Here is a 57671-nt window from a genome sequence, read left to right on the forward strand (position 1 = left end):
TCAGCCAGATGAACGGAAGCTTCGTCCCGCCTGGCACGCGCATCGGCAAGCGTAACCCGTGGCCAGGCTCAAAAGCCATCGTCTTTTGCTTGCCGTCGTAAGTGAATTTCCATCGCCATATTTTTCCGGCACTCGGGTGACGAACAGAAGTAGACGGTTGGTATCTGTCAGATCGTAGGATTTGGGGCACGGCTTTGCCGCACGGACTTTGGCGTCACTGAGCATCGGTCGTCTCCAAAAGCACCACGTTTGTCGACCGCCGAGACCACAAATCGTACCACGTCTGCCGCAAACCGGTGCGGATGCGCGTGGACGACTTCAACCAGGCTGGTGAGCTAAGTGTCAGTAGTCAGGGAGAAAAATCGATATCGATGGACTTATGAAGACCCCTGCGGGAGAGGTTAGTGGCGGAGAGGGTGGGATTTGAACCCACGATACTATCGACGATTGAGATGATGGGTTTAAACGACCTACTATTTCTGCACGTTCGAGGGTCGGTCTGGCACCAACGGACAGGCGCCGGGCTTCGTGAATTGCATCGTATGTGCTTTATTAATTCATTGGAAAAAAAAGCGCTCGATATGAGCGAACAGAACCAAGATCGCGATTAGAACATTGCTCGCAAGCCAATAACCGCTGAAACTCCAGAAACGCCCTCGCCCGCAGTCCGCGCACTCAGAGCGGTTCTGCCCAGCTTCCGCTCCCAGTTTAATCCGATGTACGGGGCAAGAGATCGGTTCCGCTCGTAGCGAAGCCTAACACCCATTTCGACACGCTCAAAACCCGTCCCGACCTTCAATGCTGGCACGTCCTGAAACGCAAAATCCAACTCGACTTCGGGTTCAAGCACCAGGGACTGGGTTATGCGCTGCGTATAGCCTGCTTTGCCACGCGCGTGGACGTCCCCTTTATTTGATACGAACAACTGACCTTGCAGCTCGAACCAGTAAGGCGCCAGCCCTTCGATACCGATCAGCGCGTAACTGCGCTGTGGATCGGGTCGAAAGTCCTGGCGCACGCCCAGCTGCATATTGAACCAAGGATCAAGAGCGTGGCGCCAGAAAGCATTGATTTCTATGCGTTCAGCTCTCTCGCCAAAAGTGCCTTCGCCCTCGCTAGCCAGCACAATCCGATCGATATCGCCGCCGTACCATGCCTGCCCGTCCCAGCCGAAACCATCACTGCCCTTGCCGGCGCGAAATTCCAGCTGGTCCACCTGAAGCGCGAAAGTCCTGAATGTCATCTCCTTGCGCATTGCCGCGCGCGAGGCCGCCATAAGATCAGGCGCGAAGAAGCGTGCGGCAGGAAAGTCGGTCGGTATCGGTGGCGGCGGGGCGTTGCCGGGTTCGTCGGAGACTGTCCTCACGGGCATGGCGTGATCGGAATGATCCATTCCCTGCATGTCCTGCCCATCCATATCCACACTTTCGATGTCCACCTTAGAATGATCTATGGAGCCATCTGTCATCCCGGCATGTTCATCGGCCTGTAGCGGGGCCGCAGTACTTTCCTGGGCCTGTACAGAAAGCGGCGAGCCAACCAATAGCAGCGAGGTGAGGATCGGAAAGAGGCGAGCCATCAGGCTTCCTCGCCTTTGCGAACCGTCACGACACGCATCATTCCGGCGTGCATGTGCAGGAGCATGTGGCAGTGAAAAGCCCAGTCACCTTCAGCGTCGGCGGTAAGATCGAACGAGGCCTTGCCACCCGGCAGCACGTTGACAGTATGCTTGCGCGCGCGATTGCCGGGCTTGCCGCTGACCAGTTCGAAAAAGTGTCCATGGATGTGGATCGGATGCGGCATCATGGTATCGTTGATGAGATTGATGCGCACGCGCTCCCCCAGGCGAAAGGGGATCGGCTTCGGATTCTCCGACATGGTCTCGCCGTCCATGGACCAGAGATACCTCTCCATATTCGCGGTCAGATGTACGTCGATCTGGCGGCTGGGCGCGCGCGGATCGGGATTGGGATCGCGCGAACGCAAGTCCGCATAGGTGAGCACCCGGTGATCAACGTTTTCCAGCCCTGTTGGACGATCAGCAAGCCGGTCTACCGGCATCGGGGAAAGCGTGGCGACGCCCGGGCCCATCTTTACGCCCGGCGCGACCGCAGGATCGCGCATCGACATCGAATGACCACTCATCGAACTATTTGCCGGCTTGCTGAGGTCGATCACCCCCCCCTCGCCCATGTCCATGCCATTCATATCCATACCCATGTCACGCATGGTAAGGACGGGTCTGTCGCGCAGTGCAGGCGTTTCACCAATGAGCCCCGACCGCTGCGCCAACGTCGCGCGGACGAGACCGGACCGGTCGATAGCCTCGGCGATTACGCCGTAACTCTCCGCCGAACCTGGCTCGACGATAAAGTCGTACGTCTCGGCAATCGCGATCTGCAATTCGTCGATCTCGATAGGCTGAACGAGATTGCCGTCGGCAGCCACCAAGGTGAGCGGCAAGCCCGGGATCCGGAAGTTGAAGTTGGTCATAGACGAGGCGTTGATGACGCGCAGCCGCACTTTCTCGCCTGGCGCGAAGAGGCCTGTCCAGTTCTCGACATTGCCGTGGCCATTGACGAGGAAGCTGTAGGTCGATCCGGTCACATCCGAGATGTCGGTCGCATCCATGCGCATCTTCGCCCAGGCGAGCCGGTCTGCCAGCGACTGATCCTTCCCTGCCAGCAGCCCCGAAAGTGTTTGTCGCTGCCGGTTGAAGTAGCCGCTCATCATTTTAAGGCGGCGCATCTGCTCATGCGGATGAATAGGGCTCCAGTCTGACAGGACCAGCACATGCTCACGGTCACAGGCAATAGGGTCCGCACCGGATGGGTCGATCACGATCGGGCCATAATGACCCATCGCCTCCTGCATGCCCGAATGGCTGTGATACCAATAGGTGCCCGATTGGCGGATCGGGAAATCATAGGTGAAGGTTTCGCCCGGCCGGATGCCGGGGAAACTGACGCCGGGCACGCCGTCCATCTGGAAGGGGACGATCAGGCCGTGCCAGTGGATCGAGGTGTCTTCCTTCAGCATGTTGGTGACGGCAAGCTGGACCCGCTGCCCTTCCTTCAGGCGGATGAGCGGCGCAGGGACGGTGCCGTTGATGGTGATGGCATGGGCCGATCGTCTGCCGGTGCCAAAATGCCCCTCCCCCACGGTGAGCGCAATGCGATCGCCCGACAGGACGCCCGGCGCGGGGTGGAGGCCTGCGGTGCCGCTGCGCGCCCAGGCCGGGAAGGCGCGGGCCAGAGACAGCGCGGCAGCGCCTTTGAAAAGGGTCCGGCGGTCAAGGGACAGGTCGGTCATGCCCCTTCATACGCGAGCGCAGCGTCAATCCCTCAAAGTTTCCGTGAGTTTTGCGCGGGCGCGATAGAGGCGGGTTTCGACCGCCTTCTCCGTGATGCCCAGCACCTGCGCGGCTTCGGCCTGGCTCATCTGCTCGATCGTGCGGAGCAGCAGCACATCCTTCAGATTGGCCGGCAGCGTGGCGATGGCGGCGTTGATGCGGGCGACCTCCTGCACGGACCGAGCCGCCTCCTCCGGCGTGGCGTTCGTGTCCGCAATGCCGAGCGCGTCGTCGATCGGCTTTGCAAAGGCGAAGAAGCGGCGGACGGCGCGGCGGCGACCCCAATCGCGACATTTATTGAGCGTGATGCGCGCGATCCAGACGCGAAACGGACGCGATCCGTCATAGCGGGCGAGCGCGGCAAAGGCGGCGACGAAGCTTTCCTGCGTGATGTCGAGCGCTTCGTCAGGGTCACCGATGGCCCCGCGCGCCAGCCGGAACACCGCGTCGCGATGGCGCCGCATCAACACGCCATAGGCGGCCTGATCCCCGGCCAATGCGCGGGCGGCCAAGGCGCGATCTTCGGGATCGGCGGTCGTCACCGGGCCGGCTGGGTCAGTGCCTTGACGATCGCGGCATCGAACTGCGCCGCCTGATCGGGGCGCAATACGCCGCGCATCGCGAAGATATGCTGGAGCGTTTCCTTTTGCAGCTGCCCCATCACATGATGCGAGCGATCGACGGCTTCGGCCACCTTGGGACCATAGCCATGTTCGGCCTCGATCGCGGCGGCGAGCCGTTCATTGTCGGCGCGCATTGCCGCTTCCAGCGCCTCGCGCCGTTTGGCAAAGGCCGCCTCCAGCGCGTGGATGCGCTGTTCCTGCGCGGCGTCGAGCGTCAATCGCTGATGGAGCAGGGCGTGGACTTCATTTTCGACGCGAGGTGCCGGCGCCAGCCAGATGCGGGCGACCAGCACCGCGCCAAGCGCCGCCGCGAAGGCCACCAACGCGACGAATATATAACGCCGGCCGTTCATTGGCCGAGCAGGCGGGATGGCGCATAGTCGGACATGCCGATCGGCACGGGCGCCGCTTGTGCGGGCGCACCGGGCACGATGCTGCCAGCCCAGCCGATGCCGATCGCCAGCAGGCCGGCCAGCACCAGGCTGCGCCGGGCCATCGCCCGTTCGCGCCGCCGGGCAAGGCCGCCCATCACCGCCGCGTCCATGTCCGCCAGGCGCGCATCGGTCGGCATCGCCCGCATCGCGCCTAGCAACTGATCCAGATCGCTCATCCTATATCTCCATCCTTCCCCACGCATACGCGCGAGCGCCGGCTATCCCTCATTTAAAAGGTCGAAAAATTATGCGCATGGGTCGAGGGGTGCGGCAAGTCCATGCGTATCACCCCTAACCACCCTGTCTGGCCACCCCGATGGAGACCATCCCATGACCCCTTATGTCCTGACCGCCGCTGCCGCCCTTGCGCTGGCCCTGCCCGGCGTTGCGAGCGCTCACAGCAAGCTGGTGTCGTCCACCCCGGCCGCCAACACGACCGTCGCCAAGCCAACCAAGCTCACCTTGACCTTTTCCGAAACCTTTCTGGCCCCGATGAGCGGCGCGGAGCTGGTGATGACCGGCATGCCGGGCATGGCCGATCATCCGGCGATGCCGATCAAGGGGTTCAAGACCAACGTCGACGGCAAGACCATGACCCTGACCTTCCCCCGCGCCCTGCCCGCCGGCAGCTACGACCTGAAATGGCATATCGTCGGCGCCGACCAGCATAAGATGGAGGGCGGCTACAGCTTCAAGGTGAAGTAAGATCCGATGACCGATGGGGCACTGATCGGCGCACGCTTTGCGCTGGTGATTGACCTTGCCCTGCTGATGGGCCTGCCGCTGTTCTGGTGGGCCATGGGCATGGCGGGGCGCAAAAGCGTGCTGGCCATATTGGCGCTGGGCGGCATGGCCCTGTCCTCGCTGTGGTTGCTGGCCAGCACTGCGGCCATGACCGGCACGCCGATCGGCGTCGTGCTGGCCGTACGGGGCGGCGCGCTGCAGCTGGCGCTGGCCTGCCTTTTCCTGCCGCAGGGCCTTCGGGTCGCACTGATCCCTTCGGCAGTCGCGGCCGCTAATCGCCATGGTTGCGGCATTGCGGGGTCGGGCCGAACAGCAGTTCGGCAAGCGGCGCACCTGATGATTCGAGCGGCGCGCCACCGCGGAGCAGCAGGCTTTCACCTTCATTCAAGGTGAAGCCCTTGCCCGCTTGTTCGATGCGGACCGCGCCCGACTCTGCGATGATAAATTCTTCACCGGGCAAGGCGGAAACGGAGCAGCCGCCCTGCGGCAGGAGGATGAGGCCGGCGCTGATCGGCCCGTCGGCGAGCGGCAGGATATGCCGCGATCGGTGCCGTTCGGGGCGGCGGCAGCCGTTACAACTGCCGCAGCGCGCGGGCCGGCCGGATCGACATCAGCGGGATCGCGCCGGCAAGGCCGATACCCAGCGTCAGCAGGGCGCCGCCGCCCAATGTCGCCAGCACCACCCACCAGTCGGGCGACCAGCTGAATTCGAAGATCCGAACGATCACGAACCAGGCCGCCGTCAGCCCCAGCGCCAGTGCGACCAGCGCCAGCATGGACGCGAGCAGGCCATATTCGATCGCCTGGGCAGCCAATATCTGCCAGCGGGTTGCGCCCAGCGTCTTCAATATCACGCTGTCATAGCTGCGCGCCGCGCGTGACGCAGCGATGGCGCCGACCAGCACAGCGATGCCCGCCAGGATCGCCACCGAGGCGGCAGCGACGATGGCGCGCGACATCTGCGTCATGATGGTGCCGACCTGATCGATCACATCGCCCACGCCGATGACCGACACGCCGGGAAAGGCGGCGAGCAACGCGCGGGTCATGGCCGCATCGTAGCGGGCATCCATGGTGATGGTCGCGGTCATGCTGTGCGGCGCGGCGGCCAATGTGTTGGGGGAGAAGACGAGGATATAGTTGAAGCCCATCGTGTCCCAGTTGACCTTTCGCAGGGAGGCGATGCGCGCGGTGATTTCCCGACCGAGGATGCTGACGGTCAGCGTATCGCCGATGCCGATGCCCATGATCTTCGCCGCTTCCTCGTCCAGTGAGACGAGCGGCGGGCCGGCATAGGCGCGCGGCCACCATTGCCCGGCGGTCAGGTCGCTGCCTTGCGGCAAGGCTTGGCTGTAGGTGACGCCGCGTTCGCCACGCAGGAACCAGGCGCCTTCCGGCAATTCCTTCAGGTCCGCGACGCGCTGGGCACCATAGGCGACGATCGTGCCGCGCAGGGACGGCACGATGTTGAGTTGCGCTTCGGGCGCCTGTTGGCGGGCGATGGCGCGGAAGCGATCGACCTGCGCCGACGGGATGTCGAGGACGAACTGGTTGGGCGCCTTTTCCGGCACGGCGTTGCGGATTTCGCGATCGAGGCTGGTCTGGATGCCGGCAAGCGTCACGAACAAGGTGAGCGCCAGGCCCAGCGCGACGATCAGCGCGGCCGTCTGTGCGCCGGGGCGGTGGAGGTTGGCCAGAGCGAGGCGCAGCAACGGACGGCGCGGGCGCGGCGCGAGTTGGGCGAGACGGCGCACCGCCCAGCCCAGGCCGAGCAGCAGCAGGAGAACCGCCGCCGTCGCGCCAAGTACCGCTGCGGAAAAAAGCGGTTCGCGCGCGGTCAGCAATGCCAGCGCGACCAGCAGCCCCCCTGCCCCACCCATGGCGATCAGGCTGTGCCGGTCCATGCCGCTGCGCCTGTCCACAGCGCCACGAAATATGGCGGCGGCGGGCTGGGTGCGGGCGCGACCGAGCGGCGGAAAGGTGAAGAGGAAGGCGATGAGCAGGCCGTAGGCGGCGCTGGTGACCAGCGGCAGGGGATGGAGCCGAAATCCGGGGCTGACCGGCAGCACATCGCCCGCCAGCGCAACAATCAAAGGCGGCAGCAGCGCGCCGACACCAAGCCCGGCAGCGATGCCAAGCAGCGCGACCGCGCCGACCTGCATCCGATAGATGCGACCGATATCGGCGGAGGTCGCGCCCAGCACTTTGAGCGTGGCAATGCCGCCGCGCTTGCCGGCCAGATAGGAGGCGACGCCATTGCTGACCCCGATACCGGCGATGACGAGGGCGGCAAGGCCGATCAGCGAGAGAAATTGCCCCATGCGTTCGATGAAGCGATTGGCGCCCGGCGCCGCGCGATCCTTGTCCTTGAAGGTCCAGCCATCGCTGGCATGTGCCTTTTCCATGTCGTTGCGAACGATCGCGGCGTCGAAACCGGGTTTAAGGCGGATGCGATATTTGGCGGTATAAAGGCTGCCCGGCTGAACCAGGCCTGTTCGACGCAGTCCATCTATGGATACGATCGCCACCGGGCCAAGGGTGAAGCCTTCCCCCAGCCTGTCCGGCTCGTCGGCGATGATGCCACCGATGGTGAATTCAGCAGTGCCATAGCGCAGCCGGTCGCCAGGCCGGACCTCCAGCCGCTCCGCCAACGCTTCGCCGATCAGCATATGATCGGGACCAGATGGGCGATAGGCGCCGCTGCGCAGAGTAAGCCTGCCATAAAGGGGATAGACGGCATCCACCCCCTTCAATTCGGTGAGGATCGCCGGCGGCGCATCTTTGCCGCCCTGCCCCACGCGCTGCGCCATTGCGCGCAGGCGGATGGTTTCGCTGAGCGTGCCAAGTTGGCGAAAGGCCTCCTTGTCGCCCAGCCGCGCCTCGCGTTGGGTCATGGCGATTTCGATGTCGCCGCCCAGCAGATTGCGGCCACGATCGCTCAATTCCTGCGTGATGGCAGCGGTCAGGCTGCCGATCGCGGCCAATGTCGCCACGCCCAGGAACAGGCAGAGGAAAAGAAGCCGCAGGCCGCGAAAGCCCAGATGCAGGTCGCGTCGCGCTATGCGCCAGCTGGCGCGCCAGTTCAGTGCGTTCACGCCGCGCTGTCCGATATGATGTTGCCGTCGCGCATTTCCACGATCCGGCCGCAACGCTGCGCCAACACGGGATCATGGGTGATGATGACAAGGGTCGCGCCCGCCGCCGACTGCCGTTCGAACAGCAGGTCCATGATGGTGGCGCCAGTGGTCACGTCCAGATTGCCGGTAGGTTCGTCGGCGAAGAGCAATGTCGGGCGCGGCGCGACGGCACGCGCGATGGCGACGCGCTGCTGCTCGCCGCCCGAAAGCTGGGCTGGATAATGGTCGAGCCGGTGGCCAAGGCCTACGGCGCGCAATTCCGCCGCCGCCCGGTCGAAGGCGTCGGCATGGCCGGCCAGCTCCAGCGGCACGGCCACATTTTCATGCGCGGTCATGGTGGGGAGAAGATGGAAGCTTTGCAGGATGATGCCGATGCGGCCACGGCGGGCCTGCGCCAATGCGTCCTCATCCAGCGCGCCGAAATCGACGCCCCCCACGCTCGCGCTTCCGCTGCTTGCCTGTTCCAAGCCCGACAGCACGGCCATCAGCGAGCTTTTGCCCGATCCCGACGCGCCGAGGATGGCGATGCTTTCCCCGCGCAGGATGGTAAGATCCACGCCCTTGAGGATCGCCACCGGCGCTTCGCGCGTTCCAAGCGAAAGGGTGACATCCTGCGCGCGGATCGCGATAGAGGTGGGATCGATGGGCAAATGCATGAAGAAGGAGCGCTCCTTGGGCCACAAGTGGATGCAATATGGGGCGTTGGCACTATTTGTCCAACTGACGGTGGCCTGTTCGGATAAAACACCCTCTCCGCCACCGTCAGGCAATGACGTACAGGCGATGAATCGGATGCAGCCGGCGGTTCCGGCGGCTGACGAACGGCTGGTGGTCGCCTTTGGCGACAGCCTTTATGCCGGCTATAATCTGGACCAGGAAAAGGGGCTGGCGCCGGTGCTGGAAAAGGCGCTGGTCGCGCGCGGGGTGAAGGCGCGGGTCGTCAATGCCGGGGTGTCGGGCGATACCACCGCGGCGGGGCTGGCGCGGCTCGCCTTCACGCTCGACGGCCTGCCGCGCACGCCCGATTTGATGCTGGTGGGGCTGGGCGGCAACGACATGCTGCGCGGCCTTTCCCCGGCCGAGACGCGCCGTAATCTGGACGTGATATTGGCGCAGTTGCAGAAACGGGGCATCCCGGTGCTGCTGACAGGCATGCTGGCATCGCCCAATATGGGGCCGGACTATGCCGCCGCCTTCAACCCCATTTTTCCCGAATTGGCGCGTAAATATAAAGCCGCGCTTTATCCTTTCATGCTGGACGGCGTGATTGGGCAGCGGACGCTGCAACTGCCCGACGGCATCCACCCCAATGAACAGGGCGTAAAGGTGATCGTCGGCAAGCTGGCGCCGGTCGTGGCCGACGCGCTCAAGCCATGACGGCACGGATCAGGGTCGGCCTGATCGGCTATGGCATGGCCGGCCGCGTGTTTCATGCGCCGCTGATCCGTGCTGCGCCGACGCTGGATCTGGTGGCGATCGCGACCAGCCGTGCCGATGAGGTGGCCGCGCTCGACCCGGCGATCGCCTGCATGGAAGCCTCTGCCCTTCTGTCCGATCCGGACGTCGATCTGGTAGTCGTTGCCACGCCGAGTGCGACCCATGCCGCGCTGGCCGCCGATGGCTTGCGCGCGGGCAAGCATGTGGTCGTGGACAAGCCATTTGCCCTGTCGCTGGCGGAGGCTCGGGGTCTGGCGAGACTGGCGCAAACCCATGGCAGGCAGCTGACGGTCTTCCACAATCGACGGTTCGACAGCGACTTCCTGAGCATCCGGGCTGCGATAGCGGAATGCGTGATCGGCCGGGTGACGCATTTCGAATCCCATTTCGATCGCTTCCGTCCGGAAGTCCGCGACCGCTGGCGTGAGGATGGATCGCCAGGATCGGGCGTTTGGTTCGACCTGGGTCCGCATCTGGTCGATCAGGCGCTGGCGCTGTTCGGTCGGCCGCTGGCGGTGAGCGCGGACATTGCCGCGCTGCGCCCCGGATCGGCGGCGGCCGATTGGGCCCATGTCGTGCTGCGCTATCCAGGCATGCGCGCGGTGTTGCATGCCAGCCTGAACGCGCCGGGCGGCGAGCGTGGCGGGAGCCCGCGCTTTGCCGTGCATGGCAGCGGGGGATCGCTCATCAAGCGGTGCCTCGATCCGCAGGAGGCGCAACTGATTGCGGGCCTGCGACCGGGTGAGCCTGGCTGGGGCATCGATCCCGATCCGCTGGAAATTCATGACGGTGCCGGAGGCATTATGCGGCGCCCGGCAACAGCGGGATGCCAGCAGCTTTATTATACCCGGCTGGGCACGGCCCTGATGAAGGGCAGCGCGCTGCCGATTCCGCTTGAAGAGGCGCTGGCGGTGCAGGAGATTGTCGAAGCGGCGCTGCTGTCGGCGCAGGAAGAGCGTGTCGTGGCAATCCCCCTGCCCTGAACACGCCTCGTAAAAGAATGAAGGATGAGAGATGCGCTTGACCTTGCCTACCATGCTGATCGCCACGGTCTTTACCGCACCGGTTGCAGAGGCCCGGCCCGATCCCGCGGCGCCAGTGGTGACGATAGCGGACGGCGCGCTGCGCGGGGTAAGAGAGGATGGCGTCATCGCCTTTCGGGGCATCCCCTTTGCCGCGCCGCCGGTGGGCGATCTGCGCTGGCGCGCGCCTCAGCCCGTGGCGCATTGGCAGGGCGTGCGCGATGCCAGCCGCTATGGGCATGATTGCATGCAATTGCCCTTCCCCAGCGACGCCGCGCCGCTCGGCACGCCACCATCCGAAGACTGCCTCTATATGAATGTGTGGAAACCCGCACGGGCCAAGGCCAAATTGCCAGTGATGCTGTGGATCTATGGCGGCGGTTTCGTCAATGGCGGATCCTCGCCACCCACCTACGCCGGCGCGGCGCTGGCCCGGCAAGGGATCATGGTGGTCAGCTTCAACTATCGGCTGGGACGGTTCGGCACCTTCGCGCATCCTGCATTGACGAAGGCCGACGCCGACAAGGGGCTGCTCGCCAATTACGGCTATATGGACCAGATCGCGGCGTTGCGCTGGGTGCAATCGAATATTGCAGCCTTCGGCGGCGATCCGGCCAATGTCACGATCGTGGGCGAAAGCGCAGGCGGCATGTCGGTCCATGCGATGCTGACGTCCCCTGCGGCACAGGGGCTGTTCCAAAAGGCGGTGATCCAATCGGGCGGCCCGCGCCTGATGGACGAAGCGACGGTCGCGGCGGCAGAAAAAGTGGGGGCCGCCTTTGCCGAGAAGAAAGGGGTCCCGCCCGACGCGCCCGATGCGCTGGTCCGATTGCGCGCGCTGCCGGCCGATAGGATGGTTGACGGGCTGAACCTCGCCACCTTGTCCGCGCCCGGACCGCGCACCTATAGCAGCCCGGTGGCCGACGGACGGATCGCGGTCGACGCGCTTGCCGCCTATCAGGCCGGAAAATTTGCGCGGGTGCCCGTGTTGATCGGCGCGACCAGTAACGATATTGGCGGTCCGGCCGGCGCGATGGTGACCGGCGCCCGATCCATGGCGCAAACATTCGCAAACCAGGGCGTGCCCACTTATTATTATCGCTTCTCCTATGTCGCGCAATCGCTGCGCACCGCCGAGACAATAGGTGCAGGCCATGCCAGCGAAATTCCCTATTTCTTCGACACCGTCGGGATCAAATATCGGCACGCGACGACGCCCGCCGATCATGCGATCGGGCGGCTGGCCAGCGGCTATCTGGTGAATTTCGTGAAAAATGGCGATCCAAACGGCGCGGGCTTGCCCGACTGGCAGCCTTATGTTCCGCAGGAATCGCGCCTGCTCGACATCGGCGCGCAGGGCGGTGCAGCCGTCATGCCGGACCCTTGATCGGCCGAAAAAACAACGTGTTATCAGCACATATCCGACGTATTTTCGGAATCATCGCAACGTGTCATCATGTCGGATCGAACGTGTGATCAGTTTCATTGCGATCATCGCGAATCGCCAGTTTTCCGCCATTGATCGGCGGCCAGCTGTGACGGTAATCCGTATAATCTCCTCATAAAAATCTCTAATGCGTGTTTGCCCGATAATTTGCGGGCTGGTTAGAGGTTGAGCGGCTTCCAGCTGGCGCCTATCCATTTCCTCAGCGGGCTGTCAGGCGGTTGTGCTTTGTTGCACAGCAGCATGGCAAGAAGGCGACTCCAACCGATCATTGCATCCGGTTTGACTTATCCGGTGGATTAGGCGCATTAAACGCTAACCATTTTACCGCCATGATTCGGCAATGAGGGGCGCCATGTCGTTTACCGTCAACACGCTGCGTAACGTCACCACGGCGTGCCAGCAAATGCGCGATCATATCAAGACGATCGTCTTCCGCCCGGACACGCGCAAGATGCTCGACATGACCTTTGGTCCGACCGTCGCCGCCGAGCTGATCGGCCGCACGCCCGAAGCATTGGCCAAGGCAGAATCGAAGGGCCGCCTGCCCCAGCCCAAGCAGCAGCCCAACGGTCGCCGTTACTACACGCTGGAAGATTTGACCCAGATTCGCGAGGCGCTGGGCATCCATGTCGGCAAGCAGCCCGATGAAGATGCCGTCGTGCTGGCGGTCCAGAATTTCAAGGGCGGCGTGGGCAAAAGCACCATCACCAAACATCTGGCCGACTATCTTGCCCTACATGGCTATAGCGTGCTGGTGATCGATTGCGATCCGCAGGCATCGACGACGACCATGTTCGATATTCAACCCGAAACGTTGATCGACGACGATCATACGCTGGGCACGTTTCTGTCGCCGCGCAGCACTTTCAGCGATTTTGCCCAGACGATCCGCGACACCCCCTGGCCCACGATCAAGATCGTACCGTCCAGCCTGGGGTTGCAGGATGCGGAATGGGATCTGACCTCCACGTTGCGCGAAGGCGGACAGGCCGTGCGAGAAAGTCTTCAGGCGCTGCGCATCGGCATATCCAGCGTGGCCAAGGATTTCGATGTCATCCTGCTCGACCCACCGCCAGCCATGGGCTTCCTCGGCCTCAATGTGATGGCAGCCGCGACCGGCCTGCTCATCCCGGTGCCCGCGCGCCAGCTCGATTATCTGTCGACCATCCATTTCATGGACACGATCGCCGACAATATCGAAATCCTCGAACAAAATGGCACGCCGGTCAATTACGGCTTCATTCGCGTCGTCTGCTCCACCTTCTCGCCCAGCAAGCCGGGTGAAAATGACATGTGGCGCATCATGCAGGCGACCTATGCCGGCCTGCTGCTGGGTCAGCCGATCCTGGCATCCGAAGAGATCAAGAATGCGACGCAGGCCTTCCGGTCCATCTATGAATCGAAGCCTTCCGCGTCGCACCAGACCTATATGCGGTGCCGCGACAATCTGGACGCCGTGTTCGGCGAGGTCGAACAGCAGATCCGGCAGCAATGGGCATCGACCAGCCTGACCGGCGCTGACGCCAGCGTGAGTGTCGCGGCATGAGCCGGCGGTCGCTTATCAGCGAAGCCCTGGCATCCGTCCCGTCCGAACCGGTAGCCGTACCCGATGTGGCACCGGGCGAGACGGCGCCGGGTCGGGTCAATTTCACCAACAAGCGCCTGGAGGCCTTTGGCGAGGCCGCGCGGATCGTGAAGCGGCCGACCATCCGGTTGAAGCCGGCGGAATGTTCGATCTGGCCGGGCAATGCGCGCGATTATTCGCTGCTCGACGAACCGCGTTTGCGCAGTCTGATCGATTCGATCCTGGCTGAAGGCGGCAACCGCATTCCTGCCGTCGTGCGCCGCACCCCCAACGGCCCCCTGCCCTATGAGCTCGTGACGGGAACGCGGCGGCACTGGGCGATCAGTTGGCTCAACGGCAACCATTATCCCGATATCGATCTGATCGCGATCATCGAGGATCTGGACGACGAGGCCGCCTTCCGTCTTGCCGATATCGAAAATCGCGAGCGTGAGGATATTTCCGATCTGGAGCGCGGCCTCAATTACAAGGCAGCGGTCGATCGCTTCTATGGCGGCGTGCAACTGCGCATGGCCGAGCGGTTGAAGATCTCCAAATCGCAGCTCGCTCGCTACATCGCGCTGACCGATATCCCGCCCTTCCTGATCAGCGCCTTTCACTCGCCGATGGATCTGCAAGCGAAATATGGCGAGAAGCTGCTGCCGCTGCTGCGCGATGCCGCGAGCCGGACCAAGCTGGAGGCTGCCGCGGACCAGATTGCATCGGAACAGAGTTTCCGGCGTTCGGGGGACGAGCAGCCGATCGCGGGCGCTGAAGTGATGAGCCGCCTGCTCAAGGCGATGACCGCGAAGGGACGTGTGCAGAAGGCCGCGATCGCTGGCAGCAACGGCAAGCCGATCGGCGAGGTCGTGAAGGATCAGCAGAAGATCCTGACGCTGACCCTGACTCCGTCGGACCTGTCGACCGACGCAATATTGGAAGCGTTGCGGCCCGTGATCGATGCGGCGCGCATTCGCACCGCCAAGCGGCGATGACCGTGGGACCTTATGGAAATGAAAAGCTGAAAATAGAGGAATAATCCTTATATTTCAGGTTGTTATTTCACTTTTCCCCCCAGGGGGACGGCAAACGGGATGATGCGTGGTGGGGAATGAAGGCGAACTTAAGACGGCGCTCAAGGAGCGCAAGGTCCAGTTCGAAATGTTCTTCACCCTGCCCGATTTCAGCGATATCTCCTTGCGTGATTATCAGGAAACGATGCAGCGGCCCTTCTTCAGCCTGTCGAAGCGCAAGCGTATAAAGCCTATCGAATATGTCAGTCCCGACAGGTCCGTCACGGTCCATGTCTCGCCCAATCCCACCTATGGCATGGCGACCATCTGGGACGCGGACATCATGATCTATCTGGCCTCGCACCTCAACGAGCTGCGCGAACGCGGCCTGAACGACCTCTCCCCCGTCATCCGGTTACAGCCTGGAGATCTGTTGAAGCGGATCTGCTGGGGCACCAGCGGGCGCGCCTATGAGCGGCTGGTGAGTGCTCTCGACCGATTGCAGGCGACAACGATCAAGACCAATATCCGTGCCAGCGCGAAGAGCCGCGAAACGACCTTTTCCTGGATCGACAGCTACACCCATCTGGTCGATGAGCGAACGCAACGGTCGCTCGGTATGGAAATTACCCTTTCCAAATGGTTCTTCGACGGAGTGATGGACAAACGCAATGTGTTGGCTATTTCGCCGCTCTATTTCGAAATTACGAGCGGGCTGGGCAAATGGCTCTATCGGGCGTCCCGCAAGCATGCTGGCGGCAATGGTCCGGAAGGTTTCGTGATCGGTTTTGAGACGCTGCACCAGAAAAGTGGAAGCGAAAGCAGCTATCCGGTGTTCAAGCGGAAGCTGCTCGACCTGGCCAAGATAAACGAGCTGCCGGACATCAGTCTGGAGGTCATCAACCCCGACAGCACGAAACCCAAGATGCGGATGGTAATGCGCCGACATATGGTCGAGCGCGTGCGATCTGCACGGTCCGCTCCCCTGCCCCTCACGTCGACCATGTCAGATAATGGCGAGGACGCACTAGTCGATCCACGTCATACGATGGGCCTTATCGCACAAGCTGCGGGCGGCTTGCGCAGCTCGGGTGCCGACAAAGGCAAAGCCCGCCATGCGCCTTCGACAAATGGGCGCGCGCGCGACATATTGGACGCTGACATTCTGGAGGCGATCCGAAGCGATTTCCCTGGCTGGGATTATGACGAACTGATGCGCCGCTTTGATGCTTTCCTTGGCGCCAACCCGCATGAATTGCCCCGCAACTATTCCAAGCGCTTTTATGGCTTCGTGAAGGAGCATCATCGTCGCAACAAATTCAAGCTGCGGCCCTGAACCTCGTTCCAGCGTGTTTTTAGAATCATGCGATTTGCGTGGTCGATGAACTTTCCCGGCTATGCGCCGGCTGCGTCGCGCCGATGAGATATGGCGCATAATCCAGCAAAAACGGCCTGCCCATATTTGCGCGACCGCTATTTTCTCGCCCGCGATCAGCACTAATAGACTTGGTAGCAGTCGGTAATAGCCGATTCTGAAAACACGATGCTTTTACGAGACGGAAGGGTTGTAACCACCCTCCCCTCTCCTTCACGCTGGGCAATCCCGCTTTTGCGGCTGTTAAGCAATCAGCCCTGCGCGGCACAGTTTGCTTTGGGCAGAAAATTTGGCGCCCAACGTGTTTTCGAAATTGTTCGGTCACAAAGCGCATGACTGGGCGGCGCGCAGCCCCGCGCTCGCTGGCGGAGGCTAAATGCCCCTATTGGTGGCAGGCGAGATTGCGGCAGCGCACTAGCACCCGATCCCTCTGCGCCAGAGCGGATCTGTGCGCTGCCCATGACGATCGCGGGCTTCGATCGCATTCTGACGGGGCACTGCGCTGATGATGCCCGCTCCACAAAATGGCGCAATAGAACAAAAGCGGAAATTTGCTCCAGGGTGCCTCTAAGCCTCTGTGAGCGCCTTTCGGCGTCGAGCATGTAATTGGTTGGCTGGGGCCTGAAATGGCGTTCAGCGCGCTTCTGGCGGGGTCAGCATTTTCACATGTCCGACCAAAAATCACCTTCCGAAGGATCAACGAGCGGGTCAGGAGGACTAGAGGCGGCAGGTAGGCTCGCGATGGGAATGCTATAATTGCGGTAGCTGGCCTGACCAGACCGCTCCAGCAACAATCCTGCCTCGGTCGCGATAGTGAGCAACTTGATGGCGCCGGCCGAGGTAATGCCAAGTCGGTGCGCGACGAGCCGGCTGCTAATATACGGATGTGCCATTGCCAACATCACGACGTCCTTCAATCGACCGGGGCGCCGGCGATTGGCGATCTGTGCAGCGGCACGGTCGCCATAGCTGCGCAGCCGTTGTTCCTGTTCGAGATGGTGGCGGGCGCCCGATATGATGGCCTTCAGCCAGAGCCGTTCGAATTGAATCGATGTGGCCATCTTCCATGGAGCACCGCCCAGCTGGAAGCCGAGTGCGACCAGACCGCCGAAAGAGGTGTCCGATCGGCCGGGCCCGAAGCGGTCGCCGATCAGGAAACTCGCCACGGCGTCACCACGGCCGATCGGTGTGCTTGTTCGCCAGGAATGGGCCAGATGTGCGCCCTGTATCAGGGGCGGGGCGGGGGGCAGGGCGGAGACGGCTTTTTGCCATGCGTCCACTCTCAGACGGATATCGGCCAACGGCAATGAAGGGGTGACCCAGGGTGCAACGGGAATACCGCCATCCTCCACGCCAAGCCAATCGAGCAGACCGGCGCTGTCCGTCTTCAACATGTCCAGCGTCACCGGCGCACCGACCGCTCTGCGCCAATGAGTCAGGTCGAAATCTGCCCCGTTTATGCTGCCGCGCCCATCGATCGTGAAGGCATCCGCGTCGATCATCGTCGCGTCGATCCACGCAAGGGCCTGGCGTTCGGCGATGAAGCGTCGTATCTTCCAGGGACGACGGATCGGGCTGAACCGCTGCCGCTCCTCAATCCGCGTCAGCATGGACTGGGCGTCTGCATAGTCGGTCAGCAACGTGTTATCACCGATAGCACGCTCTGTTTCCGACGATTCATCCCCAAAAAGCATCAATTCAATCTCTATAAAATATAACGCTATTACAATAATATACGGCTCATCATTAAACGATGACGCCGTTTAAGATAGTTCGCTTTTACAAAGATTGTTCGCCCGCGCCAATCCTTCCATCTTTCGGACCGATTGGCGCGGGCGGCGCAGGCGCTTATGCCTTGTGCCATGTCCGCCACGATCCTCCTGTCCATCCTCTATGCTGGCCTGCTGTTTGGCGGCGCGGCGTTAGTCCATCGCTATCGCGCCCGCCTTGGCGGGTCGCGCTGGCGCGTCCACGCCTATGGGCTGGCGCTGGCCGTCTATTGCACCAGCTGGACCTATTTCGGCGCGGTGGGCAGCGCCGCGACAGGGGGATGGGATTATCTGCCCATCTATCTTGGACCCGCGCTGTTGATGGCGTTGGGTGGGCCTTTCCTGCGCCGGCTGCATGTCGAGGTGCATATCGATGGCGCGACGTCCATATCCGACTTCATCGCCTCCCGTTTCGGCAAGAGTAGAATGATCGCCGCGCTGGTGACGATCATCCTGCTGTTCGGCACCATTCCCTATGTCGCGCTGCAATTGCGGTCGGTCGCCTTCAGCTTCGCATTGGTGTCACACACGCCCGAAAGCACGACACCCTTGATCGGCGCTTCTGCGGCGCTGGCCCTGTTCGCCATCCTGTTCGGCGCACGCCGCTATCAGGTAGCGGGCCAGAATGAAGCGATCCTGTTCGCGGTGGCGACGGAATCCGTGCTAAAATTGCTGGCGCTGCTGCCTGTGGCGGGGCTGGCCATCTGGCTGCTCTGGACCATGCCGACGGCACAAGCTGGAGAGGGGCTATCCCTGTTCCGTAGCAGTTTCGCACCGGCGCGACTGGACAGCGATTTCCTGGTCACGACGCTCTTGTCGATGCTGACCATCCTTTGTTTGCCTCGCCATTTCTTCGTCAGCGTCATGGAAGCGCGCGGGCCGGACGATATCACGCACGCGCGCTGGGGCTTCATCGCCTATCTCCTCGTGACTGTGCTGGCGGTACCGCCGATCGCGGCAGCGGGGCTGGCTTTTCTGGGGGAGGGGGCGGCACCGGATCTGTTCGTGCTCAGCCTGCCGCAACATTTCGGCTTCAACGCGCTGGCGCTACTGGTCTTCTTCGGCGGCCTGTCGGCCGCGATGGCAATGGTGGTGACGGAAATCGTCGCCATCTCCAGCATGATCTCCAACGATCTGTTCGCGCCAATATTGCTGCGCCGCTCCGATGCGGGCGGACATATGGGGGAAAGGCTGTTGTGGGTGCGCCGCGTCGCCATTATCAGCCTGATCTCGGCCGCCGCCCTCTATGCGATGGCAACGCCGCTGACGACCGGGTTGGCCTCGGTCGGGTTGATCGCCTTTGTTGCCATTGCCCAATGCGCACCGGCACTGATCTGCGCGGTCTATCGGCCACATAATGATCCGGTGGCGGGCGGGGCCGGGCTTTTGACAGGCTTTGCCATCTGGATGCTGGCGCTGTTTCTGCCGTCGGTGGATCTATTGCCGGACTGGATCCATCGCTGGACGGGTGGCAATGTGGTCACGCTCGGCACGATCGCCAGCCTTGGCGCTAATTTGCTGGCGACCCTGCTGGTGTCCGCTCGGACCGTCGGTACCGCAGCGCTCGTGCGGCAGCGCGGTATCGCACCGGTCGGCACGATGGCGGCGCTGGGCGATCTCGTCACCCGCTTCGTCGGCGTCGATGCGGCGGCGGAAGCATTTGGCTCGGATGAGCGGTCGGATCGCCCGATCGACCAGGGTAGCGCCCGCACGGCGGAGCGGATGATCGGCAGCGTGGTGGGCGCTTCCTCCGCCCGCGCGATCATGGCGTCGGCCATTTCCGGGCAGGGCATGGGTTTTGCAGAAGTGGCCCAGGTGCTGGATGCGTCGGGGCAATCGCTCCATTTTTCGCAAGGGCTGCTGGCAGCGACGCTGGAAAATATCGACGTCGGCGTCAGCGTGATCGACCGCGATTTGCGGTTGATCGCCTGGAATAGTCGCTATCTCGACCTGTTTCGTTATCCGCCCGGCTTGGTCCGTGTGGGCGTGCCTATCGCCGACCTGATCCGCTTCAATGCCGAGCGTGGCGATTGCGGGCCCGGTGAGGTGGACGACCATGTCGCACGGCGCCTCAGTCATATGCGTAGCCGCAAGCCGCATAGTTTCGAACGCTATAGGCCCGATGGACGTGTCATCAAGACGGTGGGCGGGGCGATGCCCGATGGCGGCTATGTGATGAGCTTTACGGACATCACTATCGAGGCGCAGGCGCGGGCCGCCACCGAAACGGCCCGGCGCGACCTGGAGCAGGCCGTGGCGGAACGCACGGCGGAATTGTCGCGGGTCAATGCGAAGCTGGCGTCGGCAATGGCCGACAAGACGCGCTTTCTGGCGGCGGCCAGCCATGATCTGTTGCAACCGCTCCATGCGGCCATGCTCTTCTCGTCCGCGCTGCGCAGGCGGCTGGACGAGCCGGAACGGGCCATGCTGGCGCGGCTGGACCGCTCGATCGAGGGGGCCAATGATCTGCTCGGCGCGCTGCTCGACATATCGCGGCTGGACGCCGGCGGCGTGACGCCGCAGCGGACCCGTTTTGCCGTGCGGGCGATGCTGATCGACCTGACCGAGAGCCTGGCGCCGCTGGCGGCGGAGAAGGGCCTGTCGCTGCGCGTCGGGGCAGGGGACGGATGGGTGGAGACGGATCGTTCCCTGTTGCGGTCGATCATCCAGAATTTTCTGTCCAATGCGATCCGCTATACCGAACGCGGCGGGATCATCGTCGCGGCGCGGCGACGGGGGCAGGAACTGCGGATCGAAGTGCGCGACAGTGGTATCGGCATCGCGCCCGACAAGCTGGACATCATCTTCCGCGAATTCGAACGGCTGGGGCAGGGGAGCGAGAATGGCATCGGCCTGGGACTGGCCATCGTGGAGCGCTCCGCCGCGCTGATCGGCGCAAGGGTGGAGGTATGGTCGCAGCAGGGGAGAGGGAGTTGCTTTGCCATCAGCCTGCCTTGCGTTGGGGCCGATCCGCAGCATGGCGTGCGGCCGGATGCCGTTGGACAGGCTGCATCAGGGCTACGGCTGCTGGTGGTCGATGATGACGGCGCCAACCGCGCGGCGATGCTGGCGGTGCTGGAAGCGATGGGCAATGGCTGCGTCGTGGCGGCAGGCGAGGCAGACGCGATGGCGGCTGAGGGGCCGTTCGACGGAGCGCTGGTTGATTTTGAGCTGGGGGCTGCGCGGGACGGCATAGACCTGATCGAAGCTCTGCACGCGCGCTGGCCGTGCCTGCCTGTGGCATTGGTGACGGCGGAACGCGGTGCATTGATGCTGGAACGGGCACGACAACGGGGTATCACCATATTGGCGAAGCCCTTGGGCGGCGGCGTGCTGGATCATTGGATTGCCAATTTGGGAAATAAATCGAAATTACCCTAGTAAATATAACCATATTGGATAATTATCGATCTGCACCCAAACCTAGCGCGCGGGCCGCCAAAGCCGCCTGGGTGCGGTTCTGCACGCCCAGCTTGGCCAATATGGTTGTCATATGCGATTTAATGGTCGATTCCGCCACGCTCATTTCATAAGCGATCTGCTTGTTGAGCTGTCCGTCCAGCACGCCCAGCAGGACGCGAAGCTGGGTAGGGGTGAGCGAGGCGACCTTATGTGCCATATCGTCGATGTCGCCGGCGGGGGCGAGGGCAGGGGCGGGACCATGGCCATCCAGCGCCGCGGCGATCGCTTCCTCGATAACGGCCAGATCCTGATCCTTGCCGATGAACCCGACCGCGCCATAACGGCGGGCTTCGGGGGAGGCGACTTGCGCCTCCGCACTGGAGATGACGAGGATGGGGACGGAGGGGCGCTCGGCGTGGAGCAGGGCGACGCCGGAAAAGCCCGCCGATCCGGGCATTTTCAGGTCCAGCAGGATGAGGAGCAGGTCGCTGGTCGCGTTGGCGATCTCCACGGCGCGATCGAGGGTCGAGGCTTCTGCGACACGCGCCTGCGGCGCGACCGCCTCCACCGCCATGACCAGTGCCTGACGAAACAGCGGATGATCGTCCGCCACCAAGATGGTGCCCAATGTTGCCGGCGTCGTCGTCAGCGTCGCGTCCCTCTCCGATGTTGGTCCGGCCGATCTGTCATCGATCCGGGATAGGGACTCGCCCTGATGGGGGGCAAGTCCTTTATGGTTATTTTCCGTTGCTGAAACGATCTCTCAGGCGTGTGCGAACGGACTGTCGGCGATCAGCCTTTCGACCACGGACGGATCGGCCAGCGTGGAAATATCGCCCAATGCGCTAGTTTCGCCCTCTGCGATCTTGCGCAGGATACGGCGCATGATCTTGCCCGAACGGGTCTTGGGCAGGCCCGGCGCGAACTGGACGATGTCGGGCGTCGCAATTGGGCCAATCTCGTTTCGGACCCAGGCGACCAGCAGCTTGCGCAACTCGTCCGATGGCTCTTCGTTCGCGTTCAACGTCACATAGGCATAGATGCCCTGACCCTTGATCGCATGGGGCATTCCCACGACCGCCGCCTCTGCGACCTTGATATGGGCGACCAGCGCGCTTTCGATTTCCGCCGTGCCCATGCGGTGCCCGGACACGTTGATGACGTCATCCACCCGGCCGGTGATCCAATAATAGCCGTCCTCGTCGCGGCGGGCGCCGTCGCCGGTAAAATAGCGGCCGGGGTAGGTGGTGAAATAGGTCTGGAAGAAGCGTTCATGATCGCCATAGACAGTGCGCATCTGCCCCGGCCAGCTTTTGGCGATGCACAGATTGCCTTCGGTCGCGCCGTCGAGCTGCTTGCCTTCGGCATCGACCAGCAAGGGGTGAACGCCGAACAGCGGCTTCGTTGCCGAGCCGGGCTTCAGATCGGTCGCGCCGGGCAGGGGGGCGATCAAAATCCCGCCGGTTTCGGTCTGCCACCATGTATCGACGATCGGGCAGCGTCCTTCGCCGACGATGCGATGATACCATTCCCAGGCTTCCGGATTGATCGGTTCGCCCACGCTGCCCAATATGCGCAGCGAGCTTCGGCTGGCGGCCTGCACAAAGGCGTCGCCTTCGCGCATCAGCGCGCGCAGCGCCGTTGGCGCGGTGTAGAAGATCGACACCTGCCACTTGTCGCATATCTGCCAGAAACGGCTATGGTCGGGATAGTTGGGGACGCCTTCGAACATCAGTGTAGTCGCGCCATTTGCCAGCGGGCCGTAAACGACATAGCTGTGGCCGGTGACCCAGCCGATATCGGCGGTACACCAATAGACCTCGCCTGGGCGATAATCGAACACATGCTCATGCGTCATTGACGCCCAGAGCAGATAGCCGCCGGTCGAGTGCAGAACGCCCTTTGGCGTGCCGGTGGAGCCGGAGGTGTAGAGGATGAAGAGCGGGTCTTCTGCGCCCATGGCTTCGGGCGCATAGTCGGTAGCGGCGGCATCGCGCGCGGGCCCGTAGAACAGGTCGCGGCCTTCCACCATCGGCACATCGGCGCCGGTGCGCTGGACGACGATGACCTTCTCGACCGAGGTACAATGCGTGATCGCGGCGTCGACATTCGCCTTGAGCGCGACCTTCTTGCCACCGCGCAGCCCTTCGTCGGCGGTGATGACCAGGCGGGAGTCGCAATCGCGGATGCGGCTGGCCAGGCTGTCGGGCGAAAAACCGGCGAAGACGATCGAATGGACTGCGCCGATGCGGGTGCAGGCCAGCATGGCGAAGGCTGCCTCCGGAATCATCGGCAGATAGAGCGTGACCCGGTCGCCGCGCTGCACCCCCTGGCCTTTGAGCACATTGGCGAAGCGGCAGACTTCCTCATGCAACTGGGCGTAGGTGACGATGCGGCTTTCGGCCGGATCGTCACCTTCCCAGATGATCGCAGGCTGATCGCCGCGTGTCGCAAGATGGCGGTCGATACAGTTGGCGCTGACGTTCAACTGTCCGTCGGCAAACCAGCTGATGCCGAAATCCGTTTCATCAAAGCTGCTTTCATCGACCCTGGTAAAGGGCGTGATCCAGTCCAGCCGCTGCGCCTGCTCGCGCCAGAAAGCGTCGGGATCCGACGCCGCCAGCGCATGCAAGTCGGCGGCGGCGGTGGCGGTGATGCGGGCGTCGGCAGCCAGGGCGGCGGGGACGGGGTATAGCGCTTCGCTCATATATCGAGAACCTCTCCAGCTCTTTGCTCCAGCCTAACCTAGCGCCGGACGGTCGCCATCCTCGACCAAAGTCGAGGGTCTTTGGCACCATGGTCCGCCTTCTCTCCCACCCCACCTGCCCCGCATGATGGCTTCACAGGCCGGACTTGCCACCAACCCCGCACAGACGGGACCGTCCGGCACGGAGAGGCATGATGACATTAGTGACATCGGCGACCTGGCCGACATATCGGAACTGGCGGAACAGTGCGGCGATAGGCGCCCTCACGGCGGCCATCTTTGCAGGGCCGACTGCCCGTGCCCAGACCGCGCGCGAGGCGGAACTGGAGGCGCGGCTCAACCAGTTGGAAGCGGCGGTGACGGCGCTCAAGGGGGAGTTGCAGGCGGCCCGTACTGACCAGCAGGCGTCGGCGCAGATTGCCCAAAAGGCGGATGATCGTGTCGCCACGCTGGAGAGCAAACCGCCCCCAGAGGGTTTCCAGATCGGCGGGACCAGCTTCAAGATCGGTGGATTCGTCAAGATGGTGGGCAGCGCCACCCGCTATGACGATGGCGAGATGCCGGGCGGCGCGCTGGGCAAGGAATTCTATTTGCCGCAGCAGATTCCGGTCGGGGGCCAGAGCAGCCATGACGTGATCGGCCATGCCCGTCAAAGCCGGCTGTCCTTCGAAACGGAAACGCCCGTCGGCGCCAAGTCGCTCAAGAGCCATATCGAGTTCGACTTCGGGCTGGCGACCGCGCCGGCCGGGGCGCAGCGCGCGACCAACCCCTATACGCCGACGCTGCGCCGCGCCTATTTTACCTATGGCAACTGGCTGCTGGGGCAGGAATGGACGACCTTCCAGAGTCCCAGCCTGTTGCCCGAAACCACCGACTTTGTGGGTCCGATGGAGGGCACCGTCTTCGTGCGCCAGTTGATCGCGCAATATCGGCAGCCGTTGGCCGACAACCTGTCGCTCTATCTGGCGGCGGAAAATCCGCAGACCGAGACGGTGACGCCGGCCGCGGCGGCGCTGGTCGATCGTGACAATGACCGCATGCCCGATCTGGTGGCGAAACTGGCGTATAAGAGCAAGGCGCTGGAATGGCATATCGCGGGGCTGATGCGGATGCTGTCTGTGAATCGTGAGGAACAGGGCGACGCGCGGGATGAAACGGCGATGGGCTGGGGCGTCAGCGGTGGCGCCCGCGTCGCCTTCGGCCCGCAGGGGCGGCATGATGTGCGCCTGCTCGCAACCTATGGCCGGGGGATCGGCCGCTATCTTGGGCTGGGCGCGGTCGCCGATGTGGTGGACGATCCCACGCGCACGCAACGGCTGGGACTGGTCAGCAACCTGTCTGGCTATGCGGCGGTAAAGCTGGGCTGGACCGACAGCCTGCGCTCCACCTTCATGGCGGGTTATCATCGGGCCTATTATCCGTCCGATTTCACCGTGCCGGGGCTGGCGGACAAGGCCGCCTACAGCCTGGCCGGCAACCTGTTCTGGTCCCCGGTCGAGCATCTCGACCTTGGCGTCGAATATCGCCATACTCAACGCGACGTCGTCAGCGGCCTTACGGGCCAGATGGACCGGCTTGAGATGGCGGCCAAATATACATTCTGACTTGGGTTCACGCGATTCCATCCGACTGGACATCGCACTTGAAAGGAGAGGGGCTTATGGCGACGACCTATGACGACGGCCAGCCGAAACAGCATGCGGCGACGCAGAACGAGAAACTCGTCATCGCCGCGTCCTCATTGGGGACGGTGTTCGAATGGTATGATTTCTATCTCTACGGCCTGCTGGCCACCTATATCAGCGCCCAGTTCTTTTCGGGCGTGAACGAGACGACGGGCTTCATCTTCGCGCTGGCGGCGTTCGCGGCGGGCTTTGCGGTGCGGCCGTTCGGCGCACTGGTGTTCGGGCGGATCGGCGATCTGGTCGGGCGCAAGAATACCTTCCTCGTCACCATGGGGATCATGGGCCTGTCGACCTTCGCGGTCGGCCTGCTGCCGAGCTACGCCAGCATCGGCGTGGCGGCGCCGATCGTCCTGCTGCTCATGCGGCTGGCGCAGGGGCTGGCGCTGGGCGGCGAATATGGCGGGGCCGCCACCTATGTGGCCGAACATGCGCCGGAGGGGAAACGTGGCCTCTATACCAGCTGGATTCAGACCACGGCGACCTTCGGCCTGTTTGCGGCGTTGCTGGTGGTCATCGGTTTTCGTTTCGCGCTGGGTGAGGAGGCCTTTGCCGCATGGGGCTGGCGCCTGCCCTTCCTGATTTCGATTGTGCTGCTGGCTGTGTCGATGTGGATACGCCTGCAACTCAACGAAAGCCCGGTCTTCCAGAAGATGAAGGATGAGGGCAAGACGTCCAAGGCGCCACTGACCGAAGCCTTCGGCCAGTGGGGCAATCTGCGCTGGGTCATTATCGCATTGCTGGGCGCGGTCGCGGGGCAGGCGGTGGTCTGGTATGCCGGGCAATTCTACGCGCTCTTCTTCCTGGAAAAGACGCTTAAGGTCGATGGCGCGACCGCCAATATCCTGATCGCCATCGCGCTGGCGCTGGCCACGCCCTTCTTCGTCGTCTTCGGCTGGCTATCGGACAAGATCGGGCGCAAGCCGATCATCCTGGGCGGCTGCGCACTGGCGGCGATCGCCTATTTCCCGCTGTTCGGGGCGCTGACCAACGCCGCCAATCCGGCACTGGCAGCAGCGCAGGCATCCGCACCCATCACGGTCGTCGCCAACGGCAAGGAATGTTCGTTCCAGTTCGATCCCGTGGGCAAGAACAAGTTCGACACATCGAGCTGCGACATCGCCAAGACCTATCTGGCCAAGGCGAGCGCCAGCTATGACAATGTCGAAGCACCGGCCGGCAGCCCGGCGATCGTCAAGATCGGCGCAGCCAGCTTTACAGCGCCCGATCCCGCGACGCTGGCGGGCGATGACAAGAAGGCGGCGATTACCGCCTTTCAGGACGAGCTGAAGGCGGGCCTTGCCAAGGCAGGCTATCCGGCCAAGGCGGACACGGCGCGGATCAACAAGGTGGCGGTGGTCGCTATATTGTGGGCGCTCGCGATGCTGGTGACGATGGTCTATGGCCCGATCGCGGCGATGCTGGTCGAACTTTTCCCCAGCCGCATCCGATATACGTCGATGTCGCTGCCCTACCATATCGGCAATGGCTGGTTCGGCGGCTTCCTGCCGACCACGGCCTTCGCCATGGTCGCGGCGACCGGGGATATCTATTATGGCCTCTGGTATCCGGTCGTGATCGCCGCAGCGACGGTGGTCATTGGGCTGCTGTTCCTGCCGGAGACGTTCCGACGGAATATCGACGACTGAGACAGCGAGTTGGACAGGTAAAATCATGGAGGGGCGGCGCCAGTCGGTGCCGCCCCTTTCTGTTGCGCATGGAACCGGTGCGAAAAAGCGGGTGTTTTCGCCAATTTATGGGATAATATTTTCGGCTTTTTGCGCCGCGCTAGTGGAAATCCACGAATTTTCGGGTTTTTCGCGAATTGGCACGGCCCCTGCAATGTCTTCGGCATGATCCACAACGGATCGCCAAAGAGATTTCAGGGAAGGACCATCATCATGAAGACCATCGCATTTGCCGCCGCCATTCTCGCCGCCACCGTTGCCGTTTCGGCCGCTGCCACCCCCGCCTTCGCGCAGCCGCAGGGCCGGTTCGGCGATGCCAAGGTGACCTATCAGGCGAAGACCGATCGCTATTGCTTCCGCGAAACCCGCACCGGTTCGCACGTCCCGAACATCCGGTGCCAGACCAAGACGGACTGGGCGCAGGACGGCCTGACCATCAGCCGCAAGGCGCCGGTGCAACTGGCCCAGCGCTGATCGCTTATGCCCTTTCCTTGCCCTCGCCCCGGCATCGCGCCGGGCGAGGGCAGGGCGATTCTTGCCGGCGCTACGACGCGAAGCGGGCGATATCGTATGGCGCCATCGGAATGTCGGTCGCGCCCCTGGCGATGATTTCCGCCATCGTCTCGCCCACGCCCGGCCCGATCTGGAAGCCGGAACCGGGGCCGCCGAAAGCGTAGTATAGCCCGCTGACGGCTCGCAAAATGCGAAAAACAAAAGGCTCTGGCCCCGACGAAGCGGCGTCAGAAGGTAAAGCTCGCCCGGACCGTGAACTGGCGGGGCGTGCCCGGCTGGATCCACAGCGCCGAATAGGAGCTGGCATAATATTTCTTGTCGAACAGGTTGGTGACGTCCGCCGACAATTTGATCTGCTCGTTGATGTTGAACGATCCCAATAACTTGGCGATGGTGTAGCTGGGCAGATAGAAATCCGCCGCCGTCTGGCCCAGGCGCCGGCTGACATGCGTCACGCTCGCGCCCAGCATCGCTTCATGATCGCCGATCGCGAAATTCTTGAACAGCAGTGCGTTGCCCTGATGCTTGGGAATGTTGATCAGCGGATCATTCTTGCTGACCCCGGCAGCGGCATAGTCGTCGGCCCAGCCGGCATCGGCATAGGCATAGGTTACGAACAGTTCGAACCCGGCGGGCAGCTTGGCATTGACGTCGAACTCCACGCCCTGGCTCTTGGCCTCGCCGACCGCGATCGACAGGCCGGTCAGCAGGTCGGCGGTCAGGACGTTGCTCTTCTTCATCTTGTAGAGCGAGAGCGTGCTGGTCAGCTTGCCGTCCGGCGTCACGAATTTCGCGCCGACTTCATAGCTTTTGCTGACTTCCGGGGCGAAGGGATTGTTGTTGACGTCGACGCCGCTGTTCGGCCGGAACCCCTTGCCATAGCTGGCATAGAAGGACAGGCTGCTGGTGGGTTCGAACACCAGGCCGGCCATCGGGCTGAACTTGGCGTAGGACGCCGGATTGGTGGTGCCCAGGCGGTTGTCGATATTCTGGCTGAAATCGTCGTAACGGCCGCCAAACCGGACTTTGAACTGTTCCGTGATTTCGATCTGGTCCTGGGCGTAAACGCCCCAGGCCTTCTGCACTTCCGTCGAATCCTGGATCACCGACGTCGGCACTGGCGCGGGGATGGAATAATCAGGGTTGAAGATGTCGATCGAATAGGATTGATCGGCAGCTGTCGGGCGATAGCGCAGCTGGAACGTCTTGATCTTGAACCGGTCCCAGTCGCCGCCGATACGGATATTGTGGACGATGGAGCCGGTTTCCAGCTTGCCGCTGATTTCGCCACGGAACACCATATGGGTGGTGCTATAGTCGCGGTACCGGCGCTGGCGCGACAGGGTCTGCCCGTCATTGTCCAGGCGCTGACGGCCCAGTGCCAGTTCAGGATCGCTGGAATAGCCCTCGAACGTCGTGTCCTTATATCCGGCGCCCAGCATCAACGTCCAGTCATCGTCGAAGTCATGCTGATATTGCGCCTGATGCCCCAGCACGCCGATCTTGATCGGACCGTCATTGGGATTGCTCAGGAAACGCGAATTGGGGATGGCGCCCAGATCATAGCTGGTCGTGCCATCGGCATTGACGGTCGGGATCGCCACCACGCCGCGATCGAAGGGCACTTCCTGCTTCACATATTCCAGTTCGTAGGTGAAGATGTCCCGGTCGGACAGTTTCGCCAGAAAGGATGGGGTCAGCGTATATTTCTGCGTCTCGACCGTGTCGCGGAAGCTTTCGGCCTTTTCGACCGAGCCGTTAATGCGCACCGCGATTGCATCGCTCAGCGGTAGATTATAGTCGCCTTCGGCGCGATAGGTTTCCCAGCTGCCACCTGCGATCGAGAAGCTGCCGCCTTGATCGAAGGTCGGCTTCTTGGTGACGATATTGATCGTGCCACCCGGCTCGCCGCGCCCGAAGAGCGCGCTGTTCGGCCCCTTGAGCACTTCGATCCGATCGACATTGGACGCATCGCGCGGGCCGCCATAGCCGCGACCGCCGTTAAAGCCGTTTACCAGGAAGCCGCTCGGGAAATTCTCGTCCCCGGCAAAGCCACGAATGGCGAAACTGTCCCACAGGCCGCCGAAATTATTCTGCTTCGACAGGCCGCTCGCCAGTTCCAGCGCGGTGTCGAGCCGGGTGATGTTGAGATCCTGGAGCAGCTTGCCTTCCAGAAACTGCACGGCCTGCGGGATTTCCTTGACCGGCGTGTCGCCGAAATATTGGCGCTTGAGACCTGTGACGACGATGTCGCCGTCGGCTTTTTCTGCCGCCGCCGGCTCCTGGGCCTGGGCGATCGAAGACATGGGGATGGCGACGGTGCTGGCGACGCAGGCCAGACGGAGGGCGGATAACGTGCGCATGATGCTGTAACCCCTTATAAAATCACTATTCCCGTAAGTCCTGCGAACATTGGGGGGACCGGTTCTATCTTTCATTCCCACGCGGACTTTGTCCTGTCGTCGGGGCCGATCCTTGGGTGACTTTCCACCGCTTTTGAGCAACGAGGCTCAGTTGCGTGACGGAAATATTACGTCAAACTTGGCTCATGGGACGGCGCAAAATTGTGAATCCTGAGCCGCTACGGCAGGAAAATGCTGCGCCTGATACTGCGTCATGACCCGTGCAAAAGCGGGAAAAACGGCCGCCTTCCAAGCAAGGCAGGCGGCCAGTCGATCCGACGCAGCACCGTCAGAGATATTTCAGCCACCATATGTCCTTGCGCCGCTGTTTCAGCTGCGCGAACCAGCGGGTCGGGACATAGAGGACCGGGATCAGGATGAAGACCCAGATCCACACCCAGCTAAGATGATCGACGCCGAACACCATGCCCTTGGTCGGGCCGTACATCAGCAGCGCGACATTATAGACGAGCTTCAAGACATAGAGGTGCAGCACATAATAAAACATCGGCGCGCCGCCCAGCATGGCCAGCGTCGGCATCGCCTTGCTGCCCTCCAACCGTTCGAACAGCGCCAGCAGCAGGCAGCCCGCGCCGATGGTCGGCATCAGGAACAGCAGGGAGGGCGGATATTTGGTCAGCGCCAGAAAGCTCATCACGGTGCGCAGCGGCGTGTCCGCCACGAACCAGGGCTTGTCGCCATAGATGTTCAGATAACGGATCAGGACGAAGCCCAGGATCAGGCCAAGGCCAAGCAGGGTGAGGCGCCAAATACGTGGCGCGGGGTCGCTGCCACGGGCGAACCAGGGACCGCAGGCATAGCCCAACAGGATGACGCCGATCCACGGCAGGATCGGATAGGTGGTCTTGACCATGGTGCCAGCCAGTTCCAGCTTTTCACGCTGATGCAGGATCGCCCAGGGCACGAACCAGGGGGACTCCCCCGTCAGACGGATCGGATCGAGCAGATTGTGCAGGCACATGATGCTAAGGCCGACCGCGAACTGCGCCGGACGCGGCAGATGTAGCAAAGCGGCCAGCGCCACCATGCTGATGCCGATGGCCCAGATCACCTGCAACCAGATCGCCGTCGGCGGAAAGGCGGGCGCCTGCGTCGGCCAGGCATAGCCGACGACCGTAAATTCCAGAAAGATCAGGAACAGCCCACGTTTCAGCAGAAATTCGGACACCTGTCCCTTGCTGTGCGACTGGCCATAGAGCCAGGCTGACAGGCCCGTCAGTGCGACGAAAGTCGGCGCGCAGAAGGTGGAGAGCAGGCGGGTGAAGAACAGGCCCGGATCGGTCGTGTTGGCGTCCACCGGATCGGTCACTTGCAGATGCAGGAACCATGTCTCGCGGACATGGTCCACCAGCATGAACAGCATGACGAGGCCGCGCAGCGCGTCGATCGCGATGAGCCGCGTCCGTGCCTTCGCGACGCCGATCGGTGATGTCGTGGCACCAGGGCCGATGATGGGCGCCTGGCCCGCTATGCTGTTCATAACCCCGCTTCCTGTCCCCGCGATGCCGTCTGGTCGCATATGATACAACATATCATTTATGGCAATAGGCATTGCGCCTTGTCGTTGGCGACGAGCGGCTCCTTCTCGATGCCCCCGTCTATCCGTCTATCAGCCTACGAAGCTATGGCGCGCGCACCACCGAATGTTCCGAATATGTGACATGGAGAAGCGAAAAATATCAAAGAAGAAGGGCCGGCGAAGCGCTATGCTTCGCCGGCCCTTCGTGCGTTACGCAGGAATCGATCGTCAGGCGGCTTCGAGCGCGACGATATTGACGATATGCGCCTGGGTATATTCCAGCAGGCCCGCCTCGCCCAGTTCGCCGCCCAGTCCCGATTGCTTCACGCCGCGGAACGGGATGTTGGCGTCGATCGCCAGATGCTGGTTGACCCACACCGTCCCTGTGTCGATCTGCATCGCGACAGACGTGGCCCGTTCCACATCCTTGCCCCAAACCGTGCCGGCCAGGCCATAGTCGCTGTCGTTGGCGCGGGCGATGACATCGTCGATATCGTCATATTTCAGCACCGGCAGAACCGGGCCGAACTGTTCTTCCTGCACCAAAGGCGCATCTTCGGGCAGGTCGCGCACGATGGTCGGCGCGATGAAATAGCCCGGACGGTCCATCGGTTCGCCACCGGCCAGCACCGTGCCGCGCGTCTTGGCGTCGGCGATCAGGGCGCTGACCTTGTCGAACTGCATCTTGTTCTGCACCGGCCCGATGGTCGTGCCCTGCTTGGCGCCGTCATCGACGATCGCCTCGTTCGCCAGCTTCGCCAGCTCGTCGCAGAAATCGTCATACATGGCGCTGGGCACATAGGCGCGCTTCACCGCAACGCAGATCTGCCCGGCATTGGTCATCGCGCCCTGATAGACCTTCTTGGCCACCTGCCGCGCATCGACATCGTCCAGCACGATCGCTGCGTCATTGCCGCCCAGTTCCAGCGTCACCCGCTTCACCGTGCCGGCGGACGATGCCATCACCTTCTTGCCAGTCGCGGTCGATCCGGTGAAGGCGACCTTGGCGACATCGGGATGGCCGGTCAGCAGCGGGCCAAGCTCATTCTGGTCGCAGACGATGTTCAGCACGCCGGCGGGCAGGATATCCCTGGCCAGTTCGCCGAACAACAGGGTGGTCAGCGGCGTGGTGGGCGCGGGTTTCGACACCATCGTGTTACCCGTAACCAATGCCGGCCCCAGCTTGTTCATCAGCAGGATCAACGGGAAATTCCATGGCGTGATCGACGCGACGACGCCCAGCGGGGTGCGGTGTTCGACGACCTTGTTGCCGCCTTCGTCGCGCAGCACTTTGGGTTCGATCCGCATCGCGGCGAAGGCGCGCAGGGTGAAGACGCTGCCCATGATCTCGTAACCGGCCTGGTCCAGCGGCTTACCCTGTTCGGCGGTCAGCAGGCTGGCGAACTCGCCGATCCGGGCTTCCAGCGCATCGGCCAGTTTGTTGGTCAGCGCCGCGCGTTCCTCGACCGGGGTCGCGGCCCAGCCGGGCTGCGCCTTCTTGGCTGCCGCGATGGCGCGCTCGGCCAGCGCCTCGTCCGCCTTGGGGCAGAGGGCGAAGGGCTGCGCCGTTGCCGGGTTCACCACGTCGAATGTGCTGACACCGGCGACCAGTTCGCCGTCGATCAGCATCCGAAATTCATGATCCATGAGTCGCTCTCCATTTATTGGGCACCGTCCGGATGGCATTGCCTATCGCAATTCGGCCCGGCTGCCTGTAGCATATATTTGTGCGCTAGGGATACAATAATGGCAAGGGGTATAGTGAAGGGATGAAACAGGGGGCCGATCTCCAGTCGCTTGTGGGCTATCGCGTGCAGCGGGCCAATCTGCTGATGGAAACGGATGCGCGCGCGGCGCTGGCGGACCATGATCTGTCGCCGGCTAAGATGACGGCGCTGATCCTGATCCGCGACAATCCCGGCTGCGACCAGACCGCGCTGGGCCGCGCGCTCAGCATCAACCGTTCCAGCGCGATGAAGCTGGTCAATATCTTGGCCGACAAGGGGCTGGTGGAGCGGCGACCGGGTCGCGACCTGCGCACCAACGCGCTGATGCTCCTGCCCGAAGGCGCGCGCCAGCTGGACGCGATGCTGGCGGCGGTGCGCCAGTCCGACGCGCGCATGACGCAGGGATTGAGCGCGGAGGAACTCAGGACGCTCCGTGCGCTGCTGGCCCGACTGGGGCCGGCGCCCACGCCGGACGACGATGAGGATTGACGACAAGGCCGCTTGCACAAACTGTATCCTTGGCACACAATTGGCGCGAAACAAGCGGTTGATTCGACGCAGGCAGCCGTAAGAATGGGAGACAGGTGCGCGTGACGGAAGCTGCTTTGATGGATGGACCGGCAACATCGGACCGGAGCCTCCCGCCCGCATCGCTCGATTGCCTGCTTCGACCGCGCTCGGTCGCCATCATCGGCGCGTCGGACAAGCCCGGCGCGCTGGGCGCTTCGGTCCTGGCCAATCTGGTGCGGCAGGGCTTTGACGGCGACATCCATCTGGTCAATCCCAAGCGGAAGGAGATTGGCGGCCGGCCCTGCGTCGCCTCGGTCGACGACCTGCCAACCGGTGTCCATGTCGCTGTTCTCGCCATCCCGCGCGCGGGCGTGCTGGACGCCATCCGTGGCCTCGCGCGCAAGGGCGTGGGCGCCGCCGTCATCTTCTCCGCCGGCTTTGCCGAGGACGGGCCGCAGGGTCTGGCCGACCAGCATGAAATCGCCCGCATCGCCCGCGAAAGCGGCATGGTGGTCGAAGGGCCGAACTGCCTTGGCCTCGTCAATTTCCGCGACAATGTCTCACTGACCTTCATCGAAATGCCGGAGGCCAAGGCGCAGGGCGATCGCCGTGTCGGCATCGTCTCGCAATCGGGCGCGATGGCCGCCGTGCTGGCTACGACGATGATCCACCGGGATGTGCCCTTGAGCTGCTACATCTCCACCGGCAACGAAGCGGCGAGCGGAATAGAGGATTATCTCGCCCATCTGGTCGATCAGCCCGACGCCGCCGTCATTGCGCTCATCGCCGAACATGTGCGCGACCCCGCCCGCTTCTTGGCCGCCGCCCGTGCGGCGCGCGCGGCCGGCAAGGCGGTCGTGCTGCTCCATCCCGGCCGCAGTGCGGCGGGCGCGGCCAGCGCCGCCACCCATACAGGGGCGATGGCCGGCGACCATGCGGTCATGACCGTCCATGTCGAGCGCGCCGGCGTCATCCTGGCGGAATCGCTGGAGGAACTGGGCGACATCGTCGAAATCCTCGCCCGATCATCTGACGCAGGCGTAGGCGGCACCGGCATCGTCGCCGAATCCGGCGCGTTCAAGGCGATGATGCTGGATCTGGCCGAAGCGGTCGATCTCGACCTGCCCAAATTGACCGATGCGGACAGCCCGGCCTTGCGCGCGGCGCTGCCCGATTTCGTGCCCGTCACCAACCCAATGGATATTACCGCCCAGGGGCTGGTCGATCCCGGCCTTTACGGTCGTACGCTGGCCGCGCTGGCGCAGGACGACCGGATCGGCACCATCCTGCTCACGCTGATTCAGACCGACACCGGCACGTCGCATGTGAAGTTCAGGGCCGTGCTGGATGCGCTGGAGACCATCGGCGAGACAAAGCCGGTCATCGTCGGCGGCGTCGATGAAGGTGGCGCCGTCTTCGCCGACGACCTTAGCGCGCTGCGTCAAGCCGGCGCCACTTACCTCCCCACCGCCGAACGCATGCTGCGCGCGCTCGCCCGCATTTCCGCCCATCGCCAGCGCGACGCGGCGGTCGCGCCGCTCGACGCTCAGCCGGTCGATGGCCTTTCCCAGGTCGGCAGCACCATCCCCGAATATCGGTCCAAGGCAATCATGGGGGCGCAGGGCATCGCCTTCCCCGCCTTCGAACTGGCGCGCAGTGCGGCGGAAGCCGTCGCCGCGGCCGATCGCCTCGGCTATCCGGTCGTGCTCAAGGCCCAGTCGCCCGAACTGCCGCACAAGAGCGATGCGGGCGGCGTCATCATCAATCTGGCCGATGCCGATGCGGTCTCGGCGGGCTGGGACCGGCTGATGGCCAATCTCGCCGCCTCGCGCCCGGACTTGGTCCTTGACGGCGTACTGGTGGAGGGGATGGCGGCCAAGGGGGTCGAACTGATCGTGGGCGCGCGCAACGACCCGCATTGGGGGCCGACCATCCTCGTCGGCTTCGGCGGCGTCGCGGCGGAATTGCTGCACGACGTCTGCCTGCTTCCGCCCGACCTGACCCGCGATGCGATCATCGCGCAGATCCGCACGCTGCGCATGGCGCCGCTGCTTGATGGCTTCCGTGGCGCACCGGCCATGGATATCGGCGCGGTCGCCGACATTGTCCAGCGCCTGGGCCAGATGGTTGCCGCCACGCCCGCGATCAGCGAAGTCGATCTCAACCCGGTGATCGTCTATCCGCAGGGGCAGGGCGCGATCGCGCTGGATGCGCTGATTTCCCTCTAATAACCTCCGTCATTGCGGGCGGAACCCGCTCCGCTCGCAATGACGGCATAGTCAGGTCAGCGCATAATAGCGCAGCACATTGCCGTCCGCTCGCCGCTCGCCCACGCCGATGAACACATGTTTGGTCAGCCAGTCATGCTTGCCGACCGGGCATTCGAAGCTGGGATTGCCGCGCAGATAATAATCCTGCTGCTCCACCGGCTGTCCGTCGGCAAAGGCCCAGTCCCGCAGCTTTTGCATCGTGTCGGGCTTGCGCCCCCACAGGAAACCGCGATTGTTGAGCAGGATCAGCGTCCCATCCTCCTCCTCCAGCATATAGCGCGCGTCGAACACGGCAACATCGTCCGGCCGGAAATAGGCATAGTCGCCGCCCGATCCCGGCACCGCCTTGCCCTTGATCCGCGGCCCTTCGAACGTGCCGCCATCGACATAGACGGCGCTGCGATTGCCGCCCATCGGCGTGTTGACGATGGTCTGGACGCGCGGGAATTGCAGCCGCACCTCCATCGCGAATTCCAGCCGCGGATTGTCCAGCGTCGAAAACAGGTCACTCATCATCCAAGCTCCAAGGTTCCGCCATCGACAAAGAGATTGGCGGCAGTGATAAAACTGGCCTCGTCCGACGCCAGGAACAGCACGGCGCGCGCGACTTCGTCCGCCCGGCCCATGCGCTTCATCGGCACGGCCGCGATCATCGCCGCGCGCAGATTGTCCACATCGGCCTCGTTCATGCCCGGATTGCGGTGCAGCAGCGGCGTCTCGATCGGGCCGGGACTGACCAGATTGACGCGGATGCCCTCGCTCACCAATTCCCCCGCAATCACCTTCATTGCCGCATAAAGCCCGCCCTTGGCCGCCGCATAGGCGGTGTTGCCGGGCACGAAGGCATGGCCGCCGATCGACCCCGTCGCCACGATCGACCCGCCCCGGCCCATCAGCCGCAGCGCCCTCTGGATGGCAAAGACACAGCCCCGCAGATTGACGCCATGCACATGGTCCCAATCGGCCGGCGTCAGGTCGCGGATCGGCGCGAAGCCGCCCACGCCCGCATTGACGAACAGCGTGTCGATCCGCCCGTCCTGCACCGCGATGTCGGCGATCACCGACTCCATCGCGTCCGGATCGGCAATGTCCGCGCGATAGCCCCGCGCGCCGTCCATCCCGGCCACCGCCGCGTCGATCGTCGCCTGATCCCGCCCGGTCAGCCGCACGATCCCGGCCTCCGCCGCGAAAGCCTGCGCACTGGCCAGGCCGATGCCGCTATTGCCGCCGACCACCAATATGATCTTGTCCCTGAACCGCATGCTCTCTCTCCGGCTCAGAAGGGCGAATGGGGATTGGGGCTTTCCGTCGGCACATCCTGCACCGTGTCCCAATGTTCGACGATCATGTCGCCCGCGATGCGAAAGATATCCATCACCGCAAAGCCCGGATCGCCCGCAAACCGCCGTACATGATAATGGACGATCACATGGTCGCCATCGGCAAAGCGCCGCTTGATGTCATGCACCGCATCGGGATTTTCGCTCCTCACCTTGCGCAGGAAGGCTTTCAGCGGCGCCAACCCGGTGTCCACCCACTGATTATGCTGGATATAGTCGGGCGCGATGAACCGGTCCGCCGCGTCGCCATCCATTGGTATCAAAACATGGTCGAACATAGCCTGGACCAGATCCAGATTGCGCTGTTCCTGCTGCGTATAAGCCATCATCCTCTCCTGTATATTTTCCGCTGGCGCACGGCCTCGCTTTTCGGATACGATAACGATCGTTATTAAAAGAACAAGAGCCAAGGAAGAGGAAAGCGCCATGAACCGCGCCGATTATGACCGCTATGCGCAGGCTTTCAACGATCGCGACTATGATACGGTCTTCGATTTCTATGCGTCGGGCGCCAGCATCCGCTTCTTTGGCGTGGACCTTGGCACGCGCGACGCATTCAAGTGCTTCTACGGTTTCCTCCATGCCCATGTCATCGAGACGCTCACGATCGAACGCTTCGCCGCCAGCGAAGAACTGGTCGCGCTGGAGGGGATTATTCGGGTCGAAGCCACGCAGGATCTGGATGCGGCAACGCTCGCGGCGCAGGGCCTCGACCAGTTCATGCCGATCGCGAAAGGCGAAGTGCAGCAAATGCGCCAATATATCCATTATCACGTCGCCGATGGCCGGTTCACCAGCGTGGGCTGCGCCATCGTCGGCTTGACTTGAGCGCCGGCAGATGCCCTATCGGGAGACCATGTCGAACAGCAGCCCGCCCCAAAAGACGTCGGCGTCGGCCGAAACCAGTCCTGCCGATACGCTCCACCGCGTCCTGCGGCTCGCCAACAAGCTGATGGCGCCTTTCTCCACCTATCTGGAGCATCGCTACAAGATCAGCCTGAACGAGTTTCGCCTGTTGATGCTGCTTGGCCGCTTTCCCAATTCGGCCAGCCATGAACTGGCGGAGATGACCGGGGTAAACCCGATGAGCGTCTCGCGCGCGGTCGCCGCACTCCAGAAGCACGGGCGCATCACCGTGGAACGCGACCCGGCCAACAAGCGGCGCAAGATATTGGTCCTGACCGAAGAGGGGCGGCGTCTCTATCTGCTGATGCGGCCGCAGACCGACAAGGTCGCAACCTATCTCGTTTCCGACCTCAAGGCCAAGGAAGTCGATACGCTCAACCAGTATCTCGACACGCTGGTCGACACGCTGGAAGCGAATGACGAGTCGGGCAACAGCCGCTTCCTGGAATTCACCCGGCCCGACGGCGACGAGGACCCCGCCGCCTGAGCGGACGAGGGACCGTTCAGGCGCGGGCCGTCGATGTCCGGTTGCCCAGTGCCAGCATCACCAGCAGCATCGCCAGGAAACTGACGCCCAGCACCCCGGTCAGCGGCAGGATGGAGACCGAGGGCAGCAACGACACCGCTGCGCTCGCTGCGGCCGTGATCGCCAGCTGCAACGTGCCGAGCAGACCCGCCGCCGCGCCCGCGCCGCCCGCCGCCGCATCCAGCGCCGATATCGCCGCGGGCGTCAGGATGAAGCCGGACAGGGCGAACAGCAGCATCGACCAGGGCTGGAACAGCGCGATCGGCACAGGCATCGACATGCCCGCCGCGGCGATCAGCGCGGTCGCGCCCATCGCGACCAGCGCCACGCCCGTCACCAGAGGCCGCGCGCCCAGCCGGCGCATCAGCGATGGCGCGAACTGGGTGGCGATGATCGACGTCACGGCATTGAGTGCCAGCAACAGGCTGTAGTGATGCGCAGTGAGGCCAAAGCCCTGCGTATAGATGAAGGGTGCGGCGGTCACGAAGGCGAAGGGGACGGTCGTCGCCAGCCCCGCCACCAGCGTCCAGCCCAGAAAAGAGGGCGTGCCGAGCAGCCGGCCATAGGCATGCAGCACCGGTTGACGGTGCTGCCGCCGCTGCGGCGGGAGCGATTCGGGCAGGAAGAGCGCCACTGCGACCAACGCCACCGCCCCGCCGCCGGCCAGCAGCAGGAAGAGGCCGCGCCAGGACATGCTCTGTAACAGGATGCTGCCCGCCAGCGGCGCCAGCACCGGCGATATACCGATGATGAGGAAGGTAAAGGCCATCAGCTTCGCCGCCCGATGGCCGCTATGCCGGTCGCGGATCATCGCCCGCACGCTCGACGTGCCCGCGCATGCGCCCATGCCCTGTAGAAAGCGACAGGCGATCAGCATGTTAAGGCTGGTCGCCATGGCGCAGGCAACGGACGCGATCGCGAACAGCAACAGCCCGCCGATCAGCGGCCGGCGCCGGCCATAGCGATCGCCCAGCGTGCCGAGAGGGATCTGCGCCAGGGCCAGCCCAAGGAAAAAGGCGGACAGGGTACGCTGCACCGCGCCGCTGTCCGCCGCCATCGCCCGCGCCATGCCCGGCATGGCCGGCAGATACAGGTCGATGGCAAAGGGGCCGAGCGAGGACAGAAAGCCGAAGGCGATGCCCAGCAACAGGGTCGGTTCCGTCTCCTGCGGACCCGAACGGCGATCGGCTTGTGCCATATATATTTATATCCTCTCCCTAATTAGTAACGAACGTTATATTTGTTTGCAGGCGGCGACAAGCGATTGCTGCATGCCACATGTCGTCGTCATCGCAGGACAAAGGACGGGCGCAGGTGCCGAACATGGCGCGGCATTTCGATTTGCATAATGTGTCATCAGCATACAATGTGCGGCTGAAAAGGGGGCATGGCGTCGCAGGCCGCCCCGCATAAGATCAACCGAGAGGAGCGCAGCCCATGGCCCCCGTTTCGACCATCGTGTCGTCATTGCCCGCCGACGATCCGCGCAGCATCTTGGCCAGCCAGCCGATGCGCCTGCCCCAATGCGTCGCCATCGCGATCTGCTTCCTGCTCAACGCACTCGACGGCTTCGACATATTGGCCGTCACCTTCGCTGCGCCCGGCATCGCCAGACAATGGAGCATCGGGCCCGGTGCGATCGGGCTGGTCGTGTCATCGGGCCTTGCCGGCATGGTGGTGGGATCGCTCACGCTGGGCCAGCTGGCCGATCGCATCGGGCGGCGGCCGCAGGTGCTGCTGTGCCTCGCCATCATGGTCAGCGGCATGGCCGCATCCGCCTTCGCCCCCAACGTGCTGCTGCTCTGCCTGCTGCGCGCTTACACCGGCCTTGGCCTGGGCGCGGTGCTGGCGGCGGTGAACGCGCTGTCGGCGGAGTTCGCCAATCGCAAGCGCCGCGACCTGTCGGTCAGCATCATGGCGGCGGGCTATCCTGCCGGCGGTATCGTCGGCGGATGGGCGGCGGCGCAGTTGCTCAAACATCATGGCTGGGAATCCATCTTCCTGTTCGGCGCGGGCGCGACGGCAGTGATGGTCCCGCTGGTGCTGCTGTTCCTGCCCGAATCGATCGGCTGGCTGGCGACGCGCGGCGGGCCGGATGCGCTGGCGCGGATCAACGCCATATTGCAGCGTCTGGGGCAGCCGCCGGCGGGTCGGCTTGTCGCACTGGAAGAGCCGAAGGCCGCCATGCGATCGCTCTTCACCGACCGCTATCGTGCGACGACGATCGCGCTCATCTTCATGTATGGCCTGCACATGATGACCTTCTATTATGCGCTGGGCTGGACCCCGGCGCTGGTCGTGTCCCTGGGTTTCGATCCGTCGCAGGCGACGATCGTGTCGGTATTCATGAACATGGGCGGGGCGACCGGTGGCGTGATGCTGGGTTTCCTGTCGCCGCGCCTCGGCCTGCGTCCGCTGGTGCTGTTCGGGCTGGCCGGCGCGGCGGCGGCGGTCGCGGCCTTCGGCGCGGTGCCGGCCGACATCGTGATGCTTCAGGCGGCGGCTTTCCTGCTCGGCTTCCTCGCCAATGGATCGGTCGTGGGCCTCTATGCGCTGATCGCGAACATCTATCCCACCACGCTGCGCGCGACCGGCACCGGCACAGTGATCGGTTTCGGCCGCTGCGGCGCGGCGCTTGGCCCCTTCCTCGCGGGGCAATTACTGGCGATCGGGGCAGGGCGGGGCGTCACCTCGCTCGCCCTCGCGCTCGGCTCCGCCGTGGCGGCGCTGGTCCTTCTGGTCGCCCACCTGCGCGTGGCGGACGAGGATGCGGTGTAGCTGCCAACGGATCATGGTTTATCAACCCACTTCACACCGCCCGTTCCGCATCCATCATCGCCTGCAACATGCGTCGCCCTTCCACCGCGTTGCGATCGCTCTTCAGCAGCAATTCTGGTGGGTTCTCGCCCACCACGGCCAGCATCGCCTCGATCTCCTCGGTGGCGAACTTGTCCTCGGCGATCACGGGGCGAAGATACGCCTCCATGATGTCGATCGCCCGCGCGTCCGTCGTCGCCATGGCGAAGAAATAGGTGCAGCTATGCGGCGTTTCGGGCGTCACGGCATGATAGACCCGGCTCGACGCAAAGGCTTCGCCCGCCCGTTCATGCCCCTGCGGAAATCGGCTTTCGTCGATACCGGCATGAAACCCCGGCATATGGAAATCCATCCCGCTCACCCGGTCGATCCGGCTCAGGTCATGGCCCATATGTGCCACCACCGGCGGCGCGGCGGCATCGCGCATATGACGGCGGCTCCCCAGAAAGCCGGGCCGCTTGACCACATCTTCGGGCGTCGCTGCATTGTCCAGCGTCCCGATCGAACTGCCATGCAGGAAGGCGAGGTGGGTCAGGTCCAGCAGATTGTCGTTCAGCAACTGCGCCCGACCCTTCACATGCTCCACGAACAGGGCGCGCGCTGTCATGCCCGGCGCTGTCAGGCCGATCGCCTCCAGATCCGGCAGCAGCGCGGGATCGGCCCTGTCAGCGTCCCCCATCCATATCCATGCCCACAGCCCATGTTCGATCAGCGGGTAGCTGGGGATATGATAGGATCGCGGGGTGAAGCTCTGGCTCGGAATATCGGTGCATTGGCCGTCCGGCCCGAAGGCGATGCCGTGATAGCCGCAGATAATTCCGTCCCCCTTGCGACAGCTTTTGCCCAACGGGAAATGGCGGTGCGGGCATCGCCCGCCGACCGCGACGGCCTGCCCATCCTGCTTGCGATAGAGGACGACCGGCTGATTGAGGATCGTGCGCGCCAGCAGCGCCTCCCCAATCTCATGCGTAAAGCCGGCAACATACCAGCCATTGCGGACGGCGAACGAGCCGGCGGTGAAGGGATACATGATTTAAGCCTCTCCTGATTTCTATCAGACGTACAGTGTAAGTTCGGCACAAATCCGGCAGCTGTCAAGAGCGGCGTCCGTTCACCGTACAAAGAGGCGGGGACGCATTTTCCGGCTGGCAAGCCACGAAACATTCGTGTAGATGAAATATTCATGGATGCGAAATCATCAGATCGCGATCTGGGCGCCCCCCTCCTGATCCTGCCGGGATTGCTCTGCGATTCCCGCATGTTCGGCGAGACGCTGGCGGCTTTCTCCGGCAGCGGCGTGGTGGACGGCTTTTACGCCGGTTGCGATCGAATCGAGGAGATGGCCGACTATGCCATCGCCCGCATGCCCGACCGGTGCGCCCTGCTTGGCCATTCCATGGGCGCGCGCGTCGCGCTGGAAGTGATTCGCAAGGTGCCCGACCGGATCGAACGGCTGGCGCTGGTCGATACCGGCGTCCATCCGGTCAAGCCCGGCGAGCGGGAAGGGCGCCACAAGTTGCGCGACCTCGGTCGCGACCGGGGCATGGCCGCGCTGGTCGCCCAGTGGCTGCCGCCGATGATGGGCTTTGCCGGCCTGCGCGACGAAGCGCTGATGGACATGCTCTACGCCATGGCGGTCGACGCCGGCCTCGCTACGTTCGAGGCGCAGATCGAGGCGCTGCTGCACCGCCCGTCGGTGGATACGCTTCTGCCGGCCATCGCCTGCCCGACCATGGCGATCGTCGGCCGGCAGGACCAATGGTCCCCCGTCGCGCAGCATGAAGCCATCGCCGCCGCCATTCCCGGTGCGCAATTGCGTGTCGTCGAACGGGCCGGCCACATGATGCCGGCCGAAGCGCCAATGGCCTTCAATGCTCAGGTGCAGGACTGGCTCGCCATCCCTGTCCCTGTCCTGTTTTCGTGAACTTCCAAACAAGTCGAAGGAGAGGTTTGAATGACTGACAAGACCCTGCAACAGCTGCTCGATGAAAAGGGCGATATCGTCGAATTCCTGCGTAACCAGCAGGTCGGCCCCAACGCCTATCCGGGCGTGCCGGGCGAATATAGCAACTGGCGCGACGAACAGCGCAGCTGGGCGGAAAGCTCGGTCCTGTTCAACCAGAGCTTCCACATGGTCGACCTGCTCGTCACCGGCCCCGGCGCGTTCGACATGCTCGCCTATCTCGCGCCCAACAGCTTCAAGGGCTTCGTGCCGAACCGCGCCAAGCAGTTCGCCCCCGTCACGCCCGAAGGCTATGTGATCGGCGACGTCATCCTCTTCTATCTGGAAGAAGAAAAGTTCGAGCTGGTCGGCCGTGCGCCCTCGATCGAATGGGTCGAATATTGGGCCTCGACCGGCAAGTGGGACGTGAAGGTGGAACGCGACGAACGCACCATCGCCCGCCCGCTCGACCAGCAGGGTTATCGCCGCAACTATCGTTTCCAGTTGCAGGGGCCAAACGCCATGCCGGTGCTGGAAAAGGCGATGGGCCAGACCCCGCCGGACCTCAAATTCTTCCACATGGCGCCGATCACCATCGCCGGCGTCGAAGTGCGCGCGCTGCGTCACGGCATGGCCGGCCAGCCGGGTTACGAGCTTTTCGGTCCGTGGAAGGATTATGACACCGTCCGCAACGCGCTCATTGAAGCGGGCAAGGATTATGGCCTGACCCTGTGCGGCGGCCGTACCTATTCGTCCAACACGCTGGAATCCGGCTGGATCCCCTCGCCGCTGCCCGCCACCTATACCGGCGAAGGCTCGAAGGGCTTCCGCGAATGGATCGGCGAGAACAGCTATGAAGGCAAATGCTCGCTCGGCGGCAGCTTCGTCTCCGACAATATCGAGGATTATTACCTCAACCCGTGGGAGCTGGGCTATGGCATCATGGTCAAGTTCGACCATGAATTCGTCGGCCGCGAAGCGCTGGAAAAGATCAAGGATCAGCCGCATCGCCAGAAGGTGACGCTGGCCCTCGACAATGAGGATATCGTCCGCGTCATGAGTTCCATGCTCCAGACCGGCGACAAGGCGAAGTTCCTCGAATTTCCCAGTGCCGTCTATTGCATGCACCCCTATGACGCGGTGCTGAAGGACGGCAAGACCGTCGGCCTGTCGACCTGGATCGGCTACACCATCAATGCCGGCCGCTTCCTGGCGCTGGCGATGGTCGACGCCGAGTTCGCCGCACCGGGCACCGAAGTGACGTTGCTCTGGGGTGAACCCGATGGCGGCACGTCCAAGCCGACCGTCGAGCGGCACGTCCAGACCGAAATCAAGGCGATCGTCTCCTCGGTCCCCTATTCGGAAGCTGCGCGCGACCATTATGCCGACGGCTGGCGCACCAAGGCCGCGTAATCGGAAAGTGATTTCAAGTCCGATGGAACATCGGACGGCTCGGAAATCACGGCGAATAAAAGCCTATGCCCGAGCGGGGCTGGAACGGGGGATGCCTGAAAGGCGTCCCCCGTTTTGTTGCTCTAAAGCCGTCACCCCAGCGAAGGCTGGGGTCTCAGGCGGCAGTAAAGGGAGGCCGGCCGCCTCGCGCTATCCGTTCGCGCAGCGCATCCGTGCCTCAGATCCCGGCCTTCGCTGGGATGACGGCATGGAATTGGGGCGTCTGCCATCTCAAACGGGCCAACCTCATCGGCTTCCACACAATCCTTCCAATGTAGGATAATAGCTGATCTATCCTGATGGATGGATCACAGCCCTGACCAGTCCTGCACATTCGCATATCCCGCGCCTATAGGGTGCGCTCCGCGCGCATTCCGGTCGCTTCTGTGTCGCGCGACTGGCGCGCGATCGTCGCGCATCTGTCGCGTCCCTGTGACCCAGGTGGCGCGTCACCGGCGCACCGCAGGCGCGTGGGGGGCGCGTCGCGAGCGCTTTACGCCCAAATACCCCTGCAACACTGTGAACTTCGCTCGTCGCCTGGGCGTCGCGCCGATATCGCAGCCGTCTTCAGAGCGCGGGCATCTCCGCGGCGGCGAACAGGCGCACGGCCTGCTCCAGCTTGGCGATGGTCCGACCCTCCACTTCGGCGGTGAAGCGCGGCACCGGGATGGCCAGCGCAAAGGCGCCGACCGCCTCGCCCTCGATCACGACCGCCATGCCCAGGCCGCAAATGCCCGGCGTATATTCCTCCCGCGTGCGGCCGATGCCGGTCGCGCGGATCTCCGCCAGTTCGGCGCGCAGCTGCCCTGCGTCCACGATGCTGCTGGGGGTGAAGCTCTCCAGTGGCGTCTGCGCGAAATAGGCGTCCAGCTCCGCCTCGGACAGATGCGCAAGCAGCGCCTTGCCCGCCGCCAAACAGTGGAGCGGGCTGCGCGTGCCCACGCTGATCGAATAGCGCAGCGACTGTTCGGCCGTTTCGGTGACGATCGCTTCCAGATGCCAGCCATCGCGTACGAAAAAGGAGGCGGTCTCGTTCATCTGCAAGCGCAGCGACTTGACCAGCGGCCGGACCTTGTCGGCCAGCGACATGGCGACGCGCGGCGAGGCCAGCCGTTCCAGCGCCGGACCGGGCAGGTAACGTCGTCCCTCCCGCGCCAGATATTGCCGCTCCACCAATGTCGCGAGCAGATAGGACAGGCTGCTGACCGGAATGGCCAGGCCCGCCGCAATCTCCTGCGCCACGACGCCGGCGGGGCGCGCGACGACATATTCGATGATGTCGATGGTGCGCATCGCCGATTTGACGGTGGACGGCGTGGTCCCATTCATATGTCAGCGATACCCCTGTTAGCTGCGCGGTGCCGAGCCGGACCGGAGTGTCCGGCGCCTCGGCAATCGCGGCCGTCAAAAAATCAGGCTACCCTGCCTTTCGGCGAAGCGCCATTCCCCCTCTACCGCCACGAAACGGTCGTGAAAGCTGCCGACTCTAGGCGCTCCCTCGCCCGTGAACAACAGCATAGCGCTTTCCCCTGTCGCTTGGCTTTCGCTCACCACGTCGATCACGACGTTGGAACAGACATGCCGCGTAGTCCGCGCCGGGCGGGACAGGAAAGCGGCCAGGATTGCGTCCCGCCCCACGATCCACTCGTCGGGTGCGGTCGGCCGCGCCATGCGGCCATCACGCGCATAAAGCGCGGCAACGTCCGCCCATCGTCCCGCATCGTTCAAATTGGCATAGAGTGCTACCAGCCGGGCGCAATCCTGCTCGATCGCGCGGCGCTGCTCCTGCGTCACGGCGCGGCTCACAGGCGTGCGTCCGCCAGATCCGCGCCGGCGCGCAACGATCGCAGCTTCTTCCAGGTCACGGCCGGGTCGATCTTGCCATATCCAGCAAAGGTGCCGAACCCGCAGTCGGTGCTGGCGACCACCCGATCCTTGCCGACGATCCCGGCAAAGCGCTCGATCCGCTGGGCGATCAGTTCGGGATGCTCGACATAGTTGGAACAGGTATCGATCAGGCCGGGGGCGAGGATCTTGTCGTCGGGCAGCACCCCGCGCTGGGCGGCATCGCGCCACACCGTCCATTCATGCTCATGGCAGGGATTGGCGCCCTCGAACAGCAGGGTCGAGGGGCGGGCGGCCAGGATGATGTCGATCACCTTTTCCAGCGGGATGTCGTGATCGTGCGGGCCTTCATAATTGCCCCAGCAAATGTGCATGCGCATCCGGTCTGCCGGGATATTCGCGGTCGCGGCATTCAGCGCTTCGACATTGGCGGCGGCGATCTTCAGGAACTCGTCCTCGCCTGCATCCTGATAACCGGTGTGGCGCGACATGGCGAGGTCGGGGCAGTCGAGTTGCAGGTCGAACCCGGCCGCCACGATCGTCTCATATTCCTCGCGCATCGCATCGACCAGATCGGCGAGATAGGCGTCATGGCTGGGATAGTGGCGATTGACCTGAAAGGCGGTGATGAGGCCGGGAGAGGCGGCGTTCATGAAGGCGCGGGTGCCCGGATGGTGGGCCAACGCCGCCTTGAACCGGCGAATATCCTCATGCAGCGGATCGAGCGTCACCAGCCTGACCGGCCCGATGCAGGAAGCGCGGGTAAATTCCTGCGATCCCATGATCGCCGCCAGTTTCCGCCGCAACTCCGGCAGCGGCGCAAGGTCGGCGGCGACCTTGCGGTCGATATGGCCGCCAAAGCCCGACAAGCGCTCGATCATATAGGTGGAATAGCCCACCTTCCCCAACTCGCCGTCGCTGACGATCGACACGCCCGCCGCGATCTGCGCCGTCACCGCGTCCGACACCGCCTGCTGGACGGTCGTATCGAACAGCACCGCATCATAGGCCTCGCCCTTGTCGCGGGCCAGCAACAGCGGGGTCAATGCGTCGCCGCGCGGCAGGCTGCCGACATGGGTGGTGGCGATGGACATGGCTTGATCTCTCTCCCTGTAACAGGGCGGATATCTGCCACATGTTCAAGAATATGGACATATCATAAATATGAAATTATCAGCGCTCCAGAGTGGCCTTGTCTGGACAAAGCTGCGACTCTCACTATATACCGCTCGGTATGAAAATGGCAGCCGAACCCGTAACGAGAGGACGCCCCCGGGAATTCGATCCCGAGGAAGCCCTGTCGGCCGCGCTCCAGGTTTTCTGGACGCGCGGCTATGAAGGCGCGTCTCTGGCCGAACTGACCGACGCCATGGGCATTACCAAGCCCAGCCTCTATGCCTGTTTCGGCAACAAGGAGGCGCTGTTCCACAAGGCGCTAGACCTCTATGAGCGCGACAAGCTCTGCTACATGCGCTCGGCATTGCAGGAACCGACCGCGCGTGGCGTGGCAGAGCGGCTTTTGCGCGGCACATTGCAGATTCAGACTGGTGGCAACGATCCGCGTGCCTGCCTTGGCGTCATCAGCATGGTCGCCTGCACCACCCAGGCAGAATCGATCAAGAACGACGTGATTGCGCGTCGCGCCTCATCCGACAAGGCGCTGGTCGAGCGGCTGGAACGGGCCAAGGCGGAGGGTGACTTGCCCGTCGGGATCGAACCGGACGCGCTTGCCACCTATCTGACTGCTGTCATCCAGGGCATGGGCGTGCAGGCCAGCGGCGGCGCATCCCCACAACAGCTGGAACAGCTGGTGGAAACCACCATGGCAATGTGGCCGACCAATTGATCTGAACCACGTAAAACCGTCCATTCAGCCGCCATACAGAAAAAATTACCAAGCGGTACAGAAAGCGGTTGACGGAAGGGTGCCTCGGATTATATACCGACAAGTATGAAATCCGGTCGAGGCATCCGCCTCCAAGGAGGCACCATGAAAAATACCTGTCTAAGCTAAGTCGCTCGGCTTGGCGGCCTGCCTGGTCTTGCCGCCTGCATCATATCATCATCGTCTGGCCATAGGGTCGGAGCATCGCTCCGACGCGGTTGGCTTGTGCATTCCCGCAGCCGCCACCGGTTCGGGAGAGTATCGCGTGCGCCCGCAGATGGCGTCCGCGGCCGGGTCTGCACGCAAATAGGGGTTTGAAACCATGGCCTATATTGATTTCGCCCAGCCGCTGCCCGCGGTTGGGGACGGCATCTCCTTGCCTGCGATCCGCGACCGGATCAAAGCGGCCGCTACCGGCTTTTCGTCGATGGAATGGCAGATCGTGCGTCTGGCGCAGACCGACGGCCTCGCCTCCCTGCGGGAACCGGGGCGCTGGTCCCGCTTCAAGACATTGCTCTTTGGCCCGCAGCCGCATTTCAAACTGGCGGACACCAAGCTGGAGGCGCTGCGCCGCCTGGCCGTGGAGGCCTGGCATGAGGGCTTCGCCGTCCGCCCATCCGCCATCCGAAACTTCCGCGAGGCAGGGTTTAGCGAAGGACAATTGGAAACATTATTGTCCGCCGTCACCGCAGCCCGTCGCACCATCAAGGGGAAATATCCATGAACATGATCGCAAAGATCGACAGTGATACGCAGGCCGGAAAAATCGGGTCTGACGGCACGACGCGGCGCTGGCGTGGCCGGCACCTCGCCTGGGCGGCGCTGGGCCTTGTCGTGCTGGGCGGCGCCAGCTGGAAATATTGGGGGCAGACGGAAGCGCAGGCTTCCGCCGCGCCGCTGGCGGCTGTCGGCGTCTCCGCGCCGCTCGCCCGCAGCGTGACCCAGTGGGACGATTATGTCGGCCGCTTCGCGCCGAGCCAGACCGTGGAAATCCGCCCGCGCGTGTCGGGCGCCGTGACCGCCATCCATTTCCGCGACGGCGATTTCGTGCGTCAAGGCCAATTGCTCTTCACCATCGACCAGCGCCCCTTCCAGGCGGCTCTGGCCGAAGCGCGGGCGAGCAGCGCATCGGCTCGCAGCGCCCTGCTGCTGGCGCAGAATGACTATGCCCGCGTCCAGCGGCTGAGCGGCGACGACGCCGTGTCGGCCAGTGAAGTGGATTCGCTGCGCTCGCGGCTCCAGGCGGCGCAGGCGGCTCTGGCTGGTGCGCAGGCCCGCGAACGCAGTCGCGCGCTGGACATGGAGTTCACCCAGGTCCGTGCGCCCATTTCGGGGCGGGTCTCCGACCGCCGCGTCGATATCGGCAATCTGGTGGCTGGCGCGGAAGGCAGCGGCGCGACCCTGCTGACTACGGTCAACAAGCTCGATCCCATCTATTTCAACTTCGATGCGTCCGAAGCGCTCTATCTCAAATCGCAGCGCGACAAGGATATTGGCGGCGCGGTCGAGGTGCGGTTGCAGGACGAAGCGGCCTATAATCATCAGGGCCGGCTCGACTTCACCGACAATGGCCTTGATCCGCGGTCGGGCACGATCCGCATCCGCGCGGTGTTCGACAATCCGGGCAATTTCCTGACCCCCGGCCTGTTCGGCAATATGCGCCTGGCCAATGGCGGCAAGGCCAACGCCCTGCTGGTCCCGGACGAAGCGATCCAGTCCGATCAGGCGCGCAAGACGGTGCTGGTGGTGGACAAGGACAGCAATGTCGCGGTCAAGCCGGTCGAACTCGGCCCGATCGTCGATGGGCTGCGCATCATCCGCTCGGGGCTTGGCCCGCAGGATCGGGTGATCGTGTCGAACATCCAGGCCGCCATGCCCGGCGCCAAGGTGGCGGTGAAGCCGGCCACGATCCGGCCGGCCCCCGCGCCGGTCACGCCGGTCGACAGCGCGGCACCGATAGCCGCCCAGGCGACCTTCGCCCGGTAACGGAACGAGACTTCATTCGAACAATCCCTGCCCGTGATCCGGCCCCCGCCGGATCGCGCGGCATCCCTTTCGCTCGCAAAGGACGATCCGATGCGCTTCTCCCGTTTCTTCATCGACCGGCCGATCTTCGCCGCCGTCATCGCGGTGGTCATCACCGTGGTCGGCGCGCTTGCCTTCATCGGCCTTCCGGTGTCCCAATATCCCGATATCGTGCCCCCCACGGTCACGGTGTCCGCCCAATATCCCGGCGCATCGGCGGAAACGGTCGCATCGACCGTGGCCGCCCCGATCGAACAGGAAATCAACGGCGTCGACGACATGCTCTATCAGAGCAGCCAGTCGACCGGCGACGGCAAGGTCGTCATCACCGTCACCTTCAAGATCGGCACCGACCTGGACGCCGCGCAGGTGCTGGTGCAGAACCGCGTCGCCGTCGCCACGCCGCGCCTGCCCGAAGAGGTGCAGCGGCTGGGCATCGTCACGCGCAAGACCACGCCCGAATTCCTGATGGTCGTGAACCTGCAATCGCCCGACGGCACGTTCGATCGCGACTATATCTCCAACTATGCCCTGACGCAGGTGCGCGATCGTCTCGCTCGTCTCGACGGCGTGGGCGATGTTCAGATGTTCGGCGCGCGCGACTATGCGATGCGTGTCTGGATCGACCCCGACCGCGCCGCCGCGCTCGACCTGACGGCCGGCGAAGTCGTGTCCGCTTTGCGGGCGCAGAATGTCCAGGTGTCGGCCGGCTCGATCGGCCAGCCCCCCTATGATCGCGGCGAAGCCTTCCAGCTTGGCGTGGAAATGCAGGGCCGCCTCAACACGCCCGAGCAATTTTCCAACATTGTCATACGCACCGACGCCACCGGCCATCAGGTGCGCGTCAGCGATGTCGCGCGCGTGGAACTGGGCGCGCAGGATTATGGCACCAACACCTATCTGTCGAACAAGCCCACCGTCGTCATCGCGACGATGCAGCGCCCCGGCTCCAACGCGCTCGACGCGGCAGAAAAGGTGAAGGCGGAGATGGAGCAATTGTCCAAGCGCTTCCCCAAGGGCCTGGAATATAGCATCATCTATAACCCGACCGAGTTCATCAGCCAGTCGATCGACGCCGTCTATCACACGCTGATCGAAGCGGTGCTGCTCGTCGTCCTCGTCATCCTCATCTTCCTGCAAAACTGGCGCGCGGCGATCATACCGATCATCGCCATTCCCGTCTCGCTGATCGGCACGGCGGCGATTCTCGCCGGGCTTGGCTACTCCCTCAACAACCTGTCGCTCTTCGGCCTGGTCCTCGCCATCGGCATCGTCGTCGACGACGCGATCGTCGTGGTCGAAAATGTCGAGCGCAACATCGAGAATGGCATGTCGCCGCTGGAGGCCGCGCGCGTCTCCATGGATGAAGTGTCCACCGCGTTGATCGCGATCGTGCTGGTGCTGTGCGCGGTGTTTGTGCCGACTTTGTTCATCACCGGCATTTCCGGCGCCTTCTATCAGCAGTTCGCCGTCACCATCTCCACCGCGACCGTCATTTCGCTGATCCTCTCGCTTACCCTGTCGCCGGCAGCCGCGGCTCTCCTGCTCAAGGAAAAGCACGGCCCCCGCGATCGCAGCGGCGATCCGGCCTGGCGGCAGAAGCTGGGCGTGGCCGTCGATGGCTTCAACAGCGGCTTCGACCGGATGAGCGCGGGCTATGGCCGTCTCACCCGCTTCCTCGTCGCGCGCCCCAAGAAGATGCTGCTGACCTATGCCGGCCTGATCGCCGCCACCATCGCCCTCTTCTGGGTGACTCCCGGCGGCTTCATCCCGGCGCAGGATCAGGGCTATTTCCTCGCGGTCGTGCAACTGCCCTCCGGCGCCTCGCTCGAACGCACCGACAAGGTGACGCGCGAAGTCGCGGCGAAGATCCTGCCGATCAAGGGGCTGCGCGGCGCGGTGATGTTCGCCGGCTTCCATGGTCCCTCTCAGACGCAGGCACCCAACAGCGCGGCGATCTACTTCCCCTTCAAGAGCTTTGCAGAGCGCAAGGAGGAAGGCGTCACCTATGCCGGCATCATGGAACAGGCGAACAAGGCGGTTGCCGGCTATGACAAGGCGCGCATCCTGCTCGTGCCCCCGCCGCTCATTCAGGGCATAGGGTCGGCCGGCGGCTATCGCATCATGCTGGAGGACCGCGAGGATCGCGGTTACGCCGAACTCAACAAGGTCGCCAATGATCTGATCGCCAAGGCGAACCAGACCCCCAGCCTCGCGATGGTCTATACCCTGTTCGACGTCGGCACGCCGCGCGTCTATGCGGATGTCGACCGGCGCAAGGCCGACCTGCTGGGCGTGCCGCCCGAACGCATCTTCGAAGCGATGCAGGTCTATCTGGGGTCGTCCTTCGTCAACGACTTCAACCTGCTGGGCCGTACCTATCGGGTGACCGCGCAGGCCGATGCGGAGCATCGCGGCACGGTGGCGGATATCGCGAACCTGAAAACCCGCTCGAATAGCGGCCAGATGGTACCGATCGGCTCCGTCTCCACCTTCAAGGACAAGACCGGTCCCTATCGCGTGGTCCGCTACAATCTGCTGCCGGCGGTGGAGATCGACGGTGACACGGCGCCGGGCTATTCCTCCGGCCAGTCGCTCGCCACGATGGAGAAGCTCGCCGACGCAAGCCCGGCCGGTTATGCCAGCGAATGGACCGGTGTCGCCTATCAGCAGGTCAGCGCGGGCAATACCGCAGGGCTAGTGTTCGGCATGGCGGTCTTCTTCGTCTTTCTGGTGCTGGCGGCGCAATATGAAAGCCTGACGCTGCCGCTCTCGATCATCCTGATCGTGCCGATGTGCCTGTTCGCGGCCATGCTGGGCGTGAACCTGCGCGGGATGGATAATAATATCCTGACGCAAATCGGTCTGGTCGTATTGATCGCCCTTGCCGCGAAGAACGCCATTCTGGTGGTGGAATTCGCCAAGCAGGCGGAGGAAGAGCAGGGGCTGTCGCCGATCGAGGCCGCCGTTCAGGCCGCGCAGACCCGTCTGCGTCCGATCCTGATGACCAGCTTCGCCTTCATCCTGGGCGCGGTCCCGCTGGTGATCGCTGCAGGAGCGGGTGCGGAACTGCGGCAGGCACTAGGTACGGCCGTCTTTTTCGGCATGGCCGGTGTGACCGCCTTCGGCCTGCTCTTCACCCCCACCTTCTATGTCGTGTGCCGCGCTCTGGGCGATCGTTTCGCCCGTCGTCGGCGCCCGGACGCCGAACCTGCGTTGCAGCCGGCCGAATAAGGATAAAAGCCATGACAAGGAACTTCATCGCTTTGCTGCTCGGCGCCAGTGCGCTTACGGCCTGCGCCGCCGGGCCGGACTATCAGGCGCCCGCCACGCCGGCCACGGCCGTCGCTCCTTTCATCGGAGCGACCAGTCCGACAGTCAGCGCGGCGGCCGCGCAGGATCATTGGTGGACGCTTTACCGCGATCCGCTGCTCGACACGCTGGTCACCGATGCGCTCGCCGCCAACACCGACATCAGGGTGGCGGTGGCGCGGATCGAGCGGGCACGCGCGTCGCTGCGCGGCGCGAAATCGGATCGCCTGCCCCAGACCAGCCTGGGCGCGTCCGAAACCTACACCCGCACCGCGGCGGCCCAATCCCTGCCCGGTCTCGACCGGGAAAATTGGGTCTTCGATAGTGGCCTCGACATCAGCTACGAAGTCGATCTGTTCGGCCGGGTGAAGCGCGGCGTGGAAGCGGCGCGCGGCGATTATGCAGCGGCGCAGGCGGATGCCGATGGCGTGCGCGTGGCGGTGATCGCCGACACGGTGCGCGCCTATCTGGACGTCACAGCCACAGCGGAACGACTGGCGGTGGCGCAACGCACGGTCGGGCTGCTCGACCAGTCGATCCGTATTACCGGCGCCCGGTTCGACGCTGGCCGGTCGGACCGGCTGGACGTCATCCGCGTCACGACCCTGCGCGACCAGCAGAAGGCGACGATCCCCGCACTGGCGGCCGACCGCGACGCAGCCTTGTTCCGTCTTGCGACCCTCACCGGCCGGACGCCGCAGCAATTGCCCGACACGGTGCGCGCCGCAACCCGCACGCCGCAATTGTCGCAACCCATCCCCGTCGGCGACGGCCAGGCATTGCTGGCGCGGCGGCCCGACGTGCGCGCGGCGGAACGGCGGCTTGCGGCCGACACCGCGCGCATCGGCGTGGCGACGGCCGATCTCTATCCGCGCATCTCGCTTGGCGCATCGGTTGGCAGCACGGCGCTGGGCGGCGGCAATCTGTTCGGTGGGGGGCCGTTGAACTGGGTGCTGGGGCCGCTCATCAGCTGGGCGTTCCCCAATCAGGAGGCGATCCGCGCCCGCATCGGCGCGGCCAAGGCGGACGGCGAAGCCTCACTCGCCACCTTCGACGGCACCGTGTTGCAGGCGCTGGAGGAAACCGAGCGGGCTCTGTCCGCCTATGCCCACGCGATCGAGCGGGCGCAGACTTTGAGCGCCGCGCGGGACGAAGCGGCGCGCGCCGCCCGGATCAGCCTGGCCCGGCAACGCGAAGGCCAGATCGACTTTCTGACCGTGCTGGATGCGCAGCGGACACTCGCCAGCGCGGAGGCCGACCTGGCGACGGCGACCCGTGCCGTGTCCTTCGCGCAGGTCGATCTGTTCCGCGCGTTGGGCGGTGGATGGGGTCAGGCCTCGGCCTGACCCCGACAATATCAGGCTGAGGTCTTCGCCTTGCCCAGATCATAGCTGCCCAGGCCCGGCTTGTAGCTCTTTTCGTCGATGAACTGGCGGATGCCTTCCTTGCGGCCTTCGCTCTTGTCATGGAAATTGGCGGCTTCCTGCATGCGGACCAGATAATCCTCCGCCTCGTCATAGGTCATGGTGCCGACGCGGCGGACGGCATCCTTGGCGAATTTCAGCGCCACCGGATTCTTCTTCAGCAGCATCTCGGCAACCGCTGTCGTGCGCGCCTTCAACTGGTCCAGTGGCACGCTTTCATTAACCAGCCGCATGGTCGCCGCCGCCTTGCCGTCGATCAGGTCGCCGGTCAGCGTCAGCCACATGGCGTCGCGCATGGGTAGCAGGTCGACGACTACCTTGGTCACGCCGCCGCCCGGCAAGATGCCCCAGTTGATTTCGGACAGGCCGAACTGCGCCTCATCCGCGCAGATGGCGAGGTCGCAGGCGAAGAGCGGGCCGAAACCGCCGCCGAAGCACCAGCCATTGACCATGGCGATCGTCGGCTTCTGATACCAGCGCAGGCGACGGAACCAGCCATAGCTTTCCGCCTGCGACTTGCGCACGCCGCGCAGGCCCAGCGCTTCGGTTTCGCGGAAATATTCCTTCAGGTCCATGCCGGCCGACCATGCGGTGCCTTCGCCGCCCAGCACCAGCACGCCCACATCGTCGCGATATTCCAGTTCGTCCAGCACTTCCATCATGCGCCGGTTGAGCGTCGGGCTCATCGCGTTGCGCTTGGCGGGGCGGGCGAAATTCACCCAGGCGATACGGTTTTCGACCTGCACCGAAACGACGTCCTGCTCTTCCATGATCCTGCTCCTGCAATATGTATCACAGGCATACAAACTAATGCGGAATGCAGGCAAGTGCTTTTTACAGCCTCGCTTGACAAGCGAGGCGTCAATTCAGATAATAACGATCGTTATTAAAACGTCGGCGTGATCGGCGGAGTGAGGTGGGATGAATGATAAAGGCCAGATAGCGCCGGCGACGATCGCGGCCTTTGCGGCGATCGTGGGCAAGGATCACGTCTTCTTTGCAGAGGAGGATCGGGCGAGCTATCAGGACAAATTCGCCATTGATGACGCCCGCCACCATCCCGCCGGTGCGGTCGCGCCTGCCACGGTGGAAGAGATTCAGGCGATCGTCCGTATCGCGTCGGAACGGGGCATCGCACTCTGGCCAATCAGCCGGGGCAAGAATCTGGGCTATGGCGGGTCCGCGCCGCTGCTGGCCGGGTCGGTGGTGCTTGACCTCAGCCGGATGAAGAAGATCGACTATGACGAGGCGAACGGCACGGTGCTGCTGGAGCCGGGGGTCGGCTTCTATGACCTGTATGATTTCCTGAAATCGAAGGGCATGAAGCATTGGCTGTCGGTGCCCGGCAATAGCTGGGGATCGGTGGTCGGCAACGCGCTGGATCGCGGCATGGGCTATACCCCCTATGGCGAGCATGCGACCCGCATCTGTGGCATAGAGGCGGTGATGGCCGATGGTCTGGTCGTGAGGACCGGCATGGGCGCTCTGGACGGCGCGCCGACCTGGCAGCTCTATCGCTTCGGTTTCGGCCCCGGCTGGGACCAGATGTTCGTCCAGTCCAATTTCGGCATGGTGACGAAGATGGGCCTGTGGCTGATGCCAGCACCCGAATCGCTGATGGGCATGGATCTGGAATTCGACCGGCCGGAGGATCTGGGCCCGCTGATCGACGCGATCGCGCCGCTCCGTCGCGAAGGACTGTTGCAGCAGTCGCCGACCATCGGCAACTGGCTGCGCGCCGCCGCCGTGGTGACGACCCGAGACCAGTGGACCGACAAGCCCGGCGCGTTGCCCGACGATGTGATCGCGGCGATCCGCAAGAAATTCAATGTCGGCTGG

General features: G+C 63.6%; 48 protein-coding genes (1 of these 48 running past the window's edge). 25 read left to right on the plus strand and 23 right to left on the minus strand.

The genetic code is table 11. The features are described 5' to 3' along the window. Positions 1-607: 607 nt before the first annotated feature. Genes AC07UX_RS19835 through AC07UX_RS19855 form a run of 5 tightly spaced genes read right to left on the minus strand, consistent with a single transcriptional unit; the run spans position 608 to position 4585 of the window. Positions 608-1579, minus strand: a complete 972-nt coding sequence (locus AC07UX_RS19835) for a copper resistance protein B (protein ID WP_495193701.1) — start codon at positions 1577-1579, stop codon at positions 608-610. Further along, positions 1579-3312 (minus strand): copper resistance system multicopper oxidase, encoded by a 1734-nt coding sequence (locus tag AC07UX_RS19840; RefSeq protein WP_495193702.1) that lies wholly within the window; start codon positions 3310-3312, stop codon positions 1579-1581. The genes AC07UX_RS19835 and AC07UX_RS19840 overlap by 1 nt, the downstream gene beginning before the upstream one ends. 24 nt (positions 3313-3336) lie before the next feature. Next, the gene (locus AC07UX_RS19845; RefSeq protein WP_495193703.1) at positions 3337-3894 is read right to left on the minus strand and encodes an RNA polymerase sigma factor; all 558 of its coding nucleotides are present in this window, start codon (positions 3892-3894) and stop codon (positions 3337-3339) included. After that, the gene (locus AC07UX_RS19850; protein ID WP_495193704.1) at positions 3891-4328 is read right to left on the minus strand and encodes a periplasmic heavy metal sensor; all 438 of its coding nucleotides are present in this window, start codon (positions 4326-4328) and stop codon (positions 3891-3893) included. Before AC07UX_RS19850 ends, AC07UX_RS19845 begins: the two co-directional genes overlap by 4 nt. Further along, positions 4325-4585: a hypothetical protein gene (locus tag AC07UX_RS19855; protein ID WP_495193705.1), complete on the minus strand. Its 261-nt coding sequence runs from the start codon at positions 4583-4585 to the stop codon at positions 4325-4327. The genes AC07UX_RS19850 and AC07UX_RS19855 overlap by 4 nt, the downstream gene beginning before the upstream one ends. Positions 4586-4739: 154 nt before the next feature. Here AC07UX_RS19855 and copC point away from each other — a divergent pair, with 154 nt between their 5' ends. Further along, the gene (gene copC / locus AC07UX_RS19860) at positions 4740-5114 is read left to right on the plus strand and encodes a copper homeostasis periplasmic binding protein CopC (protein WP_495193706.1); all 375 of its coding nucleotides are present in this window, start codon (positions 4740-4742) and stop codon (positions 5112-5114) included. Positions 5115-5120: 6 nt separating this feature from the next. After that, entirely contained in the window at positions 5121-5546 is a 426-nt protein-coding gene (locus tag AC07UX_RS19865; RefSeq protein WP_495193707.1) for a hypothetical protein, read from the plus strand. A gap of 179 nt (positions 5547-5725) precedes the next feature. Here AC07UX_RS19865 and AC07UX_RS19870 read toward each other — a convergent pair whose 3' ends face one another. Together AC07UX_RS19870 and AC07UX_RS19875 are read right to left on the minus strand one after the other, a co-directional pair. Further along, positions 5726-8248 carry an ABC transporter permease gene (locus tag AC07UX_RS19870; protein ID WP_495193708.1) on the minus strand — a complete coding sequence of 841 codons (2523 nt, stop codon included), beginning with the start codon at positions 8246-8248 and terminating at the stop codon, positions 5726-5728. Continuing rightward, on the minus strand, positions 8245-8946 hold the full coding sequence (locus AC07UX_RS19875) for an ABC transporter ATP-binding protein (RefSeq protein WP_495193709.1): 702 nt from the start codon (positions 8944-8946) through the stop codon (positions 8245-8247). The genes AC07UX_RS19870 and AC07UX_RS19875 overlap by 4 nt, the downstream gene beginning before the upstream one ends. Here AC07UX_RS19875 and AC07UX_RS19880 point away from each other — a divergent pair. From AC07UX_RS19880 to AC07UX_RS19905, 6 genes are all read left to right on the plus strand, one after another. Then, the gene (locus tag AC07UX_RS19880) at positions 8945-9667 is read left to right on the plus strand and encodes an arylesterase (RefSeq protein ID WP_495193710.1); all 723 of its coding nucleotides are present in this window, start codon (positions 8945-8947) and stop codon (positions 9665-9667) included. The two genes, AC07UX_RS19875 and AC07UX_RS19880, sit on opposite strands and share 2 nt — an antisense overlap. Further along, on the plus strand, positions 9664-10710 hold the full coding sequence (locus AC07UX_RS19885; RefSeq protein WP_495193711.1) for an oxidoreductase: 1047 nt from the start codon (positions 9664-9666) through the stop codon (positions 10708-10710). Before AC07UX_RS19880 ends, AC07UX_RS19885 begins: the two co-directional genes overlap by 4 nt. Positions 10711-10741: 31 nt before the next feature. Then, a complete protein-coding gene (locus AC07UX_RS19890; protein ID WP_495193712.1) occupies positions 10742-12136 on the plus strand; it encodes a carboxylesterase/lipase family protein in 1395 nt (464 codons plus the stop codon). Between the two features lie 412 nt (positions 12137-12548). Beyond that, positions 12549-13742, plus strand: a complete 1194-nt coding sequence (locus AC07UX_RS19895) for an AAA family ATPase (protein WP_495193713.1) — start codon at positions 12549-12551, stop codon at positions 13740-13742. After that, positions 13739-14755: a ParB/RepB/Spo0J family partition protein gene (locus AC07UX_RS19900; protein WP_495193714.1), complete on the plus strand. Its 1017-nt coding sequence runs from the start codon at positions 13739-13741 to the stop codon at positions 14753-14755. Before AC07UX_RS19895 ends, AC07UX_RS19900 begins: the two co-directional genes overlap by 4 nt. A gap of 166 nt (positions 14756-14921) precedes the next feature. Continuing rightward, entirely contained in the window at positions 14922-16109 is a 1188-nt protein-coding gene (locus AC07UX_RS19905) for a replication initiator protein A (protein WP_495193768.1), read from the plus strand. A 701-nt stretch (positions 16110-16810) separates the two neighbouring features. Here the strand turns inward: AC07UX_RS19905 and AC07UX_RS19910 are convergent. Beyond that, entirely contained in the window at positions 16811-17788 is a 978-nt protein-coding gene (locus tag AC07UX_RS19910; RefSeq protein ID WP_495193715.1) for a hypothetical protein, read from the minus strand. A 222-nt stretch (positions 17789-18010) separates the two neighbouring features. On the opposite strand from AC07UX_RS19910, the gene AC07UX_RS19915 reads away from it, so the two are divergent. Further along, a complete protein-coding gene (locus AC07UX_RS19915; RefSeq protein WP_495193716.1) occupies positions 18011-21298 on the plus strand; it encodes a PAS-domain containing protein in 3288 nt (1095 codons plus the stop codon). A 22-nt stretch (positions 21299-21320) separates the two neighbouring features. Here AC07UX_RS19915 and AC07UX_RS19920 read toward each other — a convergent pair whose 3' ends face one another. Together AC07UX_RS19920 and acs are read right to left on the minus strand one after the other, a co-directional pair. Next, entirely contained in the window at positions 21321-21947 is a 627-nt protein-coding gene (locus AC07UX_RS19920; protein WP_495193717.1) for a response regulator transcription factor, read from the minus strand. A gap of 135 nt (positions 21948-22082) precedes the next feature. Next, a complete protein-coding gene (gene acs / locus AC07UX_RS19925; RefSeq protein WP_495193718.1) occupies positions 22083-24026 on the minus strand; it encodes an acetate--CoA ligase in 1944 nt (647 codons plus the stop codon). A gap of 191 nt (positions 24027-24217) precedes the next feature. Between acs and AC07UX_RS19930 the strand changes: the two genes are divergently transcribed. The 3 genes from AC07UX_RS19930 to AC07UX_RS19940 all read left to right on the plus strand — a co-directional run bounded on the left by AC07UX_RS19930 (position 24218) and on the right by AC07UX_RS19940 (position 27870). Next, positions 24218-25630 carry a DcaP family trimeric outer membrane transporter gene (locus AC07UX_RS19930; protein ID WP_495193719.1) on the plus strand — a complete coding sequence of 471 codons (1413 nt, stop codon included), beginning with the start codon at positions 24218-24220 and terminating at the stop codon, positions 25628-25630. A gap of 56 nt (positions 25631-25686) precedes the next feature. Next, on the plus strand, positions 25687-27357 hold the full coding sequence (locus AC07UX_RS19935; RefSeq protein WP_495193720.1) for an MFS transporter: 1671 nt from the start codon (positions 25687-25689) through the stop codon (positions 27355-27357). 252 nt (positions 27358-27609) lie between these two features. Further along, positions 27610-27870: a hypothetical protein gene (locus AC07UX_RS19940; RefSeq protein WP_495193721.1), complete on the plus strand. Its 261-nt coding sequence runs from the start codon at positions 27610-27612 to the stop codon at positions 27868-27870. Positions 27871-27940: 70 nt separating this feature from the next. Here the strand turns inward: AC07UX_RS19940 and AC07UX_RS19945 are convergent, their stop codons facing one another. From AC07UX_RS19945 to AC07UX_RS19960, 4 genes are all read right to left on the minus strand, one after another. Then, on the minus strand, positions 27941-28096 hold the full coding sequence (locus AC07UX_RS19945; RefSeq protein WP_495193722.1) for a hypothetical protein: 156 nt from the start codon (positions 28094-28096) through the stop codon (positions 27941-27943). 40 nt (positions 28097-28136) lie between these two features. After that, entirely contained in the window at positions 28137-30272 is a 2136-nt protein-coding gene (locus AC07UX_RS19950; RefSeq protein WP_495193723.1) for a TonB-dependent siderophore receptor, read from the minus strand. A gap of 328 nt (positions 30273-30600) precedes the next feature. Then, the gene (locus tag AC07UX_RS19955; RefSeq protein ID WP_495193724.1) at positions 30601-31812 is read right to left on the minus strand and encodes an acetyltransferase domain-containing protein; all 1212 of its coding nucleotides are present in this window, start codon (positions 31810-31812) and stop codon (positions 30601-30603) included. A 267-nt stretch (positions 31813-32079) separates the two neighbouring features. Then, positions 32080-33498 (minus strand): aldehyde dehydrogenase family protein, encoded by a 1419-nt coding sequence (locus tag AC07UX_RS19960; RefSeq protein WP_495193725.1) that lies wholly within the window; start codon positions 33496-33498, stop codon positions 32080-32082. A gap of 122 nt (positions 33499-33620) precedes the next feature. On the opposite strand from AC07UX_RS19960, the gene AC07UX_RS19965 reads away from it, so the two are divergent. Both AC07UX_RS19965 and AC07UX_RS19970 read left to right on the plus strand, forming a co-directional pair. Then, the gene (locus tag AC07UX_RS19965; RefSeq protein WP_495193726.1) at positions 33621-34067 is read left to right on the plus strand and encodes a MarR family winged helix-turn-helix transcriptional regulator; all 447 of its coding nucleotides are present in this window, start codon (positions 33621-33623) and stop codon (positions 34065-34067) included. A 119-nt stretch (positions 34068-34186) separates the two neighbouring features. Next, the gene (locus AC07UX_RS19970; protein ID WP_495193769.1) at positions 34187-36316 is read left to right on the plus strand and encodes an acetate--CoA ligase family protein; all 2130 of its coding nucleotides are present in this window, start codon (positions 34187-34189) and stop codon (positions 36314-36316) included. Between the two features lie 51 nt (positions 36317-36367). On the opposite strand, the gene AC07UX_RS19975 is transcribed toward AC07UX_RS19970, so the two are convergent. Genes AC07UX_RS19975 through AC07UX_RS19985 form a run of 3 tightly spaced genes read right to left on the minus strand, consistent with a single transcriptional unit; the run spans position 36368 to position 38027 of the window. Beyond that, complete coding sequence (locus AC07UX_RS19975) at positions 36368-36871, minus strand: DUF3237 domain-containing protein (RefSeq protein ID WP_495193770.1); 504 nt, start codon at positions 36869-36871, stop codon at positions 36368-36370. Continuing rightward, positions 36871-37620 (minus strand): SDR family oxidoreductase, encoded by a 750-nt coding sequence (locus tag AC07UX_RS19980; RefSeq protein ID WP_495193727.1) that lies wholly within the window; start codon positions 37618-37620, stop codon positions 36871-36873. Before AC07UX_RS19980 ends, AC07UX_RS19975 begins: the two co-directional genes overlap by 1 nt. 14 nt (positions 37621-37634) lie before the next feature. Then, complete coding sequence (locus tag AC07UX_RS19985; RefSeq protein ID WP_495193728.1) at positions 37635-38027, minus strand: nuclear transport factor 2 family protein; 393 nt, start codon at positions 38025-38027, stop codon at positions 37635-37637. A gap of 97 nt (positions 38028-38124) precedes the next feature. On the opposite strand from AC07UX_RS19985, the gene AC07UX_RS19990 reads away from it, so the two are divergent. Together AC07UX_RS19990 and AC07UX_RS19995 are read left to right on the plus strand one after the other, a co-directional pair. Then, on the plus strand, positions 38125-38526 hold the full coding sequence (locus tag AC07UX_RS19990) for a nuclear transport factor 2 family protein (protein WP_495193729.1): 402 nt from the start codon (positions 38125-38127) through the stop codon (positions 38524-38526). Positions 38527-38554: 28 nt separating this feature from the next. Then, on the plus strand, positions 38555-39091 hold the full coding sequence (locus tag AC07UX_RS19995) for a MarR family winged helix-turn-helix transcriptional regulator (RefSeq protein WP_495193730.1): 537 nt from the start codon (positions 38555-38557) through the stop codon (positions 39089-39091). 16 nt (positions 39092-39107) lie between these two features. Here AC07UX_RS19995 and AC07UX_RS20000 read toward each other — a convergent pair whose 3' ends face one another. After that, positions 39108-40328, minus strand: a complete 1221-nt coding sequence (locus AC07UX_RS20000) for a multidrug effflux MFS transporter (protein WP_495193731.1) — start codon at positions 40326-40328, stop codon at positions 39108-39110. A gap of 239 nt (positions 40329-40567) precedes the next feature. Here AC07UX_RS20000 and AC07UX_RS20005 point away from each other — a divergent pair, with 239 nt between their 5' ends. After that, a complete protein-coding gene (locus AC07UX_RS20005; RefSeq protein ID WP_495193732.1) occupies positions 40568-41908 on the plus strand; it encodes an MFS transporter in 1341 nt (446 codons plus the stop codon). 31 nt (positions 41909-41939) lie between these two features. Here AC07UX_RS20005 and AC07UX_RS20010 read toward each other — a convergent pair whose 3' ends face one another. Next, positions 41940-42977, minus strand: coding sequence for a Rieske 2Fe-2S domain-containing protein (locus tag AC07UX_RS20010; protein ID WP_495193733.1), 1038 nt, complete (start codon positions 42975-42977; stop codon positions 41940-41942). Between the two features lie 153 nt (positions 42978-43130). On the opposite strand from AC07UX_RS20010, the gene AC07UX_RS20015 reads away from it, so the two are divergent. Together AC07UX_RS20015 and desA are read left to right on the plus strand one after the other, a co-directional pair. Beyond that, complete coding sequence (locus AC07UX_RS20015; RefSeq protein WP_495193734.1) at positions 43131-43871, plus strand: alpha/beta fold hydrolase; 741 nt, start codon at positions 43131-43133, stop codon at positions 43869-43871. Positions 43872-43901: 30 nt separating this feature from the next. Next, positions 43902-45302, plus strand: coding sequence for a syringate O-demethylase (desA, locus tag AC07UX_RS20020; protein ID WP_495193735.1), 1401 nt, complete (start codon positions 43902-43904; stop codon positions 45300-45302). A 606-nt stretch (positions 45303-45908) separates the two neighbouring features. On the opposite strand, the gene AC07UX_RS20025 is transcribed toward desA, so the two are convergent. The 3 genes from AC07UX_RS20025 to AC07UX_RS20035 all read right to left on the minus strand — a co-directional run bounded on the left by AC07UX_RS20025 (position 45909) and on the right by AC07UX_RS20035 (position 48280). Beyond that, entirely contained in the window at positions 45909-46670 is a 762-nt protein-coding gene (locus tag AC07UX_RS20025) for an IclR family transcriptional regulator (RefSeq protein ID WP_495193736.1), read from the minus strand. Positions 46671-46745: 75 nt separating this feature from the next. Next, complete coding sequence (locus tag AC07UX_RS20030; RefSeq protein WP_495193737.1) at positions 46746-47147, minus strand: nuclear transport factor 2 family protein; 402 nt, start codon at positions 47145-47147, stop codon at positions 46746-46748. Further along, positions 47144-48280, minus strand: coding sequence for a cobalamin-independent methionine synthase II family protein (locus tag AC07UX_RS20035; protein WP_495193738.1), 1137 nt, complete (start codon positions 48278-48280; stop codon positions 47144-47146). Before AC07UX_RS20035 ends, AC07UX_RS20030 begins: the two co-directional genes overlap by 4 nt. Positions 48281-48420: 140 nt before the next feature. Between AC07UX_RS20035 and AC07UX_RS20040 the strand changes: the two genes are divergently transcribed. The 5 genes from AC07UX_RS20040 (at position 48421) to AC07UX_RS20060 (ending at position 55754) form a co-directional block, all read left to right on the plus strand. Beyond that, positions 48421-49032, plus strand: a complete 612-nt coding sequence (locus AC07UX_RS20040; protein WP_495193739.1) for a TetR/AcrR family transcriptional regulator — start codon at positions 48421-48423, stop codon at positions 49030-49032. 361 nt (positions 49033-49393) lie between these two features. Continuing rightward, on the plus strand, positions 49394-49795 hold the full coding sequence (locus AC07UX_RS20045) for a hypothetical protein (RefSeq protein ID WP_495193740.1): 402 nt from the start codon (positions 49394-49396) through the stop codon (positions 49793-49795). Beyond that, positions 49792-51057, plus strand: a complete 1266-nt coding sequence (locus tag AC07UX_RS20050; protein WP_495193741.1) for an efflux RND transporter periplasmic adaptor subunit — start codon at positions 49792-49794, stop codon at positions 51055-51057. Before AC07UX_RS20045 ends, AC07UX_RS20050 begins: the two co-directional genes overlap by 4 nt. A gap of 90 nt (positions 51058-51147) precedes the next feature. Then, positions 51148-54330 carry an efflux RND transporter permease subunit gene (locus AC07UX_RS20055; RefSeq protein WP_495193742.1) on the plus strand — a complete coding sequence of 1061 codons (3183 nt, stop codon included), beginning with the start codon at positions 51148-51150 and terminating at the stop codon, positions 54328-54330. An 11-nt stretch (positions 54331-54341) separates the two neighbouring features. Beyond that, the gene (locus AC07UX_RS20060; RefSeq protein ID WP_495193743.1) at positions 54342-55754 is read left to right on the plus strand and encodes an efflux transporter outer membrane subunit; all 1413 of its coding nucleotides are present in this window, start codon (positions 54342-54344) and stop codon (positions 55752-55754) included. Positions 55755-55765: 11 nt separating this feature from the next. On the opposite strand, the gene AC07UX_RS20065 is transcribed toward AC07UX_RS20060, so the two are convergent. Beyond that, positions 55766-56602, minus strand: a complete 837-nt coding sequence (locus AC07UX_RS20065; protein WP_495193744.1) for a p-hydroxycinnamoyl CoA hydratase/lyase — start codon at positions 56600-56602, stop codon at positions 55766-55768. A gap of 151 nt (positions 56603-56753) precedes the next feature. Here AC07UX_RS20065 and AC07UX_RS20070 point away from each other — a divergent pair, with 151 nt between their 5' ends. Next, on the plus strand, positions 56754-57671 hold the 5' portion of the coding sequence (locus tag AC07UX_RS20070; RefSeq protein WP_495193745.1) for an FAD-binding oxidoreductase. It continues 621 nt past the right edge of the window; 918 of the gene's 1539 nt are visible here — the first part of the coding sequence; its start codon is at positions 56754-56756; its stop codon lies off the right edge, out of view.

The organism is Sphingobium sp. GW821-FHT02B05, from assembly GCF_059421905.1.

Excerpts from the sequence above, each read along its gene's own strand:
- AC07UX_RS19835 (WP_495193701.1), bottom strand. The coding sequence starts at position 1,579 with ATGGCTCGCCTCTTTCCGATCCTCACCTCGCTGCTATTGGTTGGCTCG.
- AC07UX_RS19840 (WP_495193702.1), bottom strand. The coding sequence starts at position 3,312 with ATGACCGACCTGTCCCTTGACCGCCGGACCCTTTTCAAAGGCGCTGCC.
- AC07UX_RS19850 (WP_495193704.1), bottom strand. The coding sequence starts at position 4,328 with ATGAACGGCCGGCGTTATATATTCGTCGCGTTGGTGGCCTTCGCGGCG.
- AC07UX_RS19855 (WP_495193705.1), bottom strand. The coding sequence starts at position 4,585 with ATGAGCGATCTGGATCAGTTGCTAGGCGCGATGCGGGCGATGCCGACC.
- copC (WP_495193706.1), top strand. The coding sequence starts at position 4,740 with ATGACCCCTTATGTCCTGACCGCCGCTGCCGCCCTTGCGCTGGCCCTG.
- AC07UX_RS19865 (WP_495193707.1), top strand. The coding sequence starts at position 5,121 with ATGACCGATGGGGCACTGATCGGCGCACGCTTTGCGCTGGTGATTGAC.
- AC07UX_RS19880 (WP_495193710.1), top strand. The coding sequence starts at position 8,945 with ATGAAGAAGGAGCGCTCCTTGGGCCACAAGTGGATGCAATATGGGGCG.
- AC07UX_RS19875 (WP_495193709.1), bottom strand. The coding sequence starts at position 8,946 with ATGCATTTGCCCATCGATCCCACCTCTATCGCGATCCGCGCGCAGGAT.
- AC07UX_RS19885 (WP_495193711.1), top strand. The coding sequence starts at position 9,664 with ATGACGGCACGGATCAGGGTCGGCCTGATCGGCTATGGCATGGCCGGC.
- AC07UX_RS19890 (WP_495193712.1), top strand. The coding sequence starts at position 10,742 with ATGCGCTTGACCTTGCCTACCATGCTGATCGCCACGGTCTTTACCGCA.
- AC07UX_RS19895 (WP_495193713.1), top strand. The coding sequence starts at position 12,549 with ATGTCGTTTACCGTCAACACGCTGCGTAACGTCACCACGGCGTGCCAG.
- AC07UX_RS19900 (WP_495193714.1), top strand. The coding sequence starts at position 13,739 with ATGAGCCGGCGGTCGCTTATCAGCGAAGCCCTGGCATCCGTCCCGTCC.
- AC07UX_RS19905 (WP_495193768.1), top strand. The coding sequence starts at position 14,922 with ATGTTCTTCACCCTGCCCGATTTCAGCGATATCTCCTTGCGTGATTAT.
- AC07UX_RS19915 (WP_495193716.1), top strand. The coding sequence starts at position 18,011 with ATGTCCGCCACGATCCTCCTGTCCATCCTCTATGCTGGCCTGCTGTTT.
- acs (WP_495193718.1), bottom strand. The coding sequence starts at position 24,026 with ATGAGCGAAGCGCTATACCCCGTCCCCGCCGCCCTGGCTGCCGACGCC.
- AC07UX_RS19930 (WP_495193719.1), top strand. The coding sequence starts at position 24,218 with ATGATGACATTAGTGACATCGGCGACCTGGCCGACATATCGGAACTGG.
- AC07UX_RS19935 (WP_495193720.1), top strand. The coding sequence starts at position 25,687 with ATGGCGACGACCTATGACGACGGCCAGCCGAAACAGCATGCGGCGACG.
- AC07UX_RS19940 (WP_495193721.1), top strand. The coding sequence starts at position 27,610 with ATGAAGACCATCGCATTTGCCGCCGCCATTCTCGCCGCCACCGTTGCC.
- AC07UX_RS19950 (WP_495193723.1), bottom strand. The coding sequence starts at position 30,272 with ATGCGCACGTTATCCGCCCTCCGTCTGGCCTGCGTCGCCAGCACCGTC.
- AC07UX_RS19955 (WP_495193724.1), bottom strand. The coding sequence starts at position 31,812 with ATGAACAGCATAGCGGGCCAGGCGCCCATCATCGGCCCTGGTGCCACG.
- AC07UX_RS19960 (WP_495193725.1), bottom strand. The coding sequence starts at position 33,498 with ATGGATCATGAATTTCGGATGCTGATCGACGGCGAACTGGTCGCCGGT.
- AC07UX_RS19965 (WP_495193726.1), top strand. The coding sequence starts at position 33,621 with ATGAAACAGGGGGCCGATCTCCAGTCGCTTGTGGGCTATCGCGTGCAG.
- AC07UX_RS19970 (WP_495193769.1), top strand. The coding sequence starts at position 34,187 with ATGGATGGACCGGCAACATCGGACCGGAGCCTCCCGCCCGCATCGCTC.
- AC07UX_RS19975 (WP_495193770.1), bottom strand. The coding sequence starts at position 36,871 with ATGAGTGACCTGTTTTCGACGCTGGACAATCCGCGGCTGGAATTCGCG.
- AC07UX_RS19980 (WP_495193727.1), bottom strand. The coding sequence starts at position 37,620 with ATGCGGTTCAGGGACAAGATCATATTGGTGGTCGGCGGCAATAGCGGC.
- AC07UX_RS19985 (WP_495193728.1), bottom strand. The coding sequence starts at position 38,027 with ATGATGGCTTATACGCAGCAGGAACAGCGCAATCTGGATCTGGTCCAG.
- AC07UX_RS19990 (WP_495193729.1), top strand. The coding sequence starts at position 38,125 with ATGAACCGCGCCGATTATGACCGCTATGCGCAGGCTTTCAACGATCGC.
- AC07UX_RS19995 (WP_495193730.1), top strand. The coding sequence starts at position 38,555 with ATGTCGAACAGCAGCCCGCCCCAAAAGACGTCGGCGTCGGCCGAAACC.
- AC07UX_RS20000 (WP_495193731.1), bottom strand. The coding sequence starts at position 40,328 with ATGGCACAAGCCGATCGCCGTTCGGGTCCGCAGGAGACGGAACCGACC.
- AC07UX_RS20005 (WP_495193732.1), top strand. The coding sequence starts at position 40,568 with ATGGCCCCCGTTTCGACCATCGTGTCGTCATTGCCCGCCGACGATCCG.
- AC07UX_RS20010 (WP_495193733.1), bottom strand. The coding sequence starts at position 42,977 with ATGTATCCCTTCACCGCCGGCTCGTTCGCCGTCCGCAATGGCTGGTAT.
- AC07UX_RS20015 (WP_495193734.1), top strand. The coding sequence starts at position 43,131 with ATGGATGCGAAATCATCAGATCGCGATCTGGGCGCCCCCCTCCTGATC.
- desA (WP_495193735.1), top strand. The coding sequence starts at position 43,902 with ATGACTGACAAGACCCTGCAACAGCTGCTCGATGAAAAGGGCGATATC.
- AC07UX_RS20025 (WP_495193736.1), bottom strand. The coding sequence starts at position 46,670 with ATGAATGGGACCACGCCGTCCACCGTCAAATCGGCGATGCGCACCATC.
- AC07UX_RS20035 (WP_495193738.1), bottom strand. The coding sequence starts at position 48,280 with ATGTCCATCGCCACCACCCATGTCGGCAGCCTGCCGCGCGGCGACGCA.
- AC07UX_RS20040 (WP_495193739.1), top strand. The coding sequence starts at position 48,421 with ATGAAAATGGCAGCCGAACCCGTAACGAGAGGACGCCCCCGGGAATTC.
- AC07UX_RS20045 (WP_495193740.1), top strand. The coding sequence starts at position 49,394 with ATGGCCTATATTGATTTCGCCCAGCCGCTGCCCGCGGTTGGGGACGGC.
- AC07UX_RS20050 (WP_495193741.1), top strand. The coding sequence starts at position 49,792 with ATGAACATGATCGCAAAGATCGACAGTGATACGCAGGCCGGAAAAATC.
- AC07UX_RS20055 (WP_495193742.1), top strand. The coding sequence starts at position 51,148 with ATGCGCTTCTCCCGTTTCTTCATCGACCGGCCGATCTTCGCCGCCGTC.
- AC07UX_RS20060 (WP_495193743.1), top strand. The coding sequence starts at position 54,342 with ATGACAAGGAACTTCATCGCTTTGCTGCTCGGCGCCAGTGCGCTTACG.
- AC07UX_RS20065 (WP_495193744.1), bottom strand. The coding sequence starts at position 56,602 with ATGGAAGAGCAGGACGTCGTTTCGGTGCAGGTCGAAAACCGTATCGCC.